40 protein-coding genes are annotated in these 40,947 nt (G+C 72.0%); 20 read left to right on the forward strand and 20 right to left on the reverse strand.

The window, feature by feature from the left end:
• Positions 1-49: 49 nt before the first annotated feature.
• The 6 genes from D1825_RS12920 to D1825_RS12945 all read right to left on the reverse strand — a co-directional run bounded on the left by D1825_RS12920 (position 50) and on the right by D1825_RS12945 (position 6,987).
• A complete protein-coding gene (locus tag D1825_RS12920; RefSeq protein ID WP_118767822.1) occupies positions 50-769 on the reverse strand; it encodes an ABC transporter ATP-binding protein in 720 nt (239 codons plus the stop codon).
• A complete protein-coding gene (locus tag D1825_RS12925) occupies positions 756-1,751 on the reverse strand; it encodes an ABC transporter ATP-binding protein (RefSeq protein WP_118767823.1) in 996 nt (331 codons plus the stop codon). The genes D1825_RS12920 and D1825_RS12925 overlap by 14 nt, the downstream gene beginning before the upstream one ends.
• The gene (locus D1825_RS12930) at positions 1,748-2,998 is read right to left on the reverse strand and encodes a branched-chain amino acid ABC transporter permease (RefSeq protein ID WP_118767824.1); all 1,251 of its coding nucleotides are present in this window, start codon (positions 2,996-2,998) and stop codon (positions 1,748-1,750) included. The genes D1825_RS12925 and D1825_RS12930 overlap by 4 nt, the downstream gene beginning before the upstream one ends.
• Positions 2,995-4,032, reverse strand: a complete 1,038-nt coding sequence (locus D1825_RS12935) for a branched-chain amino acid ABC transporter permease (RefSeq protein ID WP_118767825.1) — start codon at positions 4,030-4,032, stop codon at positions 2,995-2,997. Before D1825_RS12935 ends, D1825_RS12930 begins: the two co-directional genes overlap by 4 nt.
• Positions 4,033-4,108: 76 nt before the next feature.
• Complete coding sequence (locus tag D1825_RS12940) at positions 4,109-5,353, reverse strand: branched-chain amino acid ABC transporter substrate-binding protein (protein WP_199721590.1); 1,245 nt, start codon at positions 5,351-5,353, stop codon at positions 4,109-4,111.
• 281 nt (positions 5,354-5,634) lie between these two features.
• Positions 5,635-6,987: an MATE family efflux transporter gene (locus D1825_RS12945; protein ID WP_118767848.1), complete on the reverse strand. Its 1,353-nt coding sequence runs from the start codon at positions 6,985-6,987 to the stop codon at positions 5,635-5,637.
• Between the two features lie 350 nt (positions 6,988-7,337).
• On the opposite strand from D1825_RS12945, the gene dnaB reads away from it, so the two are divergent.
• On the forward strand, positions 7,338-9,932 hold the full coding sequence (gene dnaB / locus D1825_RS12950) for a replicative DNA helicase (protein WP_407643331.1): 2,595 nt from the start codon (positions 7,338-7,340) through the stop codon (positions 9,930-9,932).
• 65 nt (positions 9,933-9,997) lie between these two features.
• Here dnaB and D1825_RS12955 read toward each other — a convergent pair whose 3' ends face one another.
• From D1825_RS12955 to D1825_RS12970, 4 genes are all read right to left on the reverse strand, one after another.
• Positions 9,998-10,537: a flavodoxin gene (locus tag D1825_RS12955; RefSeq protein WP_233549891.1), complete on the reverse strand. Its 540-nt coding sequence runs from the start codon at positions 10,535-10,537 to the stop codon at positions 9,998-10,000.
• Positions 10,538-10,676: 139 nt separating this feature from the next.
• Positions 10,677-10,940, reverse strand: a complete 264-nt coding sequence (locus D1825_RS12960) for a DUF2255 family protein (RefSeq protein ID WP_233549892.1) — start codon at positions 10,938-10,940, stop codon at positions 10,677-10,679.
• Between the two features lie 102 nt (positions 10,941-11,042).
• Entirely contained in the window at positions 11,043-12,023 is a 981-nt protein-coding gene (locus D1825_RS12965; protein WP_118767829.1) for an aldo/keto reductase, read from the reverse strand.
• A gap of 46 nt (positions 12,024-12,069) precedes the next feature.
• Positions 12,070-12,951: an aldo/keto reductase gene (locus tag D1825_RS12970; RefSeq protein ID WP_118767850.1), complete on the reverse strand. Its 882-nt coding sequence runs from the start codon at positions 12,949-12,951 to the stop codon at positions 12,070-12,072.
• A gap of 135 nt (positions 12,952-13,086) precedes the next feature.
• Between D1825_RS12970 and D1825_RS12975 the strand changes: the two genes are divergently transcribed.
• Positions 13,087-13,977 carry a helix-turn-helix transcriptional regulator gene (locus tag D1825_RS12975; RefSeq protein WP_233549893.1) on the forward strand — a complete coding sequence of 297 codons (891 nt, stop codon included), beginning with the start codon at positions 13,087-13,089 and terminating at the stop codon, positions 13,975-13,977.
• A 445-nt stretch (positions 13,978-14,422) separates the two neighbouring features.
• Positions 14,423-15,463: a mycothiol transferase gene (locus tag D1825_RS18775; protein WP_325051490.1), complete on the forward strand. Its 1,041-nt coding sequence runs from the start codon at positions 14,423-14,425 to the stop codon at positions 15,461-15,463.
• A gap of 117 nt (positions 15,464-15,580) precedes the next feature.
• Here D1825_RS18775 and D1825_RS12985 read toward each other — a convergent pair whose 3' ends face one another.
• Positions 15,581-16,096, reverse strand: coding sequence for a nucleotidyltransferase domain-containing protein (locus D1825_RS12985; RefSeq protein WP_233549894.1), 516 nt, complete (start codon positions 16,094-16,096; stop codon positions 15,581-15,583).
• A 202-nt stretch (positions 16,097-16,298) separates the two neighbouring features.
• Between D1825_RS12985 and D1825_RS12990 the strand changes: the two genes are divergently transcribed.
• The 4 genes from D1825_RS12990 to D1825_RS13005 all read left to right on the forward strand — a co-directional run bounded on the left by D1825_RS12990 (position 16,299) and on the right by D1825_RS13005 (position 20,094).
• Complete coding sequence (locus tag D1825_RS12990; protein WP_118767831.1) at positions 16,299-17,051, forward strand: class I SAM-dependent methyltransferase; 753 nt, start codon at positions 16,299-16,301, stop codon at positions 17,049-17,051.
• 54 nt (positions 17,052-17,105) lie between these two features.
• Positions 17,106-17,423, forward strand: a complete 318-nt coding sequence (locus D1825_RS12995) for a hypothetical protein (protein WP_118767853.1) — start codon at positions 17,106-17,108, stop codon at positions 17,421-17,423.
• Between the two features lie 401 nt (positions 17,424-17,824).
• Positions 17,825-19,117, forward strand: coding sequence for a cation:proton antiporter (locus D1825_RS13000; protein ID WP_118767854.1), 1,293 nt, complete (start codon positions 17,825-17,827; stop codon positions 19,115-19,117).
• 221 nt (positions 19,118-19,338) lie between these two features.
• A complete protein-coding gene (locus tag D1825_RS13005; protein WP_118767832.1) occupies positions 19,339-20,094 on the forward strand; it encodes a hypothetical protein in 756 nt (251 codons plus the stop codon).
• A gap of 59 nt (positions 20,095-20,153) precedes the next feature.
• On the opposite strand, the gene D1825_RS13010 is transcribed toward D1825_RS13005, so the two are convergent.
• Positions 20,154-20,978, reverse strand: coding sequence for a GNAT family N-acetyltransferase (locus D1825_RS13010; RefSeq protein WP_325051491.1), 825 nt, complete (start codon positions 20,976-20,978; stop codon positions 20,154-20,156).
• Here D1825_RS13010 and D1825_RS13015 point away from each other — a divergent pair.
• The gene (locus tag D1825_RS13015; RefSeq protein ID WP_118767834.1) at positions 20,977-21,207 is read left to right on the forward strand and encodes a hypothetical protein; all 231 of its coding nucleotides are present in this window, start codon (positions 20,977-20,979) and stop codon (positions 21,205-21,207) included. The two genes, D1825_RS13010 and D1825_RS13015, sit on opposite strands and share 2 nt — an antisense overlap.
• A 5-nt stretch (positions 21,208-21,212) precedes the next feature.
• On the opposite strand, the gene D1825_RS13020 is transcribed toward D1825_RS13015, so the two are convergent.
• The gene (locus D1825_RS13020) at positions 21,213-22,097 is read right to left on the reverse strand and encodes a helix-turn-helix domain-containing protein (RefSeq protein ID WP_118767855.1); all 885 of its coding nucleotides are present in this window, start codon (positions 22,095-22,097) and stop codon (positions 21,213-21,215) included.
• Between the two features lie 140 nt (positions 22,098-22,237).
• Between D1825_RS13020 and D1825_RS13025 the strand changes: the two genes are divergently transcribed.
• The 8 genes from D1825_RS13025 to D1825_RS13060 all read left to right on the forward strand — a co-directional run bounded on the left by D1825_RS13025 (position 22,238) and on the right by D1825_RS13060 (position 32,869).
• Positions 22,238-23,224 (forward strand): aldo/keto reductase, encoded by a 987-nt coding sequence (locus D1825_RS13025; protein WP_118767835.1) that lies wholly within the window; start codon positions 22,238-22,240, stop codon positions 23,222-23,224.
• A 105-nt stretch (positions 23,225-23,329) separates the two neighbouring features.
• Positions 23,330-24,241 carry an ABC transporter ATP-binding protein gene (locus D1825_RS13030; RefSeq protein ID WP_118767856.1) on the forward strand — a complete coding sequence of 304 codons (912 nt, stop codon included), beginning with the start codon at positions 23,330-23,332 and terminating at the stop codon, positions 24,239-24,241.
• Positions 24,238-24,939 carry an ABC transporter ATP-binding protein gene (locus D1825_RS13035; protein ID WP_118767836.1) on the forward strand — a complete coding sequence of 234 codons (702 nt, stop codon included), beginning with the start codon at positions 24,238-24,240 and terminating at the stop codon, positions 24,937-24,939. Before D1825_RS13030 ends, D1825_RS13035 begins: the two co-directional genes overlap by 4 nt.
• Positions 24,932-28,102 carry an FtsX-like permease family protein gene (locus D1825_RS13040; RefSeq protein WP_118767837.1) on the forward strand — a complete coding sequence of 1,057 codons (3,171 nt, stop codon included), beginning with the start codon at positions 24,932-24,934 and terminating at the stop codon, positions 28,100-28,102. The genes D1825_RS13035 and D1825_RS13040 overlap by 8 nt, the downstream gene beginning before the upstream one ends.
• The gene (locus tag D1825_RS13045; protein WP_118767838.1) at positions 28,099-30,837 is read left to right on the forward strand and encodes an FtsX-like permease family protein; all 2,739 of its coding nucleotides are present in this window, start codon (positions 28,099-28,101) and stop codon (positions 30,835-30,837) included. The genes D1825_RS13040 and D1825_RS13045 overlap by 4 nt, the downstream gene beginning before the upstream one ends.
• A 59-nt stretch (positions 30,838-30,896) precedes the next feature.
• On the forward strand, positions 30,897-31,760 hold the full coding sequence (locus tag D1825_RS13050; RefSeq protein ID WP_407643332.1) for a CPBP family intramembrane glutamic endopeptidase: 864 nt from the start codon (positions 30,897-30,899) through the stop codon (positions 31,758-31,760).
• A 51-nt stretch (positions 31,761-31,811) separates the two neighbouring features.
• Entirely contained in the window at positions 31,812-32,315 is a 504-nt protein-coding gene (locus D1825_RS13055) for a GNAT family N-acetyltransferase (protein ID WP_118767839.1), read from the forward strand.
• Positions 32,316-32,434: 119 nt separating this feature from the next.
• Entirely contained in the window at positions 32,435-32,869 is a 435-nt protein-coding gene (locus D1825_RS13060; protein WP_118767840.1) for a hypothetical protein, read from the forward strand.
• Positions 32,870-32,905: 36 nt separating this feature from the next.
• Here the strand turns inward: D1825_RS13060 and D1825_RS13065 are convergent, their stop codons facing one another.
• The 4 genes from D1825_RS13065 to D1825_RS13080 form a co-directional block, all read right to left on the reverse strand.
• On the reverse strand, positions 32,906-33,946 hold the full coding sequence (locus tag D1825_RS13065) for a serine hydrolase domain-containing protein (protein WP_233549895.1): 1,041 nt from the start codon (positions 33,944-33,946) through the stop codon (positions 32,906-32,908).
• Positions 33,947-34,165: 219 nt separating this feature from the next.
• Positions 34,166-35,032 carry a GNAT family N-acetyltransferase gene (locus tag D1825_RS13070; RefSeq protein WP_118767859.1) on the reverse strand — a complete coding sequence of 289 codons (867 nt, stop codon included), beginning with the start codon at positions 35,030-35,032 and terminating at the stop codon, positions 34,166-34,168.
• Positions 35,033-35,084: 52 nt separating this feature from the next.
• Positions 35,085-35,789 carry an RraA family protein gene (locus D1825_RS13075; RefSeq protein WP_118767841.1) on the reverse strand — a complete coding sequence of 235 codons (705 nt, stop codon included), beginning with the start codon at positions 35,787-35,789 and terminating at the stop codon, positions 35,085-35,087.
• 5 nt (positions 35,790-35,794) lie between these two features.
• Entirely contained in the window at positions 35,795-36,232 is a 438-nt protein-coding gene (locus tag D1825_RS13080) for a VOC family protein (RefSeq protein ID WP_118767842.1), read from the reverse strand.
• Positions 36,233-36,348: 116 nt separating this feature from the next.
• On the opposite strand from D1825_RS13080, the gene D1825_RS18460 reads away from it, so the two are divergent.
• On the forward strand, positions 36,349-36,972 hold the full coding sequence (locus D1825_RS18460) for a hypothetical protein (RefSeq protein ID WP_199721591.1): 624 nt from the start codon (positions 36,349-36,351) through the stop codon (positions 36,970-36,972).
• A 3-nt stretch (positions 36,973-36,975) separates the two neighbouring features.
• Here the strand turns inward: D1825_RS18460 and D1825_RS13090 are convergent, their stop codons facing one another.
• Genes D1825_RS13090 through D1825_RS13100 form a run of 3 tightly spaced genes read right to left on the reverse strand, consistent with a single transcriptional unit; the run spans position 36,976 to position 38,709 of the window.
• Complete coding sequence (locus D1825_RS13090) at positions 36,976-37,611, reverse strand: class I SAM-dependent methyltransferase (protein WP_118767843.1); 636 nt, start codon at positions 37,609-37,611, stop codon at positions 36,976-36,978.
• Positions 37,612-37,658: 47 nt separating this feature from the next.
• Positions 37,659-38,216, reverse strand: a complete 558-nt coding sequence (locus D1825_RS13095; protein WP_118767844.1) for a 2'-5' RNA ligase family protein — start codon at positions 38,214-38,216, stop codon at positions 37,659-37,661.
• 22 nt (positions 38,217-38,238) lie between these two features.
• Positions 38,239-38,709 carry an ATP-binding protein gene (locus tag D1825_RS13100; protein ID WP_199721592.1) on the reverse strand — a complete coding sequence of 157 codons (471 nt, stop codon included), beginning with the start codon at positions 38,707-38,709 and terminating at the stop codon, positions 38,239-38,241.
• A 70-nt stretch (positions 38,710-38,779) separates the two neighbouring features.
• On the opposite strand from D1825_RS13100, the gene D1825_RS13105 reads away from it, so the two are divergent.
• From D1825_RS13105 to D1825_RS13115, 3 genes are read left to right on the forward strand one after another with little or no spacing between them, the layout of a single operon-like run.
• Positions 38,780-39,301, forward strand: coding sequence for an AAA family ATPase (locus D1825_RS13105; RefSeq protein WP_118767846.1), 522 nt, complete (start codon positions 38,780-38,782; stop codon positions 39,299-39,301).
• On the forward strand, positions 39,294-40,403 hold the full coding sequence (locus tag D1825_RS13110) for a DNA glycosylase AlkZ-like family protein (RefSeq protein WP_118767847.1): 1,110 nt from the start codon (positions 39,294-39,296) through the stop codon (positions 40,401-40,403). The genes D1825_RS13105 and D1825_RS13110 overlap by 8 nt, the downstream gene beginning before the upstream one ends.
• 26 nt (positions 40,404-40,429) lie before the next feature.
• On the forward strand, positions 40,430-40,834 hold the full coding sequence (locus tag D1825_RS13115) for a GNAT family N-acetyltransferase (RefSeq protein WP_233549896.1): 405 nt from the start codon (positions 40,430-40,432) through the stop codon (positions 40,832-40,834).
• Positions 40,835-40,947 lie beyond the last annotated feature (113 nt).

The raw sequence follows: 40,947 nt of genomic DNA on the forward strand, positions 1-40,947 counted from the left end.
CCCCGCCCCGGAGAGATCCGGGGCGGGGCGCTTCGTCGTGCGGGACGGGTCAGGCGACGCCGAGGTAGGCCTGCTTGACCGCGGGGTCGGCGAGCAGGTCCGCCCCCCTGCCGGAGGTCGTCACCTCGCCGGTCTCCAGGATGTAGGCCCGGTCGGAGCGGGACAGCGCCTGCTGCGCGTTCTGCTCGACGAGCAGGATCGTGGTCCCCTCCTTGTTGATCTCCGTGATGATGCGGAAGATCTGCTGGATCACCAGCGGGGCCAGTCCCATCGACGGCTCGTCGAGCAGCAGGAGCCGCGGGCGGGCCATGAGCGCGCGGCCGATGGCGAGCATCTGCTGCTCACCGCCGGACAGCGTGCCGCCCACCTGCGTGCGCCGCTCGAGCAGCCGCGGGAACAGGTCGAACACCCGGTCCACGGTCGCGTCGTGCTCGGCCTTCGTCTTGAACGTGCGCGCGTAGGACCCCATCTCGAGGTTCTCGACGACGGTCATGCCCGGGAAGACGCCGCGCCCCTCGGGGGCCTGCACGATGCCCGCGATGACGCGCTCGTGCGCCTTCATCCGCGTGATGTCCTTGCCGTCGAACCAGACCGACCCGCGCGCGACCGGGCGGATGCCCGAGATCGCGCGCATGGTCGTCGTCTTGCCCGCGCCGTTCGCACCGATGAGGGTGACGAGCTCGCCGTCCTCGACGGTGAGCGAGATGCCGCGGACGGCTTCGATGCGGTCGTAGGAGACCGTCAGGTCCTTGAGCTCAAGCAGTGGCATCGTCGGGAACCCCCAGGTAGGCGGCGATGACGGCGGGGTCGGACGAGACCTCCGCCGGCAGGCCGTCGGCGATCTTGCGGCCGAACTCGAGCACGACCACGCGGTCGGTCACTCCCATGACCAGGCGCATGTCGTGCTCGATCAGCAGGACGGTGTAGCCGTCGTCGCGGATCTTGCGGATCAGGTCCATGAGCGACTGCTTCTCCGCCGGGTTGAACCCGGCGGCGGGCTCGTCGAGGCACAGCAGCTTGGGCTGCGTGGCCAGGGCCCGGGCGATCTCGAGGCGGCGCTGGTCGCCGTACGAGAGGTTGCGCGACTTCTCGGTCGCGCGGTTGCCGATCCCGACGAACTCCAGCAGGGCCATGGCCCGCTCGAGCGCGTCGCGCTCCTCGTGCCGGTGCCGCGGGCTGCGGAAGATCGCACCCGGGACCGACGTGCGGTGCCGGGCGTCCGTGCCGACGACGACGTTCTCGAGCGCCGTCATGTCGGAGAACAGGCGGATGTTCTGGAACGTGCGCGCGATGCCGAGGCGCGTGATCTGGTTCCGCTTGATCGTGCCGATCGGGTTGCCGTCGAACAGCACGGCCCCCGACGTCGGCCGGTAGATGCCCGACATCGTGTTGAAGCACGTCGTCTTGCCGGCGCCGTTCGGGCCGATCAGGCCGAGGATCTCGCCGCGGCGGATGTCGAACGTGACACCGTCGAGGGCCGTCAGGCCGCCGAACTTCACCGTGACGTCCTTCATCTGCAGGAGCGGCGCGCCGACCTCGGCGTGGATGTCCCGGTCCGAGGCGACGACCTCCGCGACGTGCGCCGCGTCGGCGAGCTCGGGGTCGACGGCGGCCAGGTCGATCTCGACGGCCTCCTCGACCCCGCCGTCGGGCAGGTACTCCTCGGGGGTCGAGCCCGCGACCATCTCGTCGGTGCCGCGGAACTCCTCGTCGTGCTCGGACCCTGCTCCCATGCCTCCGGGGCTGCTCATCGGGCACCTCCCTCGGTGTCTGCGGTGGCTGCGGGAACGGCAGCGGGCTTGCGGCTGAGCGCGAGCGCAGCCTTGCGGGTGGCGACGTAGATGGGCCGCCCGTAGGCGAGCAGCTTCTGCCGCGCCGGGAGCAGACCTTGCGGCCTGAAGATCATGAGCACGACCAGTGCGATGCCGAAGAACAGGTACTTGTAGTCGGCGATGTCGTCACCGTTGATCGGGATGCCGAGCAGCTCGGTCCGGCCCAGGAAGAAGTTGGGCAGGTACACGATGATGAACGCGCCCAGGATCACACCGAGCTTGTTGCCCTGGCCGCCCAGGACCACGGCGCACAGGAACAGCATCGAGTTGATGACGTTGAACGTGCCCGGCTGGACGAACTGGACCTGGCCCGCGTACAGCGCGCCGGACAGGCCACCGATCGAGGCGCCGATGATGAACGCCCAGAGCTTGAACTTGAACGTCGGCACGCCCATGATCTCGGCCGCGTCCTCGTCCTCGCGGATGGCGACCCATGCGCGGCCGACGCGGGACCGCTCGAGGTTCCCGACGATCAGCAGGACGATGATGATGAGGACGATGCTCAGCCAGAACCACCAGGTCCCGGAGTTGAGCGGCGAGTCGGTGTTGCCGGCCGAGAAGACGCCGGTCGGCTTGGTCTCGGGGTCGACGCCGACGATCGGGTACGCGACCTGGGTCAGGCCCTGGCCGCCGCGCGTGATATTCGTGAGGTTGTCGGCCAGCAGGCGGACGATCTCGCCGAACCCGAGCGTGACGATTGCGAGGTAGTCGCCGCGCAGCCGCAGCGTGGGTGTGCCGAGGATCAGACCGGCGATCGCGGTGATGGCGATCGCGATCGGTAGCGCGAACAGCCAGGCCCAGTCCTGCGAGAGCCAGTCGTCGGTGAGGTTCCACGGGCTGACGGGGCTGGTCAGGAGCGCGACCGTGTAGGCGCCGATGGCGTAGAAGCCGACGTAGCCGAGGTCGAGCAGACCGGTCTGGCCGACGACGACGTTGAGGCCGATCGCGAGCAGCGCGTACATGCCGAACTGCGCCAGCACGCTGCCGAAGTCGGTGCCGACCGTGGTCAGCAGCGGCGGCCGGATGACCGGCAGCAGCGCGATCAGCACGATGAACGGGACGCCGACGAGCCACTGCGTGGGGCGCGCGAGCGCGTCCCACCACAGGCGGAGCTTGTCGCCGACGCCCAGCTTGAGGACGGTGGGGGCGGTGGTCTCGGTGCTCATGCTCGTGCCCTCCCGAGGGACTCGCCCAGGATGCCGGTCGGACGGATCATCAGCACCAGGATCAGCACGACGAACGCGACGACGTCACGCCACTCGGTGCCGAACAGCGCCTGGCCGTACAGCTCCATCACGCCGAGCAGGAGGCCACCGAGCAGCGCACCGCGCAGGTTCCCGATGCCACCGAGCACCGCGGCGCTGAACGCCTTGATGCCGAGGATGAATCCGCCGGAGTAGATGATGCCGCTGGGGACGCGCAGCGTGTAGAGCATCGCGGCCGCACCGGCGAGGAGACCGCCGATGAGGAAGGTCAGCATGATCACGCGCTCCCGCGAGACGCCCATGAGCGTCGCGGTCACGGGGTCCTGCGCGACGGCGCGGATGCCGCGGCCGAACTTCGTCAGCGAGACGAACCGCTCGGTCGCCACCGCGAGGAGGATCGCGGCCAGCACGATGACGATCTCGACGTTCGTGACCTCGGCGCCGAAGATGTTGAACTGCACGGAGGGGACGACGAGCCGGATCGGCTGCTGCGCGTTCACGCCGCCGAGCTTCTCCCCGGTCAGCTTCGGCAGGATGAAGTGGACGAACTCCTGGATCACGAACGATGCGCCGATGGCCGTGATGAGGAAGACGAGAGAGGGTGCCCCGCGTTTGCGCAGCGGTCTGTACGCGACCCGTTCGAGTCCGACGGCGGCGCCGCCCGAGACGATCATGCCGCCGATCATGGCGAGCAGCAGGTACACGACGGTCAGGACCGTCCCCTGGGTGTACGCATCCCCGCGTGGCGTGAAGCCCAGCAGCATGAGGACCGCGTACTGCCCGAACATGCCGAGCATGAAGATCTCGGAGTGGGCGAAGTTGATGAGCCGCAGCACGCCGTAGACCAGCGTGTAACCGACGGCGACCAGGGCGTAGATGGACCCGTAGGTGAGTCCGTCGATGGTCAGTGCCCAGAAGTTGTCGACGAGAGACTGGACGTTGAAGTCGATCACCCCGTCGGCGAGGACTTGGCCGGCCGACATGACGGCGCTCATGGTGCTCCTAGGTGGGTGGGAGGGGCAGTGCAGCACGGCGGCCGGGCCCCGAAGGAACCCGGCCGCCGTGTCGTCGTCACTTGACCTGGTAGATCCAGATCAGGGCGGAGGCGAGCTCGCCCGTGGACTCCCACTTGTAGTGGCGGGCCAGGCCGTCACCGTCGTAGTTCTTGACGAAGTCGACCAGGCCGGCGCGGTCCGTGATGCCGGAGTCGATGCCCTTGAGCATGATCGTCGCGAGGTCGTAGGCCTCGACCGAGTACACGCCGGAGTCGACGTTGAACTTGGCCTTGTAGTCGGCCGCGAACTTCTCGGGCGCCGGGCCGCAGGGGCAGCTCAGGTAGGCGTCCTTGGCAGCCGAACCGGCCTGCTTGACGAACTGCGGGTCGTTCGTGCCGTCGGCCGAGACGAAGGCCGCGGTCACGCCGGCCTCCTTGAGCTGGGCCGCGAACGGCGCGCCCTCGGCGTAGTAACCGGCGTAGAAGACGGCGTCGGCCGACGCGCCCTTGATGATCTGGACGGTGGCGGAGAAGTCCTTGTCACCGGTCTTGACCTTCGCGGCGCACGAGGCGTCCGCAGCGGCGCCCAGGCCGGAGGTGATCTCCTTGGCCAGGCCGATGCCGTAGTCGGAGTCGTCCTGGACGACGCAGACCTTGGCGAACTTGAGGGTGTTGACGAGGTACGCGGCGACCGACGGCCCCTGCACGGCGTCGTTGGCGAGGCCCCGGTAGAAGTTCGTCCAGCCGTTCTTGACCAGGTCGGGGTTCGTGGCGGACGCCGTCAGGGAAAGCAGGTTCGCCTGCGAGAAGACGGGGCCGACGGCCGCGGTCTCACCGGAGAACGCCGGGCCGAGCAGGCCGATGACCGACTTGTCGCCGACGATCGACGGCGCGACCTGGGTGGCCTTCTGCGGGTCACCCTCGGTGTCGAACTCCTTGACCGTCACCTGGCAGTCGGCGTTCGCGGCGTTGTGCGCGTCCACGGCCAGCTTGGCGCCGTTGAGGATGTTGATGCCGAGGGCCGCGTTCGGGCCCGTCAGCGCACCGGCCATGGCGATCGAGACACCGTCGCACTTGGCCTTGCCGTCGCCGGCCGGGTCGGCGGCGTTGGAGGTGTCCGCAGCGGCGACCTCCTTGCCGTCCTTGTCGATCTGCACGAGCGGCTGGATGGTGAGGTCACCGGATGCCGCAGCGGACTCGGACGAGCCGGGCGTCGACGAGGGCGTGTCGCCCGAGTCGTCCTTGGACGAACAACCGGCCAGCAACAGGCCGGCGACGAGCACCAGAGCGGTGCCCGCCATCTTGGGGGTGGAACTGCGCATGAGCTGCTACCTCCGTGGAATGAGCACGGTCGTCGTTGCCGACGTCCGTGTCCCGGCCGCGTGCGTGCCAGGGCTGGTCGCACCGTAGAGCGACAGAGTTACCGGTGAGTTTCGTTTCGCGCAAGGTTCGTGACGATTGAGCATCGACCACATCACGGAAGCGTCACGGCCACCAGGTGGACGGGACGGTCTCATGAGACCTGGCTGCGCTGCCATGTGCGTACTCTGCAGGCCCGCGGGGCTGTGCGTGCGCTGTGCGCCGCGACACGCCGTTCCCGCGGTCACCTCGCCGTGGCCCCGGTGACCATCCAGGCACCGCCGCGCGCCCGCCATCCCGTGGTGGCGGCCCGCGCCGCCATGAACACCCCGGCGAACGCGACCCACAGCCACACCAGCCCGGCGGTCCCGTCCGGCGCCCACGCGCGCACGGCCAGGGCCGCGGGCAGGTAGACGACGAACGTCAGCACCCCGGCCCACGCGAGGAAGCGACCGTCCCCGGCGCCGATGAGCACACCGTCCAGCACGAACACCCACCCGGCCATCGGCATCGTCACCGCCGCGACGACCAGGGCCGCGATCGCGGCTGCCCGGACGTCGTCGTCGGGCGAGAAGAGACGGACGTACGCCCAGGCCGTGCCGCCGACGACGAGCCCGAGCACCGCCCCACCTGCGACGCCCCACTGCAGGGTGCGGCGGAGCACGGCGCGCGTGCGCGCGACGTCACTCGAGCCCAGGGCGTGCCCGACGAGGGCCTGGGCGGCGATCGCCAGGGCGTCGAGCGCGAAGGCCGCAAGCCCCCAGACCGCGTTGACGACCTGGTGCCCGGCCAGCGTGACCGCACCGAGCCCGGTCGCGACCCACACGGTCACCAGGATCGCGGCGCGCAGGCTCAGCGCTCGCACGAGCAGCGGCCCGCCGGCCCGCGCGTTCGCGGCGATCCCGCCGGCGTGGGGTGTCAGCCGCGCACCGGCGGCGCGTGCACCGCGGGCGACGACGACGGCGAGCACCGCCGCCATCGCGAGCTGCGTCGCGGCCGTGCCGGCCCCGGAGCCCGCGATGCCGAGGTGCAGCCCGTAGACGAGCGCGACGTTGAGCAGCGCGTTGACCACGGCGCCAGCCGCAGCGACGCCGAGCGGCGTGCGGGTGTCCTGCATGCCGCGCAACGCGCCGGTGGCGGCGAGGACGACGAGCATGCCCGGCAGCCCGGGCGCGGACCAGTGCAGGTAGATGACGGCCTGCCGCGCGACCTCGTCGTGCGCCCCGAGCGCGCCGACGAGCCACCCGGCCCCCACCCACAGCGCGACGGCGAGGATCACGCCGACGCCGAGCGCGAGCCACATCCCGTCGACCCCCATCTGCATCGCGCCCGCGCGGTCCCCCGCCCCCAGTCGTCGGGAGACCGCCGCGGTGGTCGCGTAGGCGAGGAAGACGCACAGTCCGACGGCTGTGACGAGGATGGTCGAGGCGAGCGCGAGACCCGCCAGGGGCGCCGTTCCGAGGTGCCCGACGACGGCCGAGTCGACCAGGACGAACAGCGGCTCGGCGACGAGAGCACCGAGCGCCGGCACCGCGAGGGCGAGGATCTGGCGGTCGACGGCGCTCGAGCGCCCGCGCGGGTGTCCATCAGATGAAATGGGGCCGAACTCTCCAGTGGATCCACACCCGGTGCACGACGAACGCACGGGTGGCGGGCCGTTTCCTCGGTTGCCGCGCCCACCAGTATCCACACCGCTGTCCACGGTCTGTGGACAGAACCGGACATCGTCCACAGTGGCGCGCACATCGTGTCCCCCGGTTGTCCACAGGGTTGCGGGGTGCTTTCCCCAGGCTGGGCCGCCTCTTGCACAGGCCCCTGAGGCCGTTTGGTCAGGGGCCCCGGGGCGCCTAACGTCGCGTCCGCGAGGCGCCGCCCTGTGTGCGGCGAGCTGGGGAATGTCAGACCCTCTCGAGAACATGTGTTCGAACGGCGACGATAGGGGCCCTGGTGACGATCGAAGATCTCGAGTACGGCATGCCTGCCGAGGCGAGCCGCGGTGGTGGCGGGTTCGACCGCACCCCGCCGCAGGACCTCGACGCGGAGCGCTCGGTGCTCGGCGGCATGATGATCTCGAAGGACGCGATCGCCGACGTCATCGAGCAGCTGCGTGGCACCGACTTCTACCGCCCGGCGCACGAGGTCGTGTACGACGCGATCCTCGACCTGTACGGCCGCGGCGAGCCGGCCGACGCAATCACGGTCGCGGACGAGCTGACCAAGCGCGGCGAGATCGGCCGCATCGGCGGCGCGCCCTACCTGCACACCCTCATCTCGTCGGTCCCCACCGCCGCCAACGCGGGCTACTACGCGCGGATCGTGCGCGAGCGCTCCATCCTGCGCAAGCTCGTCGAGGCCGGCACCCGCATCGTCCAGCTCGGCTACGGCACCGACGGCGGCGACGTCGACGAGCTGGTCAACAACGCGCAGGCCGAGGTCTACGCGGTGACCGAGCGCCGGTCCTCCGAGGACTACCTGGTGCTCGGCGACATCATCGGTGGCGCGGTCGACGAGATCGAGGCGGCCGGGCACCGCGGCGAGGGCATGGTGGGCGTGCCGACCGGGTTCTCGGACCTGGACCGGCTGACGAACGGGCTGCACCCGGGGCAGATGATCGTCCTGGCTGCGCGTCCGGCCATCGGGAAGGCCCTGGCGCTCGACACCCCGCTCGCGACCCCGACGGGTTGGACGACGATGGGCGAGGTGCAGGTCGGCGACCAGCTGCTGGCCGCGGACGGAACGCCGACGACGGTGGTAGCGGCGACCCCCGTGCTCACCGGGCGCCCCACCTACCGCGTGACGTTCGACGACGGCACGCAGATCGTCGCCGATGCGCTGCACCAGTGGGCGACCAGCACGCGTGCCGAGCGCCGACTGCGTGCCGGGGACTCCGCGATCCGCACCACCGAGGAGATCGCGGCGACCGTGCGTTGCGCGACCGCGGATGCACGGGCGAACCACTCCGTCGCGACCGCGAGGCCGCTGCGCCTGCCTGAGGCCGACCTGCCGATCGACGCGTACGCCCTCGGCGTCTGGCTCGGCGACGGCCACTCCGCCTCCGCGCGCTTCACGAGCGCGGACCCGGAGATCGCGATGCTGATCGAGGACCGCGGCCTGGTCGCGCGCGACATGAGCCACGACGCCGTCGGTGCCGCGCGGCTCTACCAGCTGCAGCTCCCGGCAGCCGAGGCTGCTGACCGGGCGTGCGAGGTGTGCGGGATGACGTTCACGCCCAAGCGCTCGCAGGTGCGCACCTGCGGCCGGTCGTGCGGCGGCAAGGTCAAGGCGCTGTCCGCGCCGGTTGCCGCGCCGACCTGCCCGGACTGCGGGGTCGTCACGTCCGGGTTGCTGCGCTGCCAGGCGTGCCACGACGCGAACGGCTCTGTCCACGGCCGCCTGCGGACTCTCGGCGTGCTCAACGACAAGCACGTTCCGGTTTCGTACCTGCGCGCGAGCGAGCAGCAGCGCCGCGACCTGCTCGCCGGCCTGCTCGACACCGACGGCACGGTCAACCCGACGGGCAGCGTGCAGATCGCCCTCACCAACCACCGGCTCGCGCAGGACGTCCGCGAGCTCGTCCACTCGCTCGGCTACCGCACGGGGTGGTCCACGAAGCGGGTCCAGGGTCGCTCCGAGGCGTCGTCGACCGCCTACACGTTGACCTTCACGACCGACGACACGGTCTTCGCGCTCGAGCGCAAGAACCTCGTCCACAAGGAGCGGCGTCGCCCGTCGACGCCTCGCCTGACGCAGCGCCTGATCGTGTCCGTCGAGCCCATCGAGTCCGTGCCCGTGCGGTGCGTCGAGATCTCGCACGCGTCGCACCTCTACCTCGCCGGCCGCTCCATGGTGCCGACGCACAACTCGACGATGGGCATCGACATCGCCCGGTCGGCGTCGATCAAGCACGGTCTGACGTCCGTCGTCTTCTCGCTCGAGATGAGCCGCAACGAGATCGCGATGCGTCTGCTCTCGGCCGAGGCGCGCGTGCACCTGCAGAAGCTGCGCAACGGCCAGATGGGCGAGGACGACTGGGCCAAGATCGCCACCACGATGGGCAAGATCTCCGAGGCGCCGCTGTTCATCGACGACTCGCCGAACATGTCGCTGATGGAGATCCGCGCCAAGTGCCGCCGCCTCAAGCAGCGTCACGACCTCAAGCTCGTGGTCATCGACTACCTCCAGCTGATGACGTCCGGCAAGCGCGTCGAGTCCCGCCAGCAAGAGGTCTCGGAGTTCTCCCGTGCCCTCAAGCTGCTGGCGAAGGAGCTCGAGGTGCCGGTCATCGCGATCTCGCAGCTGAACCGTGGCGCCGAGCAGCGCACGGACAAGCGGCCGCAGATGAGCGACCTGCGCGAGTCGGGCTCGATCGAGCAGGACGCCGACATCGTGATCCTGCTGCACCGCGAGGACGCGTACGAGAAGGAGTCGCCTCGGGCCGGGGAGGCTGACGTGATCGTGGCCAAGCACCGAAACGGACCGACGGACACCCTGGTCGTGGCATTCCAGGGGCACTACTCGCGGTTCGTGGACATGCAGGCCTGACGTTTTTGGAAATTGGTGACCGTGATTTTGGGTACGGCATTGAGCAGGTGCGGGGGCCGGGAATCTCAGACCAGCTCGACGCTCGAGAGCCATCGGTCGAGCTCTGGGCCAGCGTCGTCGACGTCCTCGCCGCGCACCGCGAGACCCTCGCCGATCGTCGCGTCGGGCGCGAGGTCCGAGTAGACCTCGACCGACCGGCCGAGGCCGCTCATCGCGTGCGTGGTGACAGGGAGCACCGTCGTGTCGCCGAGCGGGACCGACTCGGCGAACGTGGACATGATCATCGGCGGACGGACGTTCCAGATCGGGCTGGCCAGAATCACGACGTCGTAGGTCGAGATGTTGGGCAGTTCGCCGGCGATGCCGGGTCGGGCGTTGGTGTCTTGCTCGCGCACGTTGCGCGCGACGGTGTCGTCGTAGTCGTCCGAGTACGGGTCGCTGGCTTCGATGCGGTAGACGTCACAGCCGGTCCGCCCAGCGATCATCGTTGCGAGCCGTTCGGTGTTGCCGACCTCGAGGTCGCGGCGACCGCCCTCCCAGTAGTTCTCGCCGGCACGGGAGAAGTAGACGAGCAAGACCTGCGGCCTTGGTGTGCTGGTGCCCATGTCGGTCGGCTCCGTCCTGGGGGCGGGAGTGGGTGGCTCGGAGGTCTGCGGCTCGACGCAGGATCCCAACGCGGCCGCGGCCCCAACCGCGACCGCGAGGTGCAAGACGTCGCGACGAGTGAAGCGAGCGGCCGTCATGTCAGCTCGGCAGGACGCGCACGGTCGTCTCGAGGACGTCCGGTCCGCTGACCGCCCCGACTTGCCCGGTCCCGTAGCGGTCGTACTTGGCGTGATAGGCCGCGTCGCCGGCCTTGCGGACGCTCGGGTCGGCCAGTTCGAACGTCACGCCCTGCGTCACGCCGCCTGCCCGGATCCGTCCGGCTCCGGCCGCCAGGGCGCGCCGGAACCAGCCGTTGTGTGGGCCTCGGGCGGAGCGGATGTAGATGGATCCGGGCCAGCTCATCTTCGGTCCAGAGCATCGTGGTTCCTCCTGCATCGGCGGAGGTCTGGCCGTCGGTGTTCTGGGGCGGCGGCCAGACCTCGCGCGAGCGCGACTTCTTGGTGGTTAGAAGAAGGTGGGCTCTCGCGGTGTGTACGGGCCCTCCAGTGCGGCGACCTCCTCGTCACTGAGTGTGAGCTCGAGCGCCGCGGCCGCGTCGGTGAGGTGCTTGGCCCTGGTCGCCCCGATGATCGGGGAGTCGACGACCGGGTTCCTGAGAACCCAGGCCAGCGCGACGGTCGCCATGGCAACCCCTCGCTCGGTGGCGATGCGCTCGACGGCGTCGACGATCGCCTTGTCTGACTCGAGGAACAGCGGTCGGCCGAACTGGTCGTGCCCGGGGGTCGAGGCAGCCCGGGTGCTGCTCTTGTCACCCCAGGGACGGGCGACGATGCCGCCGCCCAGCGGACTCCAGACCATGTTGCCCACGCCCTGGTCGGCGAGCAGGCCGTGCATCTCGCGCTCTTCCTCCCGCTGGACCAGGTTGTACTGGTCCTGCATCGAGACGAACGGGGTCCAGCCGTGCGACGCGGCGGCGTGCTGCATCTTGGCGAACTGCCATGCCCACATCGACGAGGCGCCGAGGTAGCGAACCTTGCCGGCCTTGACCACGTCGTGCAGGGCTTCCATCGTCTCCTCGACCGGGGTCTCGGGGTCGAAGCGGTGGATCTGCATGAGGTCGACGTAGTCGGTGCCCAGACGTGCCAGTGACCCGTCGACCTGCTCGAGTATCGCCTTGCGGCTCAGGCCGCCACCGCCGGGACCCTGGTGCATCGGCCAGTAGATCTTGGTCGCCAAGACCGTCTGGTCGCGGGTGCTGTACTTGCGCATCGCGCGCCCGACGATCTCCTCCGAGGAGCCGCCGCCGTAGACATTCGCGGTGTCCCAGAACGTGATGCCGAGCTCGACGGCCTGCTGGAACAGCTGGCCGGCGGCCTCGTCGTCGAGCGCCCAGTCCTGGAACTGGTTGGGGGTGCCGAAGCTCATGCAGCCCAGGGCGAGGCGGCTGACCTTGAGCCCGGACGTGCCCAGGCGGGTGAACTCCATGGTGGTGGTTCCTTACTGAGGGTTGATGTGGCTGAGGGGCGAGTGGTCACGCTTCGGGGATCGGGAAGGCGTGGTCCGTGAGGTTGATGGCGTCGGCCTCCGGGCCGCCGCGTACGCCGGTCTCGAGGGCGTCGATCGCGGCGAGCTGCTCGGTGGAGAGCTCGAAGTCGAAGACGTCGAAGTTCTCGGCGATGCGGGCGGCCTTGATCGACTTCGGCACGGCGGAGCGGCGCTGCTGCAGGTGCCAGCGGAGCATGACCTGCGCGGCGGTCTTGCCGTGCTGGGCGGCGATCTCCTGCAGGGTTGCGTCGTCGAAGGTGCTCTTCGCGGCGTCGCGGTAGGAGGTGATGCCTCCGATCGGGGACCACGCCTGGTTCAAGATCCCGTGCTTCGCATCGAGGGCCTGGAGCTGGCTCTGCTGGAAGTAGGGGTGCAGCTCGATCTGGTTGACGGCCGGGACGACCGTCGTGGCGGCCAGCAGGCGCTCGACGTGCTCGGGCATGAAGTTGCTGACGCCGATCGCGCGGACCAAGCCGTCGGCCAGCAGCTGCTCGAGGGCGCGGTAGGCGTCGATCGTCCGGTCGAACGCCGAGGGCAGCGCCTGGTGCAGCAGCAGGAGGTCGATGTAGTCCACGCCGAGCTTCCCAGCACCCTTGTCGAACGCGTGCAGGGTGGCGTCGAAGCCGTAGTCGCTGATCCAGATCTTGGTCTCGATGAAGACCTCGTCACGGGCGATCCCGGAGTTGCGCACGGCCTCGCCGACCTGCGTCTCGTTGCCGTACGCGGCCGCGGTGTCGACGAGGCGGTAGCCCGTGCGCAGCGCCTCCTCGACGGCAACGACAGTGTCCTCGGGCGGGGTCTGGAAGACGCCGAGTCCGATCGCCGGGATCTCGATCCCGTTGTTCAAGGTGATGGTCGAAGTGCTCATGACGACCACGCTAGGTCGGAGGTGGGCCGGGGTGAGAGTCACTGTCATTGACCCCCAGGCAGCAGGCGGCGGCCGGGGCTGGGGGTGCACAGCAGTGACTCCCAGGGCGCGCACCGGGGCGTCTAGCGTCGGGGTATGGCCACCTACCGCGAAGACGTGCAGCAGTTCCTCACCGCGCTGCGAGCACGCATCACCCCGGAGAAAGCCGGGCTGACCGTCTTCGGCGGCGAGCGCCGTGTGCCCGGGCTCCGGCGCGAGGAAGTCGCGCAGCTGGCCGGCGTCAGCACCGCGTACTACACGCGCATGGAACGCGGCGACCTCAGCGGTGTCTCCGAGAGCGTGCTGCACGCCCTGGTCCGCGCACTGGACCTCAACGAGGCCGAGACCGCGCACCTGCTCGACCTTGCCCGCGCCGCCACCGGGCCACGCCGCGCTCCCCGCACCAAGCCCGAACCGCGCGTCTCACCCCGCGTCGCGCAGCTGATCGACACCATGGGCGACGTCCCCGTGATCGCGATGACGCGGCTCGGCGATCCGGTCGGATCCAACGCGCTGGGCCGCGCCCTGTTTCCCGACCTCTTCCCAGCCGGGAAGGCGCCGCTGAACAGCGCCCGCTACCTGTTTCTCGACGAACGCTCCAAGGCCTTCTATCCCGACTGGGAGACCAGCGCCCGCGAGGCCGTCTCCGCGATGCGACTGTTCGCCGGCCACGACCCCGGCGACCGCGCCCTCATGGCCCTCGTCGGCGAGCTCGCCACCCGCAGCACCGAGTTCCGCACCTGGTGGGGCGGACACACCGTCCGAACCCACACGTCCGGCACCAAGAAGATCCACCACCCCGTCGTCGGCGAGATGGCCCTGATGTTCGAGACGTTGATCGTCGCGTCCGCACCAGGAGTGACCCTCGCCTCCTACCTCACCGAGCCCGCCACGGCGTCCGCCGACGCCATGAACCTGCTGCGCATCTGGACCGCCGACCAGGCGCCGTCCGACCACCCCGCGCACGCACGGCCGGCACCCCACTGATCGCGAGGGCGTGTCCCGTGGACACCGCAGACAAGCAGCCAACGACCAGGGCTGCCAACCCTCGCGATCGACCTCACCCAGGCGGCTGACCCGCACATTGACCGGGTCCGGCCGCAGCCGCCGGCCCGGTCGAGGTGCGCCGCTCAACGGCGGTCAATCTGTCCTGCATCTCGACAGATGTCGACCAGGTGGTGTCGAGATGCAGGGCCCTTTGCGCTGAGCGTGCGTCCTAGTTCAACTACCCGAGATGTCCGATTCTGCGGCGGGGTGCTCCGCCGCGGCAGCGAGCCCGAGGTCGCAGTTCCCTAGTCGCAGCACGACATCGCGGTGCTTCGGCAAGGTGGTCGGATTCGGGCCTCTCCCCTTTGACTACGAGACTTGTCCTCGCGTGAAGCCCCTGGCGGCGGCACCAGCCGCCAACGGGGGAGCGTCTTGGGGTGCCCCAGTGATCGAGCGCACCGAGCCACCCCAGTCCGCCGACGAGATCGCCACCTTGCGCGGCTTCCTGAAGTACCACCGCCAGACGTTGCTGTTCAAGGCCGACGGTCTCAACGCCGACCAGCTGAACCGAACGCACCCCCCGTCGACGATGACCCTCGGCGGCATGCTCAAGCACCTGGCCTACGTCGAGCACCACTGGTTCGCCGCGGTTCTGCTCGGCCGCGGACCAGCTGAGCCGCTGGCGTCCGTCGACTGGGACGCCGACCCGGACTGGGAGTGGCGCACCGCCGTGTCCGACGCCCCCGAGCAGCGCCGTCCGCTGCTCCTGGACGCGATCGCTCACTCGGACGCCATCATGGAGGAAGTCGACGCCGACCTGGACCGGCTCTCCATCCGCGCTAGTCGCCACACAGGTGAGCACTTCAGCCTGCGCTGGATCCTGATCCACATGATCGAGGAGTACGCACGCCACAACGGACACGCCGACCTGCTCCGTGAGGCGATCGACGGCGTCACCCAGCCCACTCTGTTCTTGATGGTGGGTCTGCCCGGAACGGGGAAGACCACCGAAGCGCGGCGCATCGAGCTCGAGCAGAACGCCCTCCGCCTGACCAAAGACGAGTGGGTCAAAGCGCTCTACGGCCCGACGAACCCGTCGGCTGCGACGGACGTGATCGAAGGGCGGCTGATCGCAGTCGCGCTCAGAGCCCTCGAGCTCGGTGTCGACGTCGTCGTCGACTTCGGTTTGTGGAGCCGAGACGAACGGTCGGCGCTCCGGCAAGCAGCGACAGCCACCGGCGCGAATGCAGAGGTTCGCTACCTCGCGCTCACGCCGGCCGAGCAGCGCCGACGACTCAACCGGCGACAGGCGGAAGAACCGCACACGACCTGGCACATGTCCGACGAAGAACTCACCACCTGGGCATCCCTGATCGAGGTCCCGACCCCGGGCGAGCTGGACGGCAGTGAACCGGTGGGCGACCCGCCGTCGCCTCATGCCACCTGGGCTGAGTGGCGCCTGAAGCGCTGGCCCGCAGGACGTTGACTCGGGGGCCGCCCGTCGGGCAATCGGTCGCGGGATACTTCAAGTACGACTGGCAGGCAGCCGCGCCGCAGCATGGGCGGGCCTACTCCAACCTGGACGGGACCTCGATGTTCGGGCTCAGTTGGTAGCGGTCGGGGCAGAGCGGCTGGCCAGGGCGCGGAGCAGCACCAGGTCGGCGCGGTCGATGTCGCGTAGCTCGTAGCCGCCATGGAAGAGGAGCTGCTGCCCGACGGACAGGCAACCGACCAGACGCCCGCCGATGGTCCCGGTGGTGAAGCAGCTGGCGGGGTAGGTGAAGGGCGTGCCGTCGAGTCCGGCCTGATGACCGTTCCCGGCCTCGTCGAAGTTCAGCGGATGGAGGTCGACGCGTCCCCGGTCGGCGGCCACGACCTCGACCCGCACGGGACGCCAGTCCGTCTCGATGTGGTAGCCGAGGTCGTTGAGGACTTGGAGTGCTGAGCCCTCGTCCTCGGCTGTGATGGCCAGGTCGAGGTCACGGTGGGGACGACTTTGGGTGCCGGCGAGGGCGTCGACGCCCCACCCGCCGCTGATCCACGCTCGGCATCGCCTTGCAGCGAGGGCGTCGAGTACTGCGTGCACCTCTGTTGGTGTCATATCCGGAGCGGTGACCACGGGATCGTTTGTACGCGGCTGCGCGCGCTGCTGCCAACGAGAATCGACGCGAGAACACCAGGCCGCGGAACTTCCGCAGTTTGACCGGAGACCGCTCCGGACAACTCGATGGTCGAAGTGCGACGCCTGACGCCGGCCGATCTGTCCCGCATCTCGGCAACGGCTACCCGCCTGGTCGGTCAGTGGTAGGAGGATGCGCTGCATGCGCGAACGGTTCTACTCGGACGCACGGTTGTACGACCGGCTGTTCCCGGCGCGCGAGCCGGCGGTCGACTTCTACAGGGCTGAGGCCGACCGGCAAGGCGGGTCTGTCCTGGAGCTCGGGTGCGGCACCGGAAACAAGCTGATCCCGATCGCGTCCGACGGGCATCCGTGCGTGGGCCTGGAGCTCTCGCCGCCCATGCTTGCTGAGGCTCAGCGCAAGGCGGACGAGCGTGGCGTGGAGTTGGATTGGGTGCAGGGCGACATGCGCGAGTTCGACCTCGGCCGAACATTCGATCTCGTGATCATCGCTGCCAACGCGCTGCTCCACCTGCATGAGGCGTCGGACCTGGTCGACTGCTTCCGGTCGGTGCGCAGGCACCTGGCGCCAGGAGGGCGTCTCGTCTTCGACGTGTTCAACCCGAGCGTGCAGATGCTTGCCCATGCCGACGGCGTTCGACGGAGGCGCGAGGCCCTGTCGTTCGTGGACCCCGATCGTGGCGTCGTGCACGTCGACGTCGCGGAAACCTACGACGCGGCTGCGCAGGTGACTCGCGGGACGTGGTACTTCTCGACCGAGTCCGAGGCCGACGTCGTCGACGTGCCGCTGGAGATCAGGAGCATCTTCCCCCAGGAGCTGCCGCCCCTGCTCTCACTGGGCGGGCTTCGGCTCGTCGAGCGCTTCGGCGACTGGTCCCGTCGACCGTTCACCGGGGATGCCGCGGTCCAGCTCTGCGTCTGCGAGTCGGACTGACGGAATGAGGGGCCGCGACGCGAACCCCCTCGGCGGTTGTCGCACACTGTGCTGGTGCCGAAGGACGAAGCCGCCAATCCCGAGCTCACTCCCGACGGCCGGTATCTGGTCATCCGGGGCCGCCGCTGGCGCGCCACGGACCCGGCCCTCCCGCCCGACGTGTCCGAGCTGTTGCGCCGGGAGCTGATGGGAGCCCGCCGGGCGGTCGGCGCTGCGCTCCGGGCCAGCGACCCGGACGCTGAGCGCAAAGCTCGCGAGCGGGTCCAGCGCGCCAAGGTCGCCCTCGGAGAGCGTGGCACGCCCTGGTGGGAGCAGTCCGACGAAGAGCGCTGGGAACGGTGGGAGCAGGGCGTCCGATCTCTGACAACCTGAGCACCCTTCGCGGCTGAGGGCGGGCGCGACGTTCGTCTGACCTACCGTCGGGCCCGGAACGGGTGGCTGCTCCTGCCGACTCCCGCGTGCCGGACGCGGGAGTCGGCCCGCGCGAACACCGTGGACCCGCGGATGCCGAGCAGCTGTTCTCCGGCCCGCTCGCCGAGGTCGACGCTGCCCTTCGCCGTCGGATGGGCGCCCTCGGAGGCGACGTCGTGGAGAGACGCACCAGGACCCAGGCGAGCCACGGCGCCCTGCGGAAGATCGTCTGGCTCACCCCGTTGACCAAGGCGAAGGCGCTGCTGCTCGTGGACCCCTGGGAGGACCGCGAGGCCGGCACCCCGTCGCGCCCGATCTTCGCTCACCGGGCCGGTCCGGCTGCCCACCCGTACCGTGGCCGGGTGCTCCACGTCGACGGTCCCGCCACCATCTTCCTGGCCGTCGGCCTGGCCACCCTGGCTGCGGCCGTGCTGCCGCGCCTGCTGGTCCGGGCGCCGATCTCCATGCCGACCGTGTTCCTCGCGATGGGCGCGCTGATGTTCTGGCTGCTTCCCAGCCTGCCGGACCCCAGCCCGACCGAGCACCCCGACGTCGCGGTCCACCTGACCGAGATCTGCGTGATCGTCTCGCTGATGGGAGCGGGTCTCGCGATCAACCGCCCGTTCTCCTGGCGCTCGTGGGGCACCACGTGGCGACTGCTGGCGATCACGATGCCCTTGTCGATGCTCGTCGTGGGGCTGCTGGGCTGGGCCGCCCTCGGCCTCGGCGCCGCGAGCGCGATCCTGCTCGCAGCGGCACTCGCTCCGACCGACCCGGTGCTCGCCACCGAGGTCCAGGTGAGCGAGCCGGTCGACGAGTCCGGGACCCAGGACGACGAGGCGCGCTTCGCCCTGACCTCCGAGGCGGGCCTCAACGACGGTCTCGCCTTCCCGTTCACCTACGCGGCGATCGCCGTCAGCCTCTCGGGACTCGCCCCGGGAGGATGGCTGGGCCGCTGGCTGCTGCTCGACGTGGTGTGGCGGCTGAGCGTCGCGGTCGCGATCGGCTTCCTCGTGGGCTGGCTGCTCGGCCGGCTGTTCTTCTCCTCCTTCGCCGAGCGGCTGCGGATCACCGAGCACACCCAGGGCTTCGTCGCGCTCGCGGCCACATTCCTCGCCTACGGGCTGACCGAGGTGGCCGAGGGATACGGGTTCGTCGCCGTGTTCGTGAGCGCGGTCGCCCTGCGCGGCACCGAGCGCGAGCACGAGTACCACAAGGTGCTGCACGCCTTCGTCGAGCAGATCGAGCGGCTGCTCACCGTGGCCGTCATCGTGCTGGTCGGCGGCGCGGTCGTGCGGGGTGCCTTCTCGGGGATCGGATGGGCCGAGGTCGGTGTGGCTCTGGCCTTCCTGCTGGTGGTGCGACCGCTGGCCGGGTGGCTGGCGTTGAGTGGCGGACGGACCGGGCCGGTCGAACGTGCCGTGGTGGCCTTCTTCGGCGTGCGAGGCGTCGGGTCACTGTTCTACATCGCCTATGCGGTCCAGGAGGGCGAGTTCCCCGCCGTCGACCGGCTCTGGGGCATCGTGCTCCTCGTCGTGGTCGGATCGGTGCTCATCCACGGGGCGGCCGCGACCCCGGCGATGCGCGCGCTCGACCGGCGGCGCGATCGTCATGCCGAGGCCGCCGGGAGCAGTCCCGCCGAGACGCCCGCCTGAGGGTTCTCGGGCGGGGCGGCGCACTGCGGCCCACAGACCTCGGGGGTTACGGTGGAGGAACCGGACGGCGTTCGACGACGTGCGGTACAACATCAAGGCCACGTGGGCGACGAAGCAGACGGTGACGGTGCTCGAGGGGCAGGTGAGCGGATGCGCGCCAGGCTGAAGTCGGAGCGGATCCGATCCTCGAGCGCCGCCACGGAGCTCGAAAGGAGCCACCCGTGTCGCGGCTGACGCTCGGGAACGTCGTCAAGGTGACGGCCGTCGTCGTCTTCCTGCCCCTGCTCGCCTATCTGGTGCTTGTCATCGGCGCGGTGCGGAAGGACCTCAGGACAGCGCTCGAGGGACTGCTCTACGCCGGGGCCTTCTCCATCGCGGTGTTCGTCCTCGACTTCTGGGGGCCGCCCGCCCTGCTCGCGCTGACGGCCATGGGTGCCTCGGGCGTCCGCTCCTGGCACCTGCGGGACCTGTGGCTACCGGCGCGTCGCCGGTGGTGGAAGCGCGAGCCCGCCCAGACGTCCACCGTCGTCGATCCGGCCCGCGCCCAGCGCACCATCGCGGCCGAGGGGTCGGAGCACCTGCCCTCGGCGGTCGCATGGGTCCGCAGGCACGCGGACGTGAACAGGCGCCGCCTGCCGGGGGACACGCACCGGACCGTCGTGCAGACCTGCCAGGTGCTGGACGCCGTGATCGCGGCCGAGGAACGCGAGCCCACGGGAGACCCGCGGTTCGAGTACGAGCTGGACGCCATGGCCCGGCAGTACCTGCCTGCCGTCCTGAGGAAGTACCTGGCGATCGCGCCGAGCAGGGTCCACGAACGCCAGCCCAACGGGCGCACCCCCGACCAGGAGCTGATGGAGCAGCTGCGGATCCTCGCAGGCCAGAGCGACGCTCTCTACGCAAGTCATCACCGTCGAGTGGCGGCGGAACTCAGCACCAGTGGCAACTTCTTCCGGGAGAAGTACGGGCACCTGTAGGCGGACGTTCCCGACTCGGTGCGGACGGGCGCTGCGACGTGACCAGCTGGCCGCAGAGCTCAGCTCGTGGTTGCCGCTGGGGTCCACGTTCCGAACCACTGCTCGGCGCCGTATGCCTCGAACCGCTCGACCTCGACGAACCCCAGCCTCGCCGCCAGGCGCATCGAGGGCACGTTCGCGGCCTGAGTGGTGAGCACGACGGCTTCGCCCGGCAGCGCGCCGGCGAACCAGTTGAGCACCGCCCCGCACGCCTCGGTCGCGTATCCCCGTCGCCATGCCTGGGGGAGAAGGAGGTAGCCAAGATCCACCCGGCCGGCCGCCTGGGAGACCTCGTAGTCGACGTCCCGGCGTTCGAGCTGGACGATCCCGACCATGGCGCCGTCGAGGTCGATCACGAAATGACCGGGACGCCCCCGTGGGGCGTCGGGCAGCGCGCGTTCGACCGCCTCGCGCGGTCGCGCTCCGCCCGTGTAGGTCCCGACGTCGGGCGATGTGTAGAGCTCGACGAATGCTGCGCGATCGCGGGCCTCCGGCAGACGGAGCAGAAGTCGATCGGTAGCGATCGGTCCGGGTGGCCACGTGACGCGGCCAAGCTCTGCCATGCACCGACAGTACGGACTCGTCCCGACGGTGCCCCCGCTGCCGCGCGCGGTGCCGACAGTCCTTCTCACAGGCGGGGAGCGAGTCGGACCCCTGGTCGCCGACGCGAGCCGTCGCGGCCCTCGGCTGGTTCGACGAAGCGATCTCATGGGGCCGAAAGCAGCGGTGATCCACGCCCGCTGTCCAGCATTCCGACACCCCTCCCGATGGCGCAGCACAGCGCGCGCGCCGACGATGGAACCGACCTGGTCAGACGGCTCAGGCACGGCAGGAAGGACGACCATGAGCGACTCACCGCAGGTGCCGGACGCCGAGGCGCAGGAGGGCGGCTACGGCTACCCGACCCTCGAGCAGGAGGTCACCCCCGAGGTGCTGGAGGCTGGTGCGGAGTCTGACGGCCCACGTGAGCCCTCGCCCATCGCCACCGACGGCGCGGAGGAGAGCGATGGCGGCGACCGGCCGGCGCCCGGCGAGCACGACGAGGATCCCCCGGCGGTCGAGCCGCCCGATTGACCGGGCTACGGGCGGCCTGCCGCCGGTGTGCTCTCCCTGGTCGCCCCCCAGCTGGCGAGCATGCGGACGGCGTCCTCGTCGGGCGAGCCGGCCGGGCTCGTGAAGGTGATCAGGGTCAGTCCAGGATCGGCGGGCAGGTCGAGGACCTCGAAGTCGAGGTGGAGCTCGCCGACGACGGGGTGGCGGACGTGCTTGCGGCCGGTGCGGTGCAGCCGGACGTCGTGAGCGGCCCACCGGGTGCGGAACGGCGGGCTCTGGGTGCTGAGCGCGCCGACGAGGTCGGTCAGCGCGCGGTCGTACGGGTCGCGGCCGGCTTCGGTGCGCAGCTGGGAGACGGCGTCGTCGGCGGCGCGATCCCAGTCGACCCAGAAGTCGCGAGCCCGATCGTCGAGGAACGTGAACCGAGCGTGGTTGGCGGGCCCTCCGGCGGGGACGGGCGTGGCGTAGACCGGTGAGAACAGGGCGCGGCCGAGTGCGTTGGCCGCGACGAGGTCGAGGCGGCCGTTGTTGACGATGACCGGCACGACGTCGCCGACGAGGTCGAGCAGGCGCTGCACTCCGGGCCGTACCTGTCCGGCCGTCGGCGTGCGACGTCGGCGGGTCGCCGGGCCGGCAGCGCGGGCGAGGTCGGCGAGGTGGGTGCGTTCGGCCTCGTCGAGCTGCAGGGCGCGCGCCAGGGCGTCCAGGACGCTGTCGGAGACGCCGGCCAGGTTGCCGCGTTCGAGCTGGGCGTAGTACTCGACGCTCACGCCGGCCAGGTCGGCGACCTCGCCACGCTTGAGACCAGGAACTCGCCGGTTGCTCGCGAACGCGGTCAGCCCGGCATCAGCGGGGGTGAGCCGAGCTCGCCGCGTGCGCAGGAAGTCCTTGACCTCGTCCCGGTTGTCCACGTCGTCCACGGTAGATCGATGCCGGCGGCCCTGGGGTGGGCTGCCGGTACGCCTTCCAGCAGTGACTTCTTCGCCTCTCCCGTGGCGGGTTGCATGACGGGTGCCGCGGCTCGCGGCCGGAGCGACAGGGAGACATCACCATGCAGACGGCACATCTCGGAGATCTCGAGGTCTCGCGCATCGGCCTGGGCGCCATGACGATGGCCGGCACGTACACCAGCGAGGGCGAACTGGATGACACGGAGTCGATCCGCACGATCCACCGCGCGCTCGACCTGGGCGTGACCCACATCGACACCGCAGAGATCTACGGGCCGTTCCACAGCGAGGAGATCGTCGGACGGGCCGTCAGGGACCTCCGCGACCAGGTCGTCATCGCCACCAAGTTCGGCCTCGTCCGACACGGCGCCGGTGGACCCCGGCCGGGGGTGACCGACAGCAGCCCTGCCAACGTTCGCGCCGCCCTCGACGGTTCCCTGCGCCGGCTCGGCACCGACCACGTCGACCTGTACTACCAGCACCGTGTCGACCCCGGAGTGCCCATCGAGGACACCGTCGGGGCGCTCGCCGAGCTCGTCGCCGAAGGCAAGGTCCTGCACGTCGGTCTGTCAGAGGCGAGCGCGGACACGATCCGTCGCGCGCACGCCGTGCACCCGATCACTGCTCTGCAGACCGAGTACTCGCTGTGGACGAGGGACGTCGAGGCCGAGCTCCTCCCGTTGCTGCGGGAGCTCGGCATCGGGTTCGTGCCCTACTCCCCGCTCGGCCACGGCCTGCTCACCGGGCAGATCCGGACAGTGGCCGACTTCGCCGACGACGACTGGCGCAAGACCAACCCGCGCTTCACCGGCGAGAACTTCCGACGCAACCTCGCGATCGTCGACGAGGTCCGGGCGATCGGCGCGGAGAACGGCGCCACACCCGCGCAGACCGCCCTGGCCTGGCTGCTGAGCCGCGGCGAGGACGTCGCCCCGATCCCCGGCACGCGCCGTGTGTCCCGCGTGGAGGAGAACACCGCCGCCGACGGCATCGAGCTGACCCCGGCACAGCTGCAACGCCTCGACGACCTCGAGCCCGCCGCCGGTGCGCGGCACGACGAAGCGAACATGGCCTCGATCGACCGTTGACCCGGAACGCAGGCGGCGCGCGCCCGTCGCTGGGCTGCCAACGCCTGGACGGCCGCGCCGGGGCCTACTCTGCCTCTGCAGATCCGTCCGACGAGGGAGCCGGTGGTGTCCGACAGCACGCTCGAGGCGCTGGGCGGCCGTTCCGCACCCCCGGCGCAGTTCGGTGGAGACGCACTCGTGGTGTGCGACAACCTCGTGCGGATCTACCAGACCGGAAGCGTCGAGGTGCAAGCGCTGCAGGGGCTCGACCTGCTCGTCGACCAGGGCGAGATGATCGCGCTCGTCGGCGCCAGCGGATCCGGCAAGTCGACGCTGCTCGCGCTGCTCTCGGGCATGGATGCTCCGACGGCGGGGCGGGCGCGCGTCGGGCGCTGGGACCTCATGGCGATGCACGCGCGCGAGCGCGTGGCCTACCGCCAGCAGATGGTCGGCTTCGTCTGGCAGCAGACGTCGCGCAACCTACTTCCGTACCTGACCGCGCGCCAGAACGTCACGACCCCCATGACCTTCACGCACCGGCGGCGCCGGGCCGCGCGCGCGAACGAGCTGCTCGACCTCCTCGGCGTCGGGCACGTGGCCGACCGACGCCCGCTGGAGATGTCGGGCGGGGAGCAGCAACGGGTGGCGATCGCCACGGCGCTCGCCAACGAGCCGCAGCTGCTGCTGGCCGACGAGCCGACGGGCGAGCTCGACACCACGACCTCGCAGGAGGTGTTCGACGCGCTGCGCACCGCGAACCGGGAGGCGGGCACGACCGTCATCGTCGTCACGCACGACCCCTCGGTCAGCACCCAGGTGGAGCGCACGGTCGCGATCCGCGACGGCCGCACCAGCAGCGAGGTCCTCCGCCGGGACGACGACGGCGACGTCACGCACGAGGAGTACGCCGTGATGGACCGGGCCGGGCGCGTCCAGGTGCCACGCGAGTACCGCGACGCACTCGAGCTGACCCGCCGCGTGCGGCTCGCCCTCGAGGGCGACCACGTGAGCGTCCGGCCCGACGGGCGGCCCCGGTGACCGGGCATCTCGGCGCGGCCGTCCGCGTCCGGGGAGTGCACCGGACGTTCGGCCAGGGCAGGTCGGCCGTGCATGCCCTGCGCGGCGTCGACCTCGACGTGTCGCCCGGCGAGCTCGTCGCGCTCGTCGGCCGTTCCGGCTCGGGCAAGACCACGCTGCTCAACCTCGTCGGCGGTCTGGACCGGCCCGACGAGGGCAGCGTGCTGGTCGACGACGTCGAGGTGGCCACGCTCACCGAGGACGGGCAGGACGAGCTGCGGCGCGACCGGGTCGCGTTCGTGTTCCAGACGTTCGGCCTGATCCCCGTCCTGACGGCGGCCGAGAACGTCGGCCTGCCGCTGCGCCTGCACGAGGCCCCGTCCCCCCAGCGCGAGCGTCGCGTCGAGCTGCTCCTCGAGCTCGTCGGGCTCTCGGACCACGCGCTGCAGCGGCCCGACGAGCTGTCGGGCGGGCAGCAGCAGCGGGTCGCGATCGCGCGGGCGCTGGCCGCGTCGCCGCGGTTGCTGGTGGCCGACGAGCCGACGGGGCAGCTCGACAGCGAGACCGGGCTCTCGGTGATGGCCCTCATCCGCGGCGTCGTCGAGGCGGAGGGCATGACGGCCCTGGTCGCGACGCACGACCCGGTGATGATCGCGCTCGCGGACCGCGCGGTGCACCTGGTGGACGGCCGGCTCGTGGAGGACGTCGGGCATGGGTGAGCTCGTCCGGCGGCGCGGACGGGCACAGCTGGGCGTGCTCGCGGCGGTGCTCGCGGTCATGGTCGCGGGCTCGGCCCTCGTCGGGGTGTGCGTGCTGCTCACCACGGCCTCACCGCAGCGCGCGCTGCAGCTCGCGATCGTCCACTCGCCCGACGCGGACGTGCAGGTCGGCGTGGCGATCGGCTTCCCGGACGGCACGGACGACACCGACGTCGACGCGCGGGTCACGGCGACCGCGGCGGACCCCAGCGCCGTCGTCGCGCAGGCGTCGTCGCTGCTCACGGGCACGTTCGGAGACCTGCCGACGACGCTGACCACGTGGTCGTCGACGATCATGCAGTACCTGCCGTCCGGCGGGGGCTCCCTGCGTCTGGCGTACCTCGCCGACCTCGGCGTGCCGGACGAGCGAGGAAACCTCGTCGACGGACGGTGGCCCACCGCCCGGGGCGAGGTGGCCGTCCCCGAGTCGGCGGCGAAAGCCCTCGGGCTGGACGTCGGCAGCTCGACCACGCTCGCGGCGGAGCCGGGCGACCGGGGCACGGGGCTCGCGGTGGTGGGGACGTTCGTGCCCCGCCCCGGCGCCGGGTGGGACGAGGACCCGCTGACGGGTGCGGGCACGAGCCAGAACTACCGCGGCTTCATCCCGGCGTACGGACCGTTCGTCGTCGCGCCGGGCGGCCTCGCCACCAGCGGCGTCCCGTTCCGTCGGGTCTCGCTGCAGGTGCAGCCCGATCTCGCGGGTGCGAGCGCGGCCGAGGTCGCGCGCGCAGGGGTGGCAGCGGACGCGCTGGAGGGCGCGCTGACCAGCGCGCTCGGCGACCGCGCGCAGAACGTCGTCGTCGACCTGCCGTTCGCCCGCACGCTCGACGGCGCGCGCGAGCAGCGCGGGGTGACGAGCTCCGGCGTGCTCGCGGTGGCCCTGCTCGGCGCTGCGCTCGCGGCGACGGCGGTGCTGCTGGCCGCCCGGATGATCGCGGCCCGACGAGCGCCGGAGGCGGCCCTGCTCGTCGCTCGTGGCGCCAGCCGTGGGCGGCTCGTCGCGCAGGCCTCGGCGGAGGCCGCCGTCCTCGTCATGCTCTGCCTCGTTCCCGCGACCGTGCTCGCGCTGGGACTGTTCGGGCTCCTGAGCGGCGCGGTCGGCCTCGGCCCGGTCGGCATCCCCGAGGGCGGTCTCGCGCCGCTCGTCCTGGTCGTCACGGCTGTCGCGCTCACGCTCGGCGCCCTGCTCGTCGTGCCGTGGCTGCGCTCGGGGCCGTCGCGCGCCGGCCGCGAGGACCGGGTCGGCGTGGTGGCGCGGTCCGGCGCCGATCTGCTGCTGCTCGGGTTCGCCGTGCTCGCCTACCTGCAGCTGCGCGACCACGGCGTCGCGACCGGCTCGCGAGCCGACCCGGCGCTCGTCGTCGGCCCGGTGCTGTGCCTGCTCGCGGGCGCGGCCCTCGCGCTCCGACCGCTCCCGCTCCTCGCGCGGCGGGCCGATGCGCGCGCCGCCGCGGCCCGTTCGCTGGCTCTCCCGCTGGCCGCCTGGGGAGTGGCGCGCCGCCCGCAGGGCACGGCGGCGGCGTTCCTGGTGGTGCTCGCCACGGCGTGCGCGACGTTCGGGGTGGGCTTCGCCGCGACCTGGGCGCAGTCCGCGCGCGAGCAGGCGGCGGCCACGGTCGGCACCGACCTGGCGGTGCCGGCGCACGTCGACCCCCTGGGGGGCGGCGCAGCCCTGCACGCGGCGACCGGCGGGCGTGTCAGCGCGGTCACCAGCCGTGCCGTGGCGCTCGGCTCGCGCGCGCAGCAGGGTGACCAGGCCGTGCGGCTCGTCGCGGTCGACACGCGCGACGCGGACGGGCTGCTGCGCGGCCGGCTGCCGAGCGGCGGCTGGACGGCCGCCACCGCCGGCCTCGCGTCGGCGGACCCGGTCGGCGGCGTGCAGCTGACCGGCCACAGCGCCGAGCTGGTCGTCTCCGGCCACGTCGGCGAGGACGTCCCGATGAACGTGTCCGTGACCGTGGTGCTGCAGGACCCCGACGGGGCACGCGCCGCGGTCGCCGCCGGCACCGTGACGCTCGACGACGCTCCCCACCCTCTCGCGCTGGCCGTGCCCTCGGGCGCGCGCGTCGTCGCGATCGACGCGCAGCTCACCGCGGCGGGCGGGGAGCAGGACCTGGACCACGACGTCCAAGCCCCGTACGTCGTCGACGTGACGATGCGCGACGCGACGCTCGCGCCCGGGACCTGGTCCGCCGCCCTCCCGGCGACCACCGACTACGTGGCCGCCTCCATGGAGAGCGTCACGGCCGCGGAGGTGGCCAGCGGCGTGCGCGTGAGGCTGGAGGGCTCGGCCTCCCTGCCCGGCCTGTTCTGGAGCGACGGTGTGCTGACCGCGCTCGCGTTCCGCCCGGTCGACGACGTTCCCGTCGTCGTGTCGGCGCGCCTGGCCGACGAGCTCGGGCTCGCGGTGGGCGACGGCGTGCAGCTCTCGCTCGGGGTGACTCCGGTGCAGGCGAAGGTCCGGGGCGTCGTCGCGTACGTGCCGTCGCAACCCCGCGCGGCGGCGCTGCTCGCCGACGAGGACACCTTGTCCCGCGCCGCGGTCAGCCACGGCAGCCTCGACTCGCTGACCGACGCCTGGTGGGTCGGCGGTGCGATCCCCACGACCGCAGCCGCGGCGCTCGAGGCCCAGGGCATCGGGCCCGTGACCGAGCGCGCGGCCGTGGCGCACGCGAGCGTCGACGGCCCGCTTCGCGCAGCCCAGCGCGCGGCGATCGCGCTGCTGGTGATCGCCGCGCTCGCGCTCGCGATCGCCGGCGTCGTCCTGCACTCGACGACCGCGCTCGACGCGCGCGAGGTCGACGTGGCCCGGCTGCGCGGGCTGGGTGCCTCGCGCCGCACGGTCCGCACCTCGGTGCTCGCCGAGCAGGCCGTCCTCACCGGGCTGCCGATCCTCGCGGGTGCGCTCCTGGGCGCCCTGGCGTGCTGGGCGGTCGGACCTCTGCTGGCGATCTCGGCCGAGGGGCTCCCGCCCGTGCCGTCCGCCGCCGTCGTCTGGCCGTGGCAGGCCCAGGGCGCGACGATCCTCGCGCTCGTGCTCGGCTGCGCCGTGGTCATCGTGCCGCTGGCTGCCCGTGCCGTGCGGCGCGCGACGATCGGGCGCCTACGGATGGACGCGGCATGAGGACCGCGTGGCGCGTGGCACGCGCCGACCTCTGGCCGCTGCTCGTCACGATGCTCGTCGTCGCCCTCACCGTGGGGATCACCGTCGCCGTGCCGACGCAGCTCTCCGCACGGGCGGACAGCGCCGTCCGGTCCGCTGTGGCGCAGGCGGACCCGCCCGCCGACCTCGTCGTCACGTCCACGTACGGGCCGGGGAACTCCGACGCGAGCGCCGACGCCTCGGACACCACGGCGAGCGTGGATGACGCCGCGCGCGCGATGGTCACCGCGATGCCCGCATCGCTGCGGCCGGTGCTCGGGCCGCCGACCGCCGCAGCCAGCAGTACCGAGCTCGGCGTCAGCACCGCCCGGCTGCCCGCCGGCGGCGTGCTGTGGATGACGTACCTGTGGGCGGGCCGGGAGCCCGCGGTCCGCTGGGTGTCGGGGGTCGCCCCGGGCCGTCCCGGCACCGACGGCGCGGTCCAGCTCGCGCTGTCCGAGGCGGTCGCGCGGTCCCTGGGCGTGAGCGCGGGCGACACGTTCGAGGCCATCAAGCCCGACCGCTCGGCCGTGCCCGTGCTGATCAGCGGCGTCTTCGACGCGGTGGACCCGGACGATCCGGTGTGGGTGGCGCGACCCGAGGTGCTCGAGCCCACGGTGGGCGGCCCGCGTGCCGCGCCGACGACCCTCGTCGCCGGGCTGCTGTCCGCGGCCTCGTTGCCCGCGGCGCGGGCCGCGCTCGAGGCGGACGGTGTGACCCGCACGTTCCGGTTCCCGGTCGATCCACGGGCCCTGGACTACGGGCACTCCGAGGCGCTCGTCCGGCAGCTGGCGGCGATCGAGGCCTCACCCGAGGTACTACGTGCCCCGGCACCTGCGCCCCGGGTCACGACACAGCTCGACGCCCTGCTCCTGCAAGCCCGTGCGCGCGTGGCGGCGACGTGGTCGCAGGCCACGGTGCTGCTCACCGGGTTGGCGAGCGGAGCCCTCCTGGTGCTCCTGGTCGCGGCGGACCTCCTGGCCCGACGACGGTCGGAGGCGCTCCGGACGGTCCGTGCCCGAGGGGCCACGCTCCTCGGCATCGCCGGGCGCGCCGGTGCCGAGGCGGCCGTCGTCGTCGGTCTGGGTGCTGCGGCCGGGGTGCTGCTCGGCCTTGCCGTGGCACCCGGCCCGGTGAGCTGGCTCCCCGTCGTCGTCCTGGTGGTCGTGGGTGTCCTCGCGCCGCCGGCCTTCGCGGCGGCGACTGCCGCACGAGCCGAGGCCCGACGGGTCTCGACGGATCGGCACCAGCGCCGCCTCGCGCGGCGCGTCCGCACGGTGCGACGCGTGGCGTTCGAGGTCGCGCTGGTCGTGCTCGCGGTCGTGGCTCTGGCCGCGCTCCGGCGTCGCGGCGTCGTCTCGACGTCCGGCGCGGACCTCGTGCTCGCCGCCGCACCGGTGCTGGTCGCGGCGGCGGGTGCGCTGCTGCTCTGGCGCGCGGTCCCGCCGCTGCTCGGCGTCGCGCAGCGAGCCGCGCGCCGATCACGGCGAGCCGGCCCACTGCTGGCCGTGGCACGTGCACGGGCGACGAGCGCCGCACCGCCGTTCGTCGCGCTCGTCGTGGTCGTCACTCTTGCCGCGCTCTGCGGCACGTTCGCGGGAACGGCACGGGCCGGCCAGTCCGCGGGCTCCTGGGACGCCGTGGGGGCGGACGCCCTGGTCAGGACGGCGTCGCCCGACGCGGCCCTGGCGGGCGCGGCACACTCGCTGGCGGCGGCCGACGACGTCGAGGCGGCGGCCGTGGGCCGGGTCCAACCCAGAGCCCAGCTCTTCGGGGTGCCGGGCACCGACGAGGTGCGCGTGCTCGCCGTCGACCCCGTGACCTACGGACGGCTGCTGGCCGCGACGCCGTTCGGCACCGCCCCCGAGCTCGTCGAGCTGGCGGACGCGTCCCGGCAGGCGACCACCCGCGCGACCCCCGGGCCGCTGCCCGCGCTCGTCGCCAGGGCGCTGCTCGGCACGAAGCCGTCGCTGCGGTGGGGGGACGCGACGATCGACCTCGCACCCGTGGGCCGCGTGCCCGACCTCCCCGCGGCGCAGCCCGACGGGGCCCCCGCGGCCGCGACCGTCGTCGTGGACCGCGCTGCCCTCACGGCGGTGGTCACCGCGGTCGCCGCTGCGCGGGCGGTCCGGACGGGCACCACGGCCGTCCGCCCGGACCAGGCGGTGGCCGACCCGGACACCGTGTGGCTTGTCGGCGCCGGTGCCACGGCTGCCGCGCGCGCGGCAGCCGCAGGGACGGGGTGGGACGTGCTTCCCCGCGCGCAGTGGCTCGCCGACCATCGGTCGGACCCGCTGGTCGACGGGCTGCTGCGGCTCGTCGGGCTGGTCGCGGCCGCGTGCGCCGGGCTCGCGGTGGTCGTCGTGGTCCTGGATGCAGCGGCGTCGGCGCCCGGACGCGGACGAGCGCTCTCGACGGCGCGGGTACTGGGGCTGCGCCGCCGGGGAGCGGCACGGATCGCCGCCGGCGAGCAGCTTCCACCGACGCTGCTCGCCGCGCTGGGTGGCACGCTCCTCGGCGTCCTGCTCGCCGGCGCGATCGTGGCTCCGCTGGCGCTGCGGCTGGTCACCGGGCAGTCGGGCGACCCCCGGCTGGTGCTGCCTTGGTGGGCGGCGATCCCGATCGTGCTGCTCGCGGTGACCGTGCTCGTGGTTGTCGCGGCCGAGTCGGCCGCCCGCCGCCGCGAGTCGCTGGGGCAGGTGCTCCGCACGCGATGACGCCGGTCACCGGCGCCCAGCACTCGCGCTCCGATCCACCCGTCCGCAGACTGCATCCCGTGGACACTCTCCCGGCCGACGGGCACACCCGAGGGGCGGCGCCCACCCTCGCCGCGACGCCCCGCGAGGCTGCGCGGGTGCTGGCCGCCGCGCTGGTCTGCGGGTCGGCGGTCCTGCTCTTCGCGGTGCACGTGCGCCCGATGGGCTACCTGCCCCTCGTCGTCGGCGTGGCTCTGGGGTTCGCGGTGGACCGCGCGCTGGGGCGGGACCTCGCCCTCGTCGGCCTCGGCATGACCGTCATCACGACGATCTCCCTCAAGGCGGATCTCTCAGATGCGGGGATGGCCCGTTTCACCGTCGCGCTGGCGGGTGCGGTGCTCGTCCCGTACGTGCTGTCGCGCTTCGTGCTGCGGCAGGACGTCATCCGGTTCCCGCTGCGGACCGGGCGACGGTGGAGCCGCACCCAGGTGGTCTACCTGATGGTGGTCGTCGTCCTGGCCTACCTGCTCCTGCCCTGGTACTTCCTCGGGTCGGGCGCGTACGAGAACTGGCCGACGGTGGACACGTCGCAGGACGTGGCGCGGCTGTTCGTCGGGGTCAACGCGGTCGGGATCTGGGACGAGCTGTTCTTCGTGTGCACCGTGCTCGCACTGCTGCGCGTGCACTTCCCGTTCGCCTTGGCGAACGTGCTCCAGGCTGTCGTCTTCGTCTCGTTCCTGTGGGAGCTCGGGTACCGCGAGTGGGGTCCGCTCCTGACGATCCCGTTCGCGCTGGTGCAGGGGTGGATCTTCCGCAAGACCGCGTCCCTGACGTACGTCGTGACGGTGCACCTGCTGTTCGACCTGGTGGTGTTCATGGTGCTGGTCCATGCGCACAACCCGGGCACGTTCGACGTGTTCGTCACGGCCCCGGCCGCCTGGTAGCCGAGCGATATCTGCTTCGGCCTCGCGCCGCACGCCCCTACGCTGATACCGGTGCTGATCCGACCTGAACGCCCCGACGACGTCGACGCCATCGATCGCCTGACCATCGCGGCCTTCGAGCCGCAGTGGTTCAGCGACGGTTCCGAGGCGCCGATCCTCCGTGCGCTGCGCGCGTCAGGCGAGCTGACGATCTCGCTCGTGGCGGAGGACGACGGCGACGTCATCGGGCACGTCGCGTTCTCGCCCGTGACGATCGACGGGTCGCACGACGGCTGGTTCGGGCTCGGTCCGATCTCCGTCCGGCTCGACCGGCAACGCCAGGGTGTGGGGCGGGCGCTCGTGGCCGAGGGTCTGCGCCGGCTGCGGGACCGCGGCGCGCGCGGCTGCGCGCTGATCGGCGACCCGGACATCTACGGCCGGATGGGCTTCACGGGCGACGGCTCGCTGACGCACGGAGAGCTGGACCCGAGCGCCGTCCAGCACGTCGCGTTCTCGGGCCCCTCCCCGCGCGGCGAGGTGCACTTCGCGCCGGCGTTCGACGATGCGGGTCATTGAGCGCGGAGCTACTCGACGCGCACTTGAACGTGTTCAAAGCCAGGGGCTAGCCTGGTCGTGTTGAACATGTTCAACCAGCCGCTGGTCTTGTGGCTGACATCCCGCCCAGGAGCGATCCGATGAGTCCCACCGTCATCACGTACCTCGTCTACATCGCGCTCAGCGTCGCGTTGACGATCTGGGTCGCCAGGACCCTGAAGCGCAACGGGGCGATCTTCCTCGTCGACGCCTTCCACGGCGAGGAGAAGGTCGCCGCTGCGACCAACCAGCTCCTGGTCGTCGGGTTCTACCTGATCAACCTCGGGTTCGTCTCGCTCATGCTCCGCGTGGGCGAGCCCGTCACGACGGCCCAGCAGGGGATCGAGGCGCTGGCCTCCAAGCTCGGTGCGGTGGCACTCCTGCTCGGCGCGTTCCACCTCGCCAACGTCCTCGTCCTGAGCCGGGTGCGCCGGCACCGCACCGTCCCGGCCCTGCCGCAGGCCGCCGCGGATCCGTCCGAGCACGAGCGGCCGTCAGGGATCCCCGTCTACGGAAACCCGTACGCTCGCCCCTGACGTCGCCCTTCGGCCAGCAGGGACCCGGGCCGACAGTCAGCTCTCGTCCGGGAACTTCCCTCGCACGGTCCCGTCCATCGCGTCAGCGAGGGCGTAGATCACCGGCCAGGCGCCCTCGGAGCTGTTGCCGAGCACGGTCACCGTGGTGCGCGTCTCCGGCACGTGGGTGGACCGGAACGACGCACCCGCGTCGTAGCCCTCGAGGATCAGCGACGAGCTGCGCCGGCCGAGCCAGAAGCCCATCCCGTACCGCTTGTGCTCGGACGGCACGTCGACGCGGGGCCGGATCATCTCGGCGAGCGTGCCGGGGGACACGATCCGGCCGTCCAGCAGGGCGTTCCAGAACCGGTGCAGGTCGTCGGCGGTGAAGTACATCCCGCCGTCGCCGTTGCCCCGGACGGGCAGGTGCAGCACGTTGGTGCGATTGCCCCCCTCGTCCAGGTACCCGAGCGCTGCATCCGCGGGGAGGTCGTCGGAGCGGAGGAACGCCGAGCCGGTGAGTCCCGCCCGGTCGCAGACCTCGGTCTGGACGAGCTCGTGGAACGTGCGCCCGCTGACGCGCTCCGCGACGAGCGCAAGCACCACGTACCCGCCGTTGCAGTAGGAGAACCGCTCGCCGGGCGGGAACTTCTGCGGGAAGCCGTCGAGGGCGGGCACGAACGCCTCGGTCTCGGCCAGCGCGTGCAGCGGCAGGGAGAAGATGTAGTCGTCGATCTCCCCGTCGCCCTCCTCGTCGAGGTAGTCGCCGATCCCGGACGTGTGGGTGAGCAGGTGCTCGATCGTGACCGCATCGTCGACGAGGGGCAGGTCGGTGCCGAGGATCGGTCGCACGAGGTCCCCGAGGCCCAACGTGCCGGCCTCGACGAGCCGCATGATCGCGAGCGCGGTGAAGCCCTTGTTGCCGCTCGCGGCCGAGATGCGGGTGCTCGGCATGAGCGGGATGCCGAGGGCGCGGTTCGCGAACCCCTCGCACCGCTCGAGAGTGCGGGTGCCGCCGACGTCGATGGTGAGCACACCGGTGAACGACTCCGCCTCGATGGCGGCATCGAGCGCCTCGGGGCTGATCGGCATGGTCATGGTCGACTCCCTCGTCGTCAGGGACCCACTCTCCCAGCCGCGCCCGCGGGGCAGCAGCCTGATTTTGGCTGCAAGACCCTGCAAGACTGCGCGTGCTGAGGCCGGCACCTACTCCGGCTCGGGCGGGTGTAACCGGGGGTGCCGACGATTGGGCGTTCGTCGAGAGCGGGTGGTTCCTGCCGCCGAGCTCGGGCGCCTCACGCGCGCCTGACCTGCTGCTCAGGCGTCCCGGACCCGATCCAGACGCTCGGGGAGCGGCTCGAATCCCGCGGACCGGTAGGTGGCGACCGCGCTGGTCAGGGAGCTCGTGGTGCAGACCAGGGCGCTCGACGAGCCCAGCGCTTGCAGCTCGGCGGCAGCGGCGAGGCAGATGCCCCGACCGTGCCCCCGCCCGCGATGGTCGGCATGAACGCCCATCGGCTCCAGCAGGCCCGGCTTGCCCGGTCCGGCCGACCAGACGGTGACGCCCGCGACGGCCGTGCCGAGGTCGGCGTACCCGAGCAGGCAGCGCGCGTCGACGAAGGCCGGCCCTGCCGCCATCGCCCGCCACAGCTCGTCGGTGAACGTCGGGCTCCCCCACGCCGAGCGGTGGACGGCCGTGAACTCAGGCTCCCGCCCGGCCCCGACGACCTCGATCCGCAGGCCGGGAGCCTCCACCGGCGCGTCGAGGTCGCGGCGCAACGGCGCCCACGCCTCGCCAGCCCGCCAGCCGATCTCGTCCAGAAGCCCCTGGATCCGCGTGCCGTCGGGGGCCTCGATCGCCACCTCGCCGGCGGGCAGGACGCCGCGTTCCGGGGCGGACAGGTCCGCGACCACCCGCCGAGCCACGTCCTCGTCGTGCCACGCGTCGGGCGCGACGGTCATGCGCAGCACGCTGGGGCCGTCCAGGAACCCGATCGCGACGAGCTCATCGCCGCGGCTCCAGGTCCGGAGCGCCCCGGCGAGCCGCGCTGCGCCGAACCGCTGGTACCAGCCGAGGTCGCCCGGGTGCAGCTGGATGGGCGCGGAGTCGCGCTGCCAGTCGCGCAGGGCGGTGACGACGTGGCCGAGCTGATCGATGCCTGGCGTTGCGAGCGAGAGTGCCACGGCAGCGATCACACACCGCCGGACCGGCGTCCGCACGTCTATTGACGCGCGCTCACTCCTCGATCGCGGCGTCCAGAGCGCGCAGGTGCTGGCGGAACGTGAGCCCGTCGCGATCCCGCGCGGCGAGGTAGTCGCCGAAGGCGGTCTGCTCGCGCAGGCTCGTGCCGAGCTGCATGCGGGCGGCCTGTCGCCGCTCTGTGTCGCGGATGCGCGCGGCGACCTCGGCGATCTCCGCAGCGCGGTCGGCCGGCAGGAGTATCACGCCGTCGTCGTCGGCGAGCACCACGTCGTCGACCGTGACCGTGTGCGCGCCGCACGATGCGCGCGTGAGCGCGTCGGCGGGCTGGGCGTCGAGCCGCTCGGGTCCGTTCGGGAAGGCGCCGAGGCTGAAGACCGGCACGGCGATGCTGCGCAGCTGAGGGGTGTCGCGGTGCTGGCCCCAGATGACGATCCCCGCGAGGCCCGACTTCGCCACCTCGAGCGCGACGAGGTCGCCCACGCAGGCCTCGTCGGTGCGGCCGTCGTTGTCGACGACGAGGACGTCGCCGGGCGACGCGTGCTCGAGTGCCTCGAGGAACACGTCGACGCTGCCGACGTGGCGTGCCGGTCGGGCGCGCCCGACGACGTGGATGCCGGCCCACAACGGACGAACACCCGCCGGAGCGCACCGGACCGGGACGGCGAGGCGCAGGCAGGCATCGGCGACGTGCGGCGTCGTCAGGTCCGAGAAGGTCGTGTGCAGGGTCCGCGCGTCCATGTCGGTCAGGCCTTCGTGAGCGCCTGGGCGAGCATGACGAGGATGCCGCTCGGCCCCCGGACGTAGGTGAGCTTGTAGATGTCCTCGTAGGTCGCCACCCCGCGGAGCGGGTGGCAGCCGTGCTTCGCGGCGATCGCGAGAGCGTCGTCGATGTCGTCGACCGAGAACGCGACACGGTGCATGCCGATCTCGTTCGGCAGGGTGGGCTCGGTCTCGAGCGCGTCCGGGTGCAGGTACTCGAAGAGCTCGAGGACGCCGTGCCCGTCGGGCGTCCGAAGCATCGCGATCTTGGCGTGGTTGCCGTCGAGGCCGACGGCGGTGTCGGTCCACTCCCCGCTGACGGTGTCCCGGCCGACGACCTCAAGGCCGAGGTCGGTGAAGAAGGCGATCGTCGCCTCGAGATCGCGAACCGCGATGCCGACGTTCTCGAGCTTGATGGGCATGCGCCCGATGCTAGCGAGCCGCGCGTGCCCAGGAATCTCGCCCGGCAGGCGGCTCAGGTTGGGGGCCTCGGGCGTCGATGTAGTGCCAGGACCGCGAGCGACCAAAGAAGGTGGCCATGGCACACGCACTCGACAGCACGTCCCCGCAGCCGGCGGTCGACACCTCCAAGCTGCGCGACGAGATCTACCGGCTCTCGCAGCGACTCGTCCGCGCCCGGGAGTCCTACGACCAGGACCTGTTCGGCGGCGACGCCGAGGTCCCCCTCGACGTGCAGCTCTCCGTGATCGAGTCCTACGTGCTCAGGCTCGAGAGCCTGAACGAGCAGGTCCGCCAGCAGGAGACGGGCGCCCAGGTGCCGTCGCAGCCCTCGCGAGCGGCCGCACCCCAGCCTGCGCCCGTCGTCCAGCAGGTTCCCGCGCCCCGCGCCGCGGAGCCGGCCCCCGCGCCCGTTCGTCGGCCCGCGATCCCCGGCCCCGGCATCACGAACCCGGACGGCACGCCGCTCGTCAGCGACGGCAGCCTCATCCGGACCGAGGAGGGCGCGATCGGCGAGTACCTGCGGTACGCGGCCGAGCAGCGCTGGGTCGCGGCGACCCGGCAGTCGAACGCCGCCGGGTACAGCGCCGTCTGCGAGCTCCTGCTGGCGGCACTCGCCCACAAGCACGGGGTCGACGTCGAGGAGGAGCGGCAGTCGCTGGTCCGGCACGTCGACGCCCGCTACCGCCGCGACTACGGCTGAGTCCTACCCTCGGCGGAACTCGGCGCGCCACAGCCGTGGGGCGCCGAGCTCCTCGACGCTCACCGCACTGAGTCCGTCGCGGCCGAACGCCTCGATCTCGGACCGGGTCAGCGGCCACGGCGGTCCGTCGTCGTCGACCTCGTCGGCGACCGCCTGGATCGCGAGCAGGGTCCCGCCGGGTGCGACGAGCGAACGGACGCCCGCGGTGAGCCCGTCGCGCACGCTGCGGTTCACCGCTTGGACCGTGTAGATCTCGACGACGAGGTCGAACGCGCCGACCCAGGCCCGCGGCAGGTCGAGGAGGTCGCCGACGGCGTAGGCGACCGGCGAGCCGGCATGGCGCGCGCGGGCGGCGGCGACCGCGGTAGGGGAGATGTCGAACGCCGTCGTCGCGTAGCCCAGGCGCGCAAGGTGCTCGGCGTCGGCACCCAAGCCGCATCCGACCACGACCGCGCTGCCCGTGCCGGGCGCACAGGTCCACGACGCCAGCGCAGGATGCGGGTCGTCGTGCTCCCACGGCATCGTCACGTCCCCGCCGGAGGCCGACGCCCACAGCGGCTCGAACCAGCCGGTCGGGTCGGACGGGTCGGCGTTGCCGAGCCGTGCGGTCTCGGACCGCCACGAGCGGGGATCGGCCATGGCGTCGGACCCTAGCGACGGGTGGCGGAGGTCGCGATCTGAAGGGCTCAGCCGAGCGGGAGCCGCTTCACGGTGCGCCACGACCGCGGCGCGGATGTCCCCGCGACGAGGAGCGCGTGGTCGACCCGTTGGTGGATGGGCAGCCCGGAGCGGACGGCGGCTTCCGCGGCCGCCATCTGGCCGCCCGTTGCGAGTGCGCGATCCGCGACCGTCAGGTGCGGCACGACGTCGTCGTGCACACCGCCGTAGGGCGGGCACTGCGGGAACGCGCGCCAGACCGCGTCGACCAGGTGCCGGAAGGGCTCGTCGGGCTCGGGTGCCAGCCAGAGGATGTCGGACCCGAACCAGGCCGTCGCCGCGAACGTCGCGTCGAACGCCGGCACGGACCCGATCGCCGCCGCGAGGGTCGCCACCGCCTCGGTAGTCAGGGCGTCGGGCGCGAGGAACGGGTACAGGACGGTCACGTGCGCCGGGATGCCCCAGCCCGCGGAACGGTCCAGCTCCTCGCGGTGCCTGCCGACGACGGCCTCGGCCGCCGCGACCGCGACGATCACGGCGGTGTGTGTCGCGGGGACCTGCGGGAGGACCTCGTCGAGGCTGTGCACCGCTCGACCGTAGCCCCGAGGGCTACGCCCCGATCTCGGCCCAGATGACCTTGACCGCGTCGGTGCGGTACCAGCCCACCTCGCGCGAGAGGCGCCGGGCGATCTGCAGCCCGAAACCGCCCTCACCGGGAGGGCGGTCGCCAGCGATGCGGGGTTCGCTGCCCAAGTCCCGGTCGGCCACCGTGAGCAGGAAGCGTGGGCCGTCCTGGAGCAGCTGGACGATCGTCGGTGGTCGGCCGTGCCGGATCGCGTTCGTCGCGAGCTCGGAGGCGACGAGCACGAGGTCCTGGGCCACCTGGCCGAGGTCGCGGTCGGTCGCGGCGTGGTCGCGCGTGTTGATCTGGTCCTGGAGCGCGTGGCGAAGCGCCGAGAGCTCGCCGAGCGAGTCGATCACCCAGCGGTGCACCGGCACGAAGCTGGCCGGTGGGCGCGAGGTGCGCAGGCCGCCGTCGAGGCTTGCGCCGTCGTCGGGCGGGGTGGTCTGCGAGTTCACGTGCCCGACGGTAGGCGAGCGACGCGAACTCTGCCCGGCGAGGCCGCGCGCACGACTAGCCTCGGCTCCCATGATCGTCTGGCTCAACGGCACGCACGGCGCAGGCAAGACGACGGTGAGTGCGCTGCTGCAGCCGCTGATCCCCGACTCGCGCGTGCTCGACGCGGAGAAGGTCGGGGAGACGCTCATGGACGTGCGGCCCGGGTTGCCGGCGACCGACAACTTCCAGCACTGGGCACCCTGGCGGCCGTTGGTCGTCGAGACCGCCCGGCGCATCCTGGACTACACCGGGGGCACCCTGGTGATGCCGATGACCGTGCTGGTCGAGCCGTACTGGCGCGAGATCAGTGCCGGCCTCGCCGACCACGGCATCCCGGTGCGGCACTTCGTCATCCATGCGGACCAGGACACCCTGCGCCGGCGGATCGACGGGGCCCATCCCGGGCCCTCCCCGTTCCGGCTGCAGTACCTCGAGCCCTACGCGGAGGCCGCCCGCACGTGGCTGCACGCCGAGGCCGAGGTCGTCGACACCACGCACCTCACCCCGGACCAGGCCGCGCGGCAGATCGCGGACGCGGTGGCGCATGGCTGACACGCCGCGCGTGACCCGCGCCCAGGCCCTGGCGTGGCGGATGCGTCGCCAGCTGCTCGATCCCGTCGGGGCGGCGTCGGCCGAGGAGGTCGTGCGGCGGCTGACGGCCGTTCCCGCCCAGTCCGACGTCGACCTCGCGCTGCGGACGAGGCAGCAGGCGTCCCGGCCCGACGAGGTGAACGAGGCGCTTGCCGACGGCCGGCTCCTGCGCACCTTCGCGTTCCGCGGTGCGGTGCACCTCATGACCCCGGACATCGCGGGCGCCTACCTCGCGCTCCGGGCGGTCGGGCGGCAGTGGGAGCTGCCGAGCTGGCAGAAGCACTACGGCCTTGCGCCCGACGACTGGCCCGACTTCCGCAGCGCCGTTCGCGAGGCCCTCGCCGACCAGCCGCTGACCTCCGAGGAGCTGGGGGCGGCGCTCGTCGCCCGACCTCGCTACGCCCACCTGGCGCCCATCTTCGCGACCGACCCGTGGACGCTGCTCAAGGCGCTCGCGTGGCAGGGCGACCTGACCCTCGGACCCACGCGGGACGGGAAGGCCACGTTCCAGCTGCTGTCCCACAACCCGCGCTGGGCCGGCCCCCCGGATCTCGCGAGCGCCGGTCGGCAGGCGATCGAGGCGTACGTCGGCGCCTACGGCCCGACGACGCCCGACCACCTGCAGTACTGGTTGGGCGCGGGCCTCAGTGCCGGGCGTCGGCGGATCCAGGGCTGGCTCGACGACCTGGGCGATCGCCTCGTGCCCGTGACGGTCGACGAGGAACCCGCACTCGTGCTCGCCGAGCACGCCGCGGAGCTGCTCGGGACGGCGCCGACGAGTGCGGTGCGCCTGCTGCCCGGGTACGACCAGTGGATGCTCGGCCCGGGGACGGCGGACCCGGGCGTCGTGCCGGCCGCGCACCGGGCACTGGTGAGCCGCGGCGCGAACGTCGTCCTCGCCGGTGGTGACCTGGTCGGGACGTGGGTCGTGCGCGGGGACGACCTCACGCTCACGCTGTTCCCGGAGGTCGCACAGCCTGCACCGGACGCGCTCGACGAGGGCATCGCCCGGCTCGCGGCGATCCTGGACCGATCACTGCGGACCACGGTGGCGGCCCGGTAGACCTCGCGGTCCGCCAGGATGGGCCGGTGGACATCGACGCCGAGCTCCAGGTCCGGGGTGAGCTCACCGACGCCGAGCTCGACGCCCTGCACGCCGAGGCGTTCGGCCATCCGCCCGAGCCGACGCCGTGGCGGCAGCGCCTGGCCGACCACAGCCTCACGTGGATCACGGCCCGGCTCGACGGCCGGCTCGTGGGCTTCGTCAACGTCATCGGCGACGGCGGGGCGCACGCGATCCTGCTGGACACGTGCGTGGCCCCCGACCTGCACGGCCACGGGCTCGGTCGCGCACTCGTGCAGGGAGCGGCCGACGAGGCTCGTCGGGCGGGCTGCGAGTGGCTGCACGCCGACTACGAACCCGGTCTGGTCGACTTCTACGAGCGCGGTTGCGGCCTGCGGCACAGCGAGGCGGGCCTGGTGCGGCTCAGGTGAGCGGCCGCCACTCGGTGCGCAGCAGCTCGAACTGGAGGTAGCGCGACGGCGCCCCGAGGAACTCCTCGGCGGCCCCGAAGCCCGTCTCGCGCATGCCGATGCGCCGCAGGACG

Source organism: Cellulomonas rhizosphaerae (genome assembly GCF_003470205.1).
Classification (GTDB): domain Bacteria; phylum Actinomycetota; class Actinomycetes; order Actinomycetales; family Cellulomonadaceae; genus Cellulomonas; species Cellulomonas rhizosphaerae.

Excerpts from the sequence above, each read along its gene's own strand:
- D1825_RS12920 (WP_118767822.1), bottom strand. The coding sequence starts at position 769 with ATGCCACTGCTTGAGCTCAAGGACCTGACGGTCTCCTACGACCGCATC.
- D1825_RS12925 (WP_118767823.1), bottom strand. The coding sequence starts at position 1,751 with ATGAGCAGCCCCGGAGGCATGGGAGCAGGGTCCGAGCACGACGAGGAG.
- D1825_RS12930 (WP_118767824.1), bottom strand. The coding sequence starts at position 2,998 with ATGAGCACCGAGACCACCGCCCCCACCGTCCTCAAGCTGGGCGTCGGC.
- D1825_RS12935 (WP_118767825.1), bottom strand. The coding sequence starts at position 4,032 with ATGAGCGCCGTCATGTCGGCCGGCCAAGTCCTCGCCGACGGGGTGATC.
- D1825_RS12940 (WP_199721590.1), bottom strand. The coding sequence starts at position 5,353 with ATGCGCAGTTCCACCCCCAAGATGGCGGGCACCGCTCTGGTGCTCGTC.
- D1825_RS12955 (WP_233549891.1), bottom strand. The coding sequence starts at position 10,537 with ATGGGCACCAGCACACCAAGGCCGCAGGTCTTGCTCGTCTACTTCTCC.
- D1825_RS12960 (WP_233549892.1), bottom strand. The coding sequence starts at position 10,940 with ATGAGCTGGCCCGGATCCATCTACATCCGCTCCGCCCGAGGCCCACAC.
- D1825_RS12965 (WP_118767829.1), bottom strand. The coding sequence starts at position 12,023 with ATGGAGTTCACCCGCCTGGGCACGTCCGGGCTCAAGGTCAGCCGCCTC.
- D1825_RS12970 (WP_118767850.1), bottom strand. The coding sequence starts at position 12,951 with ATGAGCACTTCGACCATCACCTTGAACAACGGGATCGAGATCCCGGCG.
- D1825_RS12975 (WP_233549893.1), top strand. The coding sequence starts at position 13,087 with ATGGCCACCTACCGCGAAGACGTGCAGCAGTTCCTCACCGCGCTGCGA.
- D1825_RS12990 (WP_118767831.1), top strand. The coding sequence starts at position 16,299 with ATGCGCGAACGGTTCTACTCGGACGCACGGTTGTACGACCGGCTGTTC.
- D1825_RS13015 (WP_118767834.1), top strand. The coding sequence starts at position 20,977 with ATGAGCGACTCACCGCAGGTGCCGGACGCCGAGGCGCAGGAGGGCGGC.
- D1825_RS13010 (WP_325051491.1), bottom strand. The coding sequence starts at position 20,978 with ATGGTCGTCCTTCCTGCCGTGCCTGAGCCGTCTGACCAGGTCGGTTCC.
- D1825_RS13025 (WP_118767835.1), top strand. The coding sequence starts at position 22,238 with ATGCAGACGGCACATCTCGGAGATCTCGAGGTCTCGCGCATCGGCCTG.
- D1825_RS13040 (WP_118767837.1), top strand. The coding sequence starts at position 24,932 with ATGGGTGAGCTCGTCCGGCGGCGCGGACGGGCACAGCTGGGCGTGCTC.
- D1825_RS13045 (WP_118767838.1), top strand. The coding sequence starts at position 28,099 with ATGAGGACCGCGTGGCGCGTGGCACGCGCCGACCTCTGGCCGCTGCTC.
- D1825_RS13060 (WP_118767840.1), top strand. The coding sequence starts at position 32,435 with ATGAGTCCCACCGTCATCACGTACCTCGTCTACATCGCGCTCAGCGTC.
- D1825_RS13065 (WP_233549895.1), bottom strand. The coding sequence starts at position 33,946 with ATGACCATGCCGATCAGCCCCGAGGCGCTCGATGCCGCCATCGAGGCG.
- D1825_RS13075 (WP_118767841.1), bottom strand. The coding sequence starts at position 35,789 with ATGGACGCGCGGACCCTGCACACGACCTTCTCGGACCTGACGACGCCG.
- D1825_RS13080 (WP_118767842.1), bottom strand. The coding sequence starts at position 36,232 with ATGCCCATCAAGCTCGAGAACGTCGGCATCGCGGTTCGCGATCTCGAG.
- D1825_RS18460 (WP_199721591.1), top strand. The coding sequence starts at position 36,349 with ATGGCACACGCACTCGACAGCACGTCCCCGCAGCCGGCGGTCGACACC.
- D1825_RS13090 (WP_118767843.1), bottom strand. The coding sequence starts at position 37,611 with ATGGCCGATCCCCGCTCGTGGCGGTCCGAGACCGCACGGCTCGGCAAC.
- D1825_RS13105 (WP_118767846.1), top strand. The coding sequence starts at position 38,780 with ATGATCGTCTGGCTCAACGGCACGCACGGCGCAGGCAAGACGACGGTG.
- D1825_RS13110 (WP_118767847.1), top strand. The coding sequence starts at position 39,294 with ATGGCTGACACGCCGCGCGTGACCCGCGCCCAGGCCCTGGCGTGGCGG.